The sequence below is a fragment of the Roseimarinus sediminis genome (assembly GCF_050433125.1).
GTDB lineage: Bacteria > Bacteroidota > Bacteroidia > Bacteroidales > Prolixibacteraceae > Roseimarinus > Roseimarinus sediminis.
This window is the reverse complement of the sequence record NZ_JBNPXV010000005.1, coordinates 115,343-173,013: the sequence shown is the minus strand read 5'-3', so window position 1 is coordinate 173,013 and position 57,671 is coordinate 115,343. Positions and strand designations below refer to the sequence as shown.

33 protein-coding genes and 1 pseudogene (2 of these 34 running past the window's edge) are annotated in these 57,671 nt (G+C 44.9%); 9 read left to right on the top strand and 25 right to left on the bottom strand.

Annotated features, from left to right (window positions below; all coding sequences use genetic code 11):
- Positions 1 to 2,478: the 3' portion of a sugar-binding domain-containing protein gene (locus tag FHS86_RS08390; RefSeq protein ID WP_429412554.1), read on the top strand. It extends 366 nt beyond the left edge of the window; 2,478 of the gene's 2,844 nt are visible here — the last part of the coding sequence; its start codon lies off the left edge, out of view; it ends in the stop codon at positions 2,476 to 2,478.
- 73 nt (positions 2,479 to 2,551) lie between these two features.
- Positions 2,552 to 4,954 carry a beta-galactosidase gene (locus FHS86_RS08385; protein WP_429412553.1) on the top strand — a complete coding sequence of 801 codons (2,403 nt, stop codon included), beginning with the start codon at positions 2,552 to 2,554 and terminating at the stop codon, positions 4,952 to 4,954.
- Between the two features lie 426 nt (positions 4,955 to 5,380).
- Here FHS86_RS08385 and FHS86_RS08380 read toward each other — a convergent pair whose 3' ends face one another.
- The 18 genes and pseudogenes from FHS86_RS08380 to FHS86_RS08295 form a co-directional block, all read right to left on the bottom strand.
- A complete protein-coding gene (locus FHS86_RS08380) occupies positions 5,381 to 6,745 on the bottom strand; it encodes a family 43 glycosylhydrolase (protein WP_429412552.1) in 1,365 nt (454 codons plus the stop codon).
- 51 nt (positions 6,746 to 6,796) lie between these two features.
- Positions 6,797 to 8,749, bottom strand: a complete 1,953-nt coding sequence (locus FHS86_RS08375) for a glycoside hydrolase family 97 protein (RefSeq protein ID WP_429412551.1) — start codon at positions 8,747 to 8,749, stop codon at positions 6,797 to 6,799.
- A gap of 21 nt (positions 8,750 to 8,770) precedes the next feature.
- Positions 8,771 to 10,342, bottom strand: coding sequence for a glycoside hydrolase family 43 protein (locus FHS86_RS08370; protein ID WP_429412550.1), 1,572 nt, complete (start codon positions 10,340 to 10,342; stop codon positions 8,771 to 8,773).
- Positions 10,343 to 10,416: 74 nt separating this feature from the next.
- Entirely contained in the window at positions 10,417 to 12,165 is a 1,749-nt protein-coding gene (locus FHS86_RS08365; RefSeq protein WP_429412549.1) for a glycoside hydrolase family 43 protein, read from the bottom strand.
- A gap of 57 nt (positions 12,166 to 12,222) precedes the next feature.
- Entirely contained in the window at positions 12,223 to 14,832 is a 2,610-nt protein-coding gene (locus tag FHS86_RS08360; protein WP_429412548.1) for a glycoside hydrolase family 31 protein, read from the bottom strand.
- Positions 14,833 to 14,841: 9 nt separating this feature from the next.
- Positions 14,842 to 16,377 carry an alpha-L-fucosidase gene (locus FHS86_RS08355; protein ID WP_429412547.1) on the bottom strand — a complete coding sequence of 512 codons (1,536 nt, stop codon included), beginning with the start codon at positions 16,375 to 16,377 and terminating at the stop codon, positions 14,842 to 14,844.
- A gap of 147 nt (positions 16,378 to 16,524) precedes the next feature.
- On the bottom strand, positions 16,525 to 18,180 hold the full coding sequence (locus tag FHS86_RS08350; RefSeq protein WP_429412546.1) for a sialate O-acetylesterase: 1,656 nt from the start codon (positions 18,178 to 18,180) through the stop codon (positions 16,525 to 16,527).
- A gap of 31 nt (positions 18,181 to 18,211) precedes the next feature.
- Complete coding sequence (locus tag FHS86_RS08345) at positions 18,212 to 19,771, bottom strand: carboxylesterase/lipase family protein (RefSeq protein ID WP_429412545.1); 1,560 nt, start codon at positions 19,769 to 19,771, stop codon at positions 18,212 to 18,214.
- 354 nt (positions 19,772 to 20,125) lie between these two features.
- On the bottom strand, positions 20,126 to 21,274 hold the full coding sequence (locus FHS86_RS08340; protein ID WP_429412544.1) for an alpha/beta hydrolase: 1,149 nt from the start codon (positions 21,272 to 21,274) through the stop codon (positions 20,126 to 20,128).
- Positions 21,275 to 21,629: 355 nt separating this feature from the next.
- On the bottom strand, positions 21,630 to 22,808 hold the full coding sequence (locus tag FHS86_RS08335) for an alpha/beta hydrolase-fold protein (protein ID WP_429412543.1): 1,179 nt from the start codon (positions 22,806 to 22,808) through the stop codon (positions 21,630 to 21,632).
- Between the two features lie 13 nt (positions 22,809 to 22,821).
- Positions 22,822 to 25,203, bottom strand: a complete 2,382-nt coding sequence (locus FHS86_RS08330) for a glycoside hydrolase family 5 protein (RefSeq protein WP_429412542.1) — start codon at positions 25,201 to 25,203, stop codon at positions 22,822 to 22,824.
- A gap of 324 nt (positions 25,204 to 25,527) precedes the next feature.
- Positions 25,528 to 26,907, bottom strand: coding sequence for a glycoside hydrolase family 43 protein (locus FHS86_RS08325; protein WP_429412541.1), 1,380 nt, complete (start codon positions 26,905 to 26,907; stop codon positions 25,528 to 25,530).
- 16 nt (positions 26,908 to 26,923) lie between these two features.
- Entirely contained in the window at positions 26,924 to 29,251 is a 2,328-nt protein-coding gene (locus FHS86_RS08320; protein ID WP_429412540.1) for an endo-1,4-beta-xylanase, read from the bottom strand.
- Positions 29,252 to 29,419: 168 nt separating this feature from the next.
- Positions 29,420 to 30,490, bottom strand: coding sequence for an alpha/beta hydrolase-fold protein (locus FHS86_RS08315; RefSeq protein WP_429412539.1), 1,071 nt, complete (start codon positions 30,488 to 30,490; stop codon positions 29,420 to 29,422).
- Positions 30,491 to 30,899: 409 nt separating this feature from the next.
- On the bottom strand, positions 30,900 to 33,512 hold the full coding sequence (xyl3A, locus tag FHS86_RS08310) for a xylan 1,4-beta-xylosidase (protein ID WP_429412538.1): 2,613 nt from the start codon (positions 33,510 to 33,512) through the stop codon (positions 30,900 to 30,902).
- A 53-nt stretch (positions 33,513 to 33,565) separates the two neighbouring features.
- Entirely contained in the window at positions 33,566 to 35,452 is a 1,887-nt protein-coding gene (locus FHS86_RS08305) for a glycoside hydrolase family 97 protein (RefSeq protein WP_429412665.1), read from the bottom strand.
- Positions 35,435 to 35,485 (bottom strand): annotated as a pseudogene (locus tag FHS86_RS08300) (type I toxin-antitoxin system Ibs family toxin); the annotation flags it as partial. The pseudogene FHS86_RS08300 and the gene FHS86_RS08305, both read right to left, overlap by 18 nt.
- A 36-nt stretch (positions 35,486 to 35,521) precedes the next feature.
- Positions 35,522 to 36,358, bottom strand: coding sequence for an alpha/beta hydrolase (locus FHS86_RS08295; RefSeq protein WP_429412537.1), 837 nt, complete (start codon positions 36,356 to 36,358; stop codon positions 35,522 to 35,524).
- A gap of 552 nt (positions 36,359 to 36,910) precedes the next feature.
- On the opposite strand from FHS86_RS08295, the gene FHS86_RS08290 reads away from it, so the two are divergent.
- On the top strand, positions 36,911 to 39,340 hold the full coding sequence (locus tag FHS86_RS08290; protein WP_429412536.1) for a sugar-binding domain-containing protein: 2,430 nt from the start codon (positions 36,911 to 36,913) through the stop codon (positions 39,338 to 39,340).
- Positions 39,341 to 39,495: 155 nt separating this feature from the next.
- Here the strand turns inward: FHS86_RS08290 and FHS86_RS08285 are convergent, their stop codons facing one another.
- From FHS86_RS08285 to FHS86_RS08265, 5 genes are all read right to left on the bottom strand, one after another.
- Positions 39,496 to 40,029, bottom strand: a complete 534-nt coding sequence (locus FHS86_RS08285; RefSeq protein WP_429412535.1) for a hypothetical protein — start codon at positions 40,027 to 40,029, stop codon at positions 39,496 to 39,498.
- Positions 40,030 to 40,035: 6 nt separating this feature from the next.
- Complete coding sequence (locus FHS86_RS08280; RefSeq protein ID WP_429412533.1) at positions 40,036 to 41,073, bottom strand: cell envelope integrity TolA family protein; 1,038 nt, start codon at positions 41,071 to 41,073, stop codon at positions 40,036 to 40,038.
- 10 nt (positions 41,074 to 41,083) lie between these two features.
- A complete protein-coding gene (locus FHS86_RS08275; RefSeq protein WP_429412531.1) occupies positions 41,084 to 41,491 on the bottom strand; it encodes an ExbD/TolR family protein in 408 nt (135 codons plus the stop codon).
- A gap of 11 nt (positions 41,492 to 41,502) precedes the next feature.
- The gene (locus tag FHS86_RS08270) at positions 41,503 to 42,195 is read right to left on the bottom strand and encodes a MotA/TolQ/ExbB proton channel family protein (protein WP_429412530.1); all 693 of its coding nucleotides are present in this window, start codon (positions 42,193 to 42,195) and stop codon (positions 41,503 to 41,505) included.
- A 105-nt stretch (positions 42,196 to 42,300) separates the two neighbouring features.
- Complete coding sequence (locus FHS86_RS08265) at positions 42,301 to 46,632, bottom strand: translocation/assembly module TamB domain-containing protein (RefSeq protein ID WP_429412529.1); 4,332 nt, start codon at positions 46,630 to 46,632, stop codon at positions 42,301 to 42,303.
- A gap of 186 nt (positions 46,633 to 46,818) precedes the next feature.
- Between FHS86_RS08265 and tsaD the strand changes: the two genes are divergently transcribed.
- Positions 46,819 to 47,856 carry a tRNA (adenosine(37)-N6)-threonylcarbamoyltransferase complex transferase subunit TsaD gene (tsaD, locus tag FHS86_RS08260; protein WP_429412528.1) on the top strand — a complete coding sequence of 346 codons (1,038 nt, stop codon included), beginning with the start codon at positions 46,819 to 46,821 and terminating at the stop codon, positions 47,854 to 47,856.
- A 4-nt stretch (positions 47,857 to 47,860) separates the two neighbouring features.
- Here the strand turns inward: tsaD and FHS86_RS08255 are convergent, their stop codons facing one another.
- Entirely contained in the window at positions 47,861 to 48,565 is a 705-nt protein-coding gene (locus FHS86_RS08255) for a cell division ATP-binding protein FtsE (RefSeq protein ID WP_429412526.1), read from the bottom strand.
- A gap of 258 nt (positions 48,566 to 48,823) precedes the next feature.
- Here FHS86_RS08255 and FHS86_RS08250 point away from each other — a divergent pair, with 258 nt between their 5' ends.
- The 4 genes from FHS86_RS08250 (at position 48,824) to FHS86_RS08235 (ending at position 56,469) form a co-directional block, all read left to right on the top strand.
- Positions 48,824 to 51,787 carry a tetratricopeptide repeat protein gene (locus FHS86_RS08250; RefSeq protein WP_429412525.1) on the top strand — a complete coding sequence of 988 codons (2,964 nt, stop codon included), beginning with the start codon at positions 48,824 to 48,826 and terminating at the stop codon, positions 51,785 to 51,787.
- Positions 51,788 to 51,805: 18 nt separating this feature from the next.
- Positions 51,806 to 53,548, top strand: a complete 1,743-nt coding sequence (locus FHS86_RS08245) for a hypothetical protein (RefSeq protein ID WP_429412523.1) — start codon at positions 51,806 to 51,808, stop codon at positions 53,546 to 53,548.
- A 296-nt stretch (positions 53,549 to 53,844) separates the two neighbouring features.
- Complete coding sequence (gene gyrB, locus FHS86_RS08240; RefSeq protein ID WP_429412522.1) at positions 53,845 to 55,809, top strand: DNA topoisomerase (ATP-hydrolyzing) subunit B; 1,965 nt, start codon at positions 53,845 to 53,847, stop codon at positions 55,807 to 55,809.
- A 69-nt stretch (positions 55,810 to 55,878) separates the two neighbouring features.
- Positions 55,879 to 56,469: an LOG family protein gene (locus tag FHS86_RS08235; RefSeq protein ID WP_429412521.1), complete on the top strand. Its 591-nt coding sequence runs from the start codon at positions 55,879 to 55,881 to the stop codon at positions 56,467 to 56,469.
- 5 nt (positions 56,470 to 56,474) lie between these two features.
- Here FHS86_RS08235 and dapF read toward each other — a convergent pair whose 3' ends face one another.
- Positions 56,475 to 57,278, bottom strand: coding sequence for a diaminopimelate epimerase (gene dapF, locus FHS86_RS08230; protein ID WP_429412520.1), 804 nt, complete (start codon positions 57,276 to 57,278; stop codon positions 56,475 to 56,477).
- Positions 57,279 to 57,510: 232 nt separating this feature from the next.
- Here dapF and FHS86_RS08225 point away from each other — a divergent pair, with 232 nt between their 5' ends.
- On the top strand, positions 57,511 to 57,671 hold the start of the coding sequence (locus tag FHS86_RS08225; RefSeq protein ID WP_429412519.1) for a Do family serine endopeptidase. The gene runs 1,273 nt beyond the window's last position; 161 of the gene's 1,434 nt are visible here — the first part of the coding sequence; the start codon lies at positions 57,511 to 57,513; its stop codon lies beyond the right edge, outside the window.

Sequence of the window (57,671 nt, the reverse complement as noted above, 5' to 3'; positions counted from 1 at the left end):
CTTGTAATTCCTGAAAACTGGCAGAATCAGGAGCTTGTACTCCACCTCGAACGCCCTCACTGGCAAAGCAAGGTATGGTTCGATTCGCTTGAAATCGGCAGCGACAACAGCCTTTCGGTGCCACATCGCTTCGTCATTCCTTCGGAATGGGTAACTTCGGGCTTACATCGCCTCACCATCAGAATCGATAATGCCATTCGCGAAATCGACCCGGGCATCAACTCCCATAGTATTTCAGACCACACACAGGGCAACTGGAACGGAATCGTAGGCGAAATGAAACTATTGCCCCGGGCCGATGTACACTTCGAAAAAGTGAAAGTAAGCCCCCAACTGGCCAATAATACCATCAAAATTGAGGTACAGCTTAACAAAGCCTTGTCGGAGGCTAAACTTGATTTTGAGATCGAAGGCAAGAATCACGATCATAAACTGCCACGTATATCCAAAACCTGGGAAGATGGAAAAACCACCCTGTCGTTTACCCTTCCAATGGGAGACGATTACAAAGCATGGAGCGAATTCGCACCCAATGTTTATGAATTAGCCTTGACGTTGAAAGGGAGTTCGGGCATTGCTGACTTTCAGAAAGTGCCTTTTGGAATGCGCGAGTTCAGCATTAACGACAAGCATTTTGAAATTAACGGCACCCCGGTTTTTTTGCGTGGAACCACCGAGTGCAGCGTCTTTCCGCTTACCGGCTATCCGCCAACCGATAAAGAAGAATGGGCACGCATTTTCGAGGTCTGCAAGTCGTTTGGGCTGAACCACATGCGTTTTCACTCCTATTGCCCGCCCGAAGCAGCTTTCAGTGCTGCCGACGAAGCGGGCATTTACCTGCAGGTTGAAGGCCCCAGCTGGGCCAAGTATTCCACCTCGCTGGGCTACGGAGCGCCCATTGATGCCTACCTGATGAAAGAAACCCAACGCATACTCGACACCTACGGCAATCATCCTTCATTTGTAATGATGGCCTACGGAAACGAGCCGTCGGGGCGCTATGTGGGCTACCTCGAAAACTGGGTCGATCATTTCAAACGCTACGATTCCCGCTTTGTTTACACCGGCGCATCAACCGGTCGTAGCTGGGCCATTATCGAAAACAGCGATTTCATTGTGCGTTCTCCGCCACGCGGCCTCGAATGGAAAGATCGACAACCTGGATCGCTTTTCGACTACCGCCACAAAACCGAAAACCAACAACGCCCCTACGTGACCTTCGAAATGGGACAATGGTGCGCATTCCCAAATTTTAACGAGATTGACAAATATACCGGCGCGTTGAAAGCCAAAAACTTTGAATTGTTTCGCGAAGACCTGGCCGACCATCACATGGCCGATCTGGCCGACGAATTTCTGATGGCATCAGGTAAACTTCAGGCTTCGTGCTACAAACAGGAAATTGAAGCCACCCTGCGTACACCCAACCTGGCAGGATTTCAACTGCTGAGCCTGAACGATTTTTCAGGTCAGGGAAGTGCGCTGGTGGGCGTACTGGATGCTTTTTGGGACGAGAAAGGTTACCTCAGCGCTTCTGAATTTAAATCGTTTTGCAGCGAAGTAGTTCCGCTTATCCGAATTGAGAAATACACGTTCGAAACGAACGAAACCTTGAATGCAGCAATTGAAATTGCTAATTTCTCAGGCCGCGTACTCGAAAACAGCAACATCGAATGGAAACTTACAAACGATACAGGACAGCTTTTAAAAGAAGGCATTTTTGAAGCTGTTTCCATTCCGCAGGGATCTTGCAACGAAGCAGGAATGCTCGAAATCCCATTAAATTTTATTGAAAAAGCATCCAAATTAACGCTGTCTGTAGTCCTCGGCGATTACCAGAATAGTTGGAATGTATGGGTCTATCCTACTCTCGACCAAAACAATGATACGAATAGCATACTTATAGCCGAACAAATTGGGCCTGAAGTTAAAGAAGCACTTGAGCAAGGCCAAAATGTATTGTTGCTGGCTGCCGGCAAAGTCGAAAACGGAAAGGATGTGGTGCAATACTACGTCCCGGCCTTCTGGAATACCTCATGGTTTCGCATGCGTCCGCCACACACAACCGGTATTTTCATTCAGCATGAACACGCGGTGTTTGACGATTTCCCGACTGATTACTACAGCGATTTGCAATGGTGGGAGCTGGCCAACCGGCAACAGGTAATGAATCTGGAGAATTTTCCTGCTGATTTCCGGCCACTGGTACAGCCCATCGACACCTGGTTTCTGAACCGTCGTTTGGCTATGCTGTTCGAAGCCAGGGTGGGCAAAGGTAAACTGATGGTTTGCAGCGCCGATTTAAGTACCGGTCTGGATCAGCGACCTGTGGCGCGCCAGTTAAAACAAAGCATTCAGAGCTACATGAATTCTGAACGCTTCAACCCTTCAGAAATCATTGATTATTCAATAATTGAAGAACTTTTTGAAAAGAAAGAACGCGAAGGATGGAAGTCGTATGTCAACGAAAATCCCTGATTGTGTGACCTTCGTCACAACAGATCGTTAGAATTTAGACATAAGACAATAGAATTACTAAATCATTTATATCATGAAATTACAAAAGGCATTCCTGTTACTAATCGTTGTTTTTGCGGCATTCAACCTGCTGGCGCAAACTACTTACCAAATCGATATCAATCAACCCGAGATGAAGATTTTGCGTGGACATCTCGATCTGGGTGGTGAAAATCCCGAAGGAGAAAAAATAGCAGTCAACAGCGCTTACATTGAAAAAGATGGAAAGGCTTTTTTTCCGATAATTGGTGAGTTTCATTTTTCACGCTTTCCGGAAGCGTATTGGGAAGAAGAAATTCTCAAAATGAAAGCCGGAGGAATTAATGTAATTGCAACCTATATCTTCTGGAACCTTCATGAACGTACCGAAGGCCGGTTTGACTGGAGTGGAGATCTGAACCTGAGAAAATTCATCCAGCTGACAGCAAAGCACGATTTGCACGCCATTGTGCGCTTGGGCCCCTTTTGCCATGGTGAAATGCGAAACGGTGGTATCCCCGATTGGATGTATGGCCGCCCATTTGAGATCCGCAGCAACGATGCAGCGTACCTCGAATATGTCGATCGACTGTACGGGCAAATTGCAAAACAGCTAAAAGGTTTACTTTACAAAGACGGAGGACCGGTTGTTGGAGTTCAACTCGAAAACGAGTACCAACACTCGGCAGCGCCGTGGGAGTGGGCTTATCCCGGGAGCAGAAAGGAAAGCACTGTTGCCAATCGCGATGCAGCCCTGGCTCACGAACAAATTACCGTTACCGACGGGAAAAATCCGTGGGCTGACTACGGAAAAGAACACATGGCCAACCTGAAAAAGATAGCACAAAAAAACGAGATCGATGTACCCATTTACACCGCCACCGGCTGGGGAAATGCCACCATCGTTGAAAAAGGAAGCATACCCGTTACTGCCGGTTATGCCTACCCATTTTGGGCCGATCCTTTTCCATCGGACTTTTATCTGTTTAAGGACATCAAGAACAAGCCCGATTACAGTCCGGTAAGTTACGATACAGAACTTTATCCTTCTATTTCGGCCGAAATTGGCCCGGGTATTCAAATTAAATATTCCCGCCGTCCCATTGTTGAGTACGAAAGCGTGGCGCCATTAATGACCCGTATTGTTGGCAGCGGCTCCAATGGAATCGGGTACTACATGTATCACGGTGGCTCAACGCCCCAATTCGACGGAAAGTTTTACAACGAAGAAGCCAATGGACTGCCAAGGGTAAACTACGATTTTCAGGCGCCCATCGGCCAGTACGGGCAGGTGCGCTACCATTACAAGCACCTGAGAATGCTTCACCATTTTTTAGATGCATATGGCGAAATACTGGCTCCGATGAAAACCGTGCTTCCCAAAAACAATGCAAGCATCAAGCCCGACAATAACGAAACCTTAAGGTATGCCGTTCGCTCGTATGGAGAATCAGGTTTCCTGTTTATCGTTAATTTCCAGGATCATGCCGAAGTGAAAGCCATTGATGATGTTCAGGTTGAAATTGCCACAAAAAATGAAAGCATTCGCTTCCCTGCTGAAGGCCACATTGATGTACCCAAAGCAGCTTCAGTCATATTTCCCTTTAATCTGAAACTGGATAAAGCCACCGTGAAATCGGCCACTGTTCAGCCCTTAACGGTGCTGCAACAAACAGACGCAGCTTATTATATTTTCAGCACCATAAAAGGAATTCAGGCTGAAATCAATTTTTCATCTTCATGTGAAATTACAAATATGAAAAATGCTTCGGTGACTAAAATCGATCAAATTCAGACGATCAAACCCGAAAGGGCTGAACCATTTTCGTTTGAAGTTAACGGGGTAAACGTTTTGGTACTTACCGAAGAGATGGCGATCAATTCGGTCGTAATCAACGAGCAGCTTTTTGTTTCGGATGCCCTGATTCTGGAAGGCAAAAACGAGCTTCAACTCATCAGTAAAGCAACGGAGAATCACTTGCATATTTTCCCCGAAAAGGCGAGCAAGGTCAAAGCCGACAATGCTATAATGAAGCAAACAAAAGCTGCATTTGAAGGCTTTAACAGCTATTCCGTCGTTTTTGAAGAGATAGAACCGAAGATGGAAATTGAGAAAATCAGCGATCAAAAATACAGCCTTAAGGTCAGTTCCGACTTGTCGAAATTAAACGATGCATTTCTCGAAATCGACTATGTAGGTGACCGTGCACTGGCCTTTATCGACGGCCAGTTGATTACCGACCATTTTTATCAGGAACGCAAATGGGAAATCGGGTTAAAATCGTTTGCCGGGCTATTGGAAAACAACGAAATGTTGCTCTTTTTTCACCCGATGTACGACGATTATCCCTATTTGGGTGATTTAAAAAATCTTCCTGAATTCAATAAGGGCAGCCATTTGGAAGTTCAGGGATTTGAAATTGTACCGGAGTACAAAACCCGGCTTGAAATGAAATAGGGCCTTTCGGATGAACATTAAATCAGTGAGAATAAGTACAAAATTAAAACGGTTCCCCCTACTAGAATGATGAGCCTGACTAACAAAGAACGCCAGGATAATGAAACGTAAACACGCTGAAGGGGGCTGAACTACATGGTAAACTGAGCTAATCATTCTTGCGAAATAGCAAGCTGATGTTGCTCGATCTATCACATACACTAACTGGCAAAATTAAGCTGTATTTATCAAAAAAATTGCCGCGAATGCCCGAATACTATTCTGACTTCCATCGGAATGCATTCGTGTTTATTTTATTATTCGTTTGTAACTATGTTTTAGCGCTCCAAAGTTTCCAGGAATCCAGGACCAGGTTTGTTATGTACTTCCATGGTTCATCCACCCTAATCTTAATTTGATCCGTTTTTATTTGTAAATTTCTGCATTTTACTCAAAACGAAGCCAGTCAACTTCAACAGCATCGGGAGCATTCGAAAGCACCACCAGGTTTTGAACTCCTTTCGGGCGCTTCGAAACCCCGGCTTCCAATATTGACCAGCTTGCTCCTGCCGGAACTTTAATTTCGCCTAGCAGTTGACCAGCCGGATCATCCAATCTGATTTGCAGACTGCCTCCTTTAACTGAGCTGGCTTTCACCCGCACTTTATTCACTTTTTGTTTGCCAAAATCCACAGCATCATACTGCACCCAGGTACCTGAGCTTTCCAAAACAGTTTTCCAACCATCAAACACATTCGATGAGTCGATAAATTCAACCTTTGTACCCCTGGCACTGATGGCACTGTAGCGATCGGTTTCAATTTTGCTCGTGGCACTTGTAAGTCCCACACCACGCAAAGTCGGCACTACCTTTTGAATACTGCCGTCGGCACCGAAGAACAGACTGTCGGCGCGAACCGAACGGTTTTTATCGAAGTCGGGCGAAAGATCGTTGTGATGATAAAACAGGTACCACTGTTTGTTGTATTCAATAATGGAATGGTGATTGGTCCAGCAGCCGGTGGGCGATTCATCCATAATGACGCCCTTCATCTCGAAAGGCCCCATGGGATGATCACTTACTGCATATTCGAGTCGCTCTGTTTTATTTTCAACATGAGGGAAAGTAAGGTAATAAATGCCCTTGCGCTCAAAAACCCAGGGGCCTTCCTTCAGGCCTTTCTCCGGAAGGTTGGGAATGATCAAAGGTTCAGAATCAAGCTCCAGCATGTTCTCTTTCAGTTTGGCCACAAATATGTGTCCCTGCGACCAGTAAATATAGGCTTGACCGTCCTTGTCGATCAACACATTGGGATCGATGCCTTTGATTCCTTCAATGTTTTCTTTTTGCGGAGTATATGGCCCTTCGGGCTGTTCAGCCACAGCCACCCCAATGCCAAAGCCTTTTCGACCGTTTTCATCCACTTTGTTGGTCCTGGCCGGAAAATAAAAGTAGTAAAGGCCATTGCGCTCCACACAGTCGGGGGCCCACATGCTGTAGGAAGTGGAATCGATCCAGGGGGCATCGTACTGACTGACAATCATTCCGTGATCGGTCCAATCGCTCAGGTTTTCCGATGAAAACACATGATAATCTTCCATGCAGAACCAATTCTCGCGAAGGTTTTTTCCGTCGGGTGCCGGAATATCGTGGGATGGAAAAACGTACACTTTGCCCTTGAAAACCCGTGCCGAGGGATCGGCTGTGAATTGATCGCGAATGAAGGGGTTTTGTGCATATGCGGTACCTGCTGTGATGGAAAATATGCACAAAAGTGAAAGTAGAAAAAAGTATGAGTAAGACTGCTTCATGGTTTTATCATTTTTAAATAATACAGGATACGGGACAGCCGATTTCCATTTTTACTGAATCAGCAGCACGCCCCCATTGGTAGGAATTGCTACTTCAACATCCTGATTCTTTTTAAATTTCAATGTAGTTACTTTTCCATTCAGGTCCTGGTCGTCCATGTACATTTTCACTTCAGAAGTGCCCTCAAGCATCGGAAGTTTCAGTTTTAAATTCAAAGTTTCCTTTTGGGCATTGATTCCGGCAACGTACCAGTTTTCCCCTTTGCGACGTGCCAGTACCACGTATTTGCCAGGATAGCCATCGATGTAACGAACTTCGTCCCAGGTGGTGGGTACCTCTTTCATGAAGTTAATTGCCCAGTCAGGAGCATCGTTCAGGTTATTCGGGGCCAGGGCAAAGTGCTGAACCCCACTTTGAAACAAAACAGCAGTAGCTAGTGCAAACACATCGGAAGTCATTCGTTTGGATCCCCGGTTGGGCGTATTGTTGCCGTTGTAGAACTGATTGAGCGCACTGCCGCCAAAATCCATGCTTCCCACCGTATTTCGAATAAAGGGATGAATGCTTGCATTGGTGGCTTCAATGTTGCAATGGTATTGCGAAAAGTGAAGGTTTTCGCTGGCCAAAACAGCCTCACTGGCTGCATAGTTGGGGTACATCCGCTCCCAGCCGCGCGGCAGGGTACATCCATGAAAAATCACCATGATTCCAAAGTCATTGGCATCGTACAGAATATCTTCGTACAGCTTCATGGTCATTTGCTTGTCGCCACCGAAAAAGTCGACTTTAATTCCCTTCACGCCAATGCTTTTCATCCATGCCATTTCCTTGCGGCGGGCAATGGTATTATCCATAATTCCGCGCGGGCCCTGAGGTGCATCATTCCAATAACCGTTTGAATTGTACCACAAATAAAGAGCTACCTCTTTACTTTCGGCATATTTTGCCAGCTCTTCAATTTTGTCGTAGCCAATTTGTGTGTCCCAAAGCGCATCGACCAATACGGTTTCGTAGCCCATGGCCGCACTAAAATCGATGTATTCCTTTTGAACATCGAACACTGTGGCACCGTCCATTTTCATGATCCAGCTCCACGAGCCTTTGGTGTATTCATATTCTTGCGAAGCTTCATAACGGGCTTCCACCACATCGAAAGGCACGGTGGTTTCGACAATGGGCGTTAAGGTTTCCCCCACTGTAATGGTGCGCCAGGGCGTGTAGCCAGGCAGCGTGATACCTGGAGCCGAAGTTCCGTTGCCGTTGTTTTCGCCTTCCATAGGAAAACCGATGGTGTACAGTCCCCCGGCATGCCCAATGAGCCTGCTGCCACAATAACGGCTGTCGACCCCGGTTTCCGAAATAAGCACCCAACCGTTGTTGTTCACTTTAAACAGACAGGGAAAGGTGTAGCCATTGTTTTCAGAACCATTCTGCCCCATGGGAGCATCGAGCGTGTAAAGCATTTCGTAGCTGGGCATGGTGCGTGCAAATCCCACCATGGGTTTGCTTTGCGGAGTAAGAAAAGTGGTACTTCCTTCGGGAAATACAAAGCCTGTGCTTTCTTCGTTTACAACACAACTTTTGCGTTCGCCCTGCGGATGCACCTGGTAGCGGAAAGCGACATCGTTGTTGCTCACCCTGAAAATGATGTCGAAGGCTGCTTTTTCACCTTTTGAAAATGAATAAACCGCTTCGTTGGCCAGGTAATGCACCTTGCTTTTTTTAATGTTGGGCAAAGAATAGCTTTCGTCGATTTCACGAAGCTGTATGTTTTCGCTCATGCTTAGTCCCACACTGAAATCGCCCACATTGGTTTTCATTCCAAGAGGCGATGGTTCCAGAAAAGATTTACCGTTATATTGAATATGGTAGAATGGAATACCATCATTTTCTGCCAGTGTCAACACCAGCTTTCCATCGGGACTGTTGATGGTCTTTTCACTTGCGAACAAAGTGCTGACTGTAAAAAATAGAACTAAAAAAAACAAACAAGCATTCTTCATAATGAATAAATTTTGCACTATTTATTGTTTTGAAATCTGATCACTGATTCTGAAGTAATCGAAATCGGCATATCCTCCGGTATGCTCGGTGGCATAACAGAAGAGTCCAAAACGATAGCCCATAAAGTGCTCCATTAAGGTGTATTCCATTTTCAACTGATTGCCAATGGCAGTCCAGTTTTCCCCATCGAGACTATAGAAGAACTCAGCCAGATCGGCCCGGTCTCTGAAATCGCACTCAATTTTCAGGTAAACCGAATCCTGCATGAGTGGCAGACTTTCAATTTCTTCCGGAATATCGCTTTGGTTGCTTACCATGAAGAGTTTTTTCTGTCCATCGACCAGCTTCACGCCCACCTGGCCAAACTTGCGTTGCAAGGCCACCAATCCGGCGAAATCGCCTTCTTTTAAATTACTCACATCGAGCAAGGTTGTACCCGAACTTACAGGGCCAAAAGTGCGCTGTGTTAAGGTATTTCGGGCTTTTAGAAACAGGCTGTCGATGCGCCCGGTTTTCAGTCGCAGGTATCCATCGCGCTCGTTCAGCGACCATAGATTGTTATCAGGATTGTGGTTCCACTGCCAAACCAGTGGTAACAAAGTTTCACCTGCTTTTCGGTTGAACTCATCGCTGTTTACAATACCGGGGATCAGGCCTTTGCTGGCTGGCAAATCGAGCGTATCGGGCACAGTGCCGTCGACACCTAAAACCGGCCAGTCATTTTCCCAGCTAACAGGAACCAAATAAGGGATGCGCCCCACTGCCCCATTGTCGCGAAAAAGATAGGCAAACCAACGACCGTCGGGTGTATCAATGATGCCACCCTGTGCAACCCCTTTGTCCTGAAGCGCCATACGACCTTCCCAGGGACCATCAATGTTGTCGGCCCGATGAACAACAACGGTTCGCATTCCACCCCGTGGCCAGGTAATGACAAACAAATAATATTTGTCCTTCACCTTGAAAAGCTGTGCTCCCTCGGCGCCCAGCATGATGTTGTCACCTGCAGGAGCACTGGCATTTTCAATCAATACTTTTTGTGTTCCTTCTTTCACGCCCGACAAACCGGCATTCAGTTCAGTAATGAAAAGCTTACCATTTCCCCAAATCATGTACGTTTTGCCATCGTCATCAAAAAAGATGGTATTGTCGTGGTACGAAGGTTCAAATTCCTGTCGTTTCCAGTTTCCTTCTTCCACATCGTTGCATGAAAAAATATAGGTTTTGCCGGTAGTGCTCGAAAAGGTGGAGAGATAATAGGTATCGTTGTGAAAGCGCAGACTGCTAGCCCATGAACCACGGCCATAGGTACTTTGACCTTTCTCCAGATTCATGGCATATACATCGGCCAGTGTTTCGTAAGCATAACTAACCAGTTCCCAGTTCACCAAATCGTTCGATTTCATGATGGGAACGCCCGGTGCCATGTGCATGGTGGTACTGCTCATGTAGTAGCTGTCGTCGACCCGAATCATCGACATATCGGGCACATCGGCCCAGATAACTGGATTTACAGCATTACTTTCAACCTTTTGTTCAGTGCTGCATGCCTGTAAGGCAAGCAAAGCAAACACGATAACTATCAACCTCATTTTATTACGTTTTAATCAAACTGAATGTTTTCAGCTTTCAAGATAGTACTTTACTGTTAATAATTGAAGACGGTTTACTGAGGTAACGCGTCATTGGCCTTTGTTGCATACAAGCCCAGCAAACATCCTGTGAAACCTCCTGCCATGTTGGTCGAAAGAATGTCGCCTGATACGATACCGCCCAGATTTACAAAATCGCTTCCATTGAGTGAATAACTGAATTCGTAATCATCGCCCCGGGCCTGCACTTTTAATTGAAGCGATTTACTCACATCGATCACAGTGCTGGCGAGCACTTTGGATTCCACTTCGCGGCTTCTTCGCGGCTTTTCATTTCGTTCCAGCAAAAGATGGTATTCATTACCTTTTTTTGTAACCCCAAAGACATAGTTTGAATGTTCGTTCTGAAGGGCCACAATGCCTGCCAGGTCTTTTTCCGATTCAGGTTGGTAATTCATGGTGGTTTCGAATGAAAAATGCTTGTGCTGCTGGCGATGGAACAAGGTAGATGTAGGCTTCACTTCCTTTATATTCACTTCAAAAGGAGTGATTTGCAATCCATTTTCAGTAAAGGTGATGAATTCTTCACGAGGGCCACGCAGTCCAATCCAGCGGTAATCGAGTTGATTGGAACTGAAATCCTCGGTGTAGGTGAAATTTCCATTGGGAAAGAAATCATCCTTACCAGTTTTATTTTCAACACCTTTGGGCATTTTCAACTTAGATTCCATAGGAACCAGTCCGTTAATGAAAACAGGAAATTCGCCCGACCAGTCGACCGGCAGAATGAAAGTTTCACGGCCGGTGTTCACCCGGTCTTTCTCGTTGGGACGAATGGCCAGAAATACGCCATAGTATTTTCCGTCGGGACCTTCAACCAGGTCGGCATGGCCGGCCCAATCCACTTTATTAGCACGGTCGTGAGGAAAATAGCGCTGTGTTAAAATAGGGTTATTGGGTGCAGGCTTATACGGACCTCTAGGATGATCGCTGATAAAAATAACCTCGCTGTGCCAGCCGCCAGTACCACCTTCGGCACACATTAAATAGTATTTTCCATTTTTCTTGTAAATGTGAGGTGCTTCAATCCAAATAGGTTTTTTCGACAAATCGACACCACCATCTACAATAATTTTGTCGCTTCCGGCAATTACCTGATCGTTCTCCAGATCGTAATCCCAGATTTTGATGACCCGGTGCCCGTTGTAGAGCTCCTTTCCCGGGTCGGGTGCATCGTTGTGCACCACGTAGGCCTTGCCATCTTCGTCAAAAAACATCGACGGATCAATTCCGTTAAATTTCAATTTAAAGGGATCACTCCAGCCATCGAAAGGATCTTTCGTTTTAACCACGATATTTCCAAAACCACCAGCAAATTGGGTGGTAATCATGTAAAATGTATCGTTGTACTTGTTGTACTTGATGGCCGGAGCATAAACTCCCGCGCTAATGCCCGTATCGTGCACCTTTAATTGAGAGGTTCGGTCGAGCACATGCCCCACTTGCTTCCAGTTTACCAGATCGTTCGAATGAAAAATAGGAACGCCCGGAAACATGGCAAAGGACGAACTGACCAGGAAATAATCATCGCCTTTTCGCGTAATGGCAGGATCGGGGTAACAGCCTTGCAGAATCGGGTTATAAAACTCATCTTCTTTCAAAGGGTTTTGTTTATAAGCCGGATCATTACCCTGATAAGTTACCTCTGAGAATACCGGGTTATTATCAGGCTGGGAGTTTTTCGCTTTTCCTGAATTTGCCAAAGCACTCATGACTGAAACCAACATCAGTGCCATCAGCACCAATAGATGTCTCTGCTTCATCACTTTTCCTTTTACTTCTTTTTTAATCATCATCGGATATTTATCGTTATTAAATTGCTAGTTCATTGGTATACGAAGCAATTGACCCGTGTATGAAACCCGGTGTTCAAGGTTCGCAGTATTGATATGATCGCTTTGCTTTTCCTGTTGCACCAACACAAGTTTAAACTTACGTTCAGCCAACATGCCTGGAAACATACCTTCGCGATCGGCAATGGTCAGTTCTTTTTGGGCATCATCCCAGATAAAAGAAATGGTTGAATACTGACCTCTTTCGTAGTTGTAATTGTCGCCTTCGTCCTCATACAAGGTGAATTCGCCATTGGCTCCCTGGTAAATTCGGATTTCGAGTTCTTCGTTCGAATGCTCACCTGAATGCTGCACTACCTGACCAACCGGTACAATTGCCCCGGCTTTCACGAACAAGGGTATACGGTCTAAAGGCGCATCGGCTTGAACTGTTTGTCCTCCTTCGAGGTACTTCCCAGTCCAGAAGTCGTACCAGGCGGTTGATACAGGCAGATAAACGTCTCTGTGTTCTACACCGGCTTCGGTAATCGGTGCAACAAGGAAAGCCTTGCCGAACATGTATTCATAGGATTGTTTTACAGCTTCGGCATCGCCGTTAAAATCCATTACCAGCGGGCGCATTATGGTAGAACCCTTGGTCACCTGCCAGGCTTCGGAATAAATGTAAGGGAGTAGCTGGTAACGCAGATTCAGCATTTTGCGCATGTTGTCTTCCACCTTTTGCCCGTATTTCCATGGCTCGGTTTCGCTCATGTAGCCATGCATGCGGAAAATCGGGTTGAAAACGCTCCACTGAAACCAGCGGGTCAACAATTCGTGGTAATTCTCGTCGGTGTATTGTGCTTGTCCGGGACGGAAAAAGCCGCCTATGTCGGTGGTCCAATAGGGTAAACCTGAGATGGAAAAGTTAAGCCCTGCCACCAACTGACGACGATAGGCATCCCAGTCGCCACCAATATCGCCCGACCAGTTGATGACCCCGTAACGCTGCTGGCCTGAGAAGGCAGACCGTGTTAAAATGCACACACGCTTCTCTTCCGTCACTTCGCGCTGACCTTCGTACACGGCTTTGCTCACCATGAGCGGATAGGTCAGGCGATAAAAATCACCTGGCCCCATATGCGTCATCTCCCCGGTGAGCGCGTCATTTTCGGGCTCAACGGCATCCATCCACCATGAATCGACCCCATGGTCGAACATGTTTTCTTTTAAGGTTGTCCAATATTCCTTGCGGGTTTCGGGGTTGAAATAATCCAGCCATTTGGTTCCTGGAATAAAGCGGTTATTCGCGATGTATTCCTTCCCTATTTCCGAATTTTTGTCGGGATTGCTCCAAATGGAGATGTTGAAATGGGCATTTAAATCATGTATTTCTTTGATGAAACCCGATGGATTGGGGTAATTCTTCTCATCGAACTGCGGAACGCCCCAGCCCCTGTTGCCCCAGTATTGCCAGTCCTGAACAATTACATCCATGGGGAGTTTTCGTTCGCGAAATTCCTTTACGGTTTCAAGCAAATGCGTTGCCGAGGTATAGCGTTCGCGGCACTGCCAAAAACCATAGGCCCATTTGGGGAACATGGGTGCATTTCCACTTAAATTGCGATACGAGGCAATCACCTCGTCGGCCGAACCCACAAACACCACATAATCGAGTTTTTTTGCATGAGGCGAACGAAAAGTGGTGGTATTTCCCTTCAACTTCCAGGATAGTTTCGGCTGATTGTCGGACTTGCAAACCAGCTGCACATCGTGCTCACCGGCCTTCAGTTGAAGCAAGGCACCGGCAGTGGGTGGCAGCCAAATATTGCTCTGATCGATCAGCGGTTCTCCGTCGATGACCACATAATGCCGGTTGCCCATGGTTCCCAGATCGAGAAAAATGGAATATTCGCCATCTTCGGGCACGGTAAATTTCCCCTGGTAGAGCGACTGGTTTTGCGAAACCCGCTGTGTACCGGCCGTGGTGGTCACTTCAACCAGGTTTTCACTTTCGACCGATTTTTCCTGTTTCTCAAGAGCAATATAATTGTCGGCCGGATTGAAATCAGTCAAGCCATACTGATGCCACAAAAGGCCATAACCCTTGCTCGAATAAATAAACGGAATGGCAATTTGGCTGTTTACCTGGGTCAAACGGCGGCTTATGCCCTTGATGTTGTAATGTCCGTCCTGAAACTGCCCTAAGCCGAAAAGGAATTCATCGACAGGAGAATCGAAACTTTGTTCGACAAAGAAACAGGGTTCGACCATGACAGAATCGGGTTGAATTACCCGTGTCCCGGCTACTTCGTTCAAAATAAGCTTCCCCGTATTGTCAAAATAAGTGAGTTTACCGGTTTTCCGGTTTACTTCAACATCCATTTGTTTGAGTGAAACCCTGATATTGTTACCTGATTTTATTATTTCAAATTTGGGTAATTGATTTTTATTGGTGAAAATAAACTCAGGAACTTCTATTTCATCCCCTTCAAAAAACTTTACCCTTACCGCATTGTCGGCAAGCGGAAATATGCCGAGTGTACCATCGGGTAAGGAAATCGTAATACCCCCGTTTAGGCTTTCATAGCTTACTTTTTTCTGACATGCCGGGAGGGCAAACAGCAAAATTAGGATGATGATCTGAAATATTCTCATGGTATGGTTTTATTCAAATTCTACCTTAAACACAGTAGCCAGCTCATCCATATCGGAAGAAGCGGGAGTTGTAATGGTCAACACATCATTGGTTTTTGTCCATTCCAATTCTACTCCGCTCCCAACAACGCTTACCCGTTTGATAGCTGATTCTGCAACATGATGAATCTCAAAAGCTGAATTGGCTTCGGGACGCCCCAGAGAATATACAAACAGACTCTTTTTATCTGTTGAAATGGTAAAACGGATGTCGTTCTGATTATAGTCCATGGTGGCTGTTTGTCCGCCGAAGACATTTTCCTGAAATTCGGCCCTGCCATATCCGAAGGTGGTATAGGCACGGGTTTCATAAACCGCTTCTTTGTGTTTTTCAATCCATTGACCTATTGAAGTCAGGACTTCCCTTTGTGCATCAGGGATGATCCCGTTGGCCATAGGTGAAATGTTTAGCAACACAATTCCCCTTTTGCTCCATACATCAATCATGTTCCTGATGACCAATGCAGGGTTTTTATAGGTTTGACCGTTGGTGTAACACCAGCTGCCGTAACTGATGGTAATATCCGTTAACCAATAATCATCCGAAAGTTCGGTTTTTCCGCCCTGTTCCATATCGAGCATGCCCACATTAGAGGGGAGGTCTTCCTGTTTGTGGGCTGCAATGGGTTCTTGCCCCCGCGATACTGCCGTATTGAAATGATGTGCGACCATTTTCTGACGATAGTTTTCGGGAATGATGTCGAGCCATGAATCAAACCAAATGATGTCGGGAGCATAATTATCAACCACTTCATTCACCTGGTTTAGCCAATAATCATGAAACTCATCTTCGGGGATATTACCGTAAAAATATTTGAGTTTGGGATCGGTAGTTGAAGAGATAAAATCGGGATGATAGGGGTAATGGCTGTTCCAGCCCGGATCGGAAGTATATTTGGCCCATGCGGCGGTATCGGTGGCATAGCGCTGAAGTAACCTTGCATGATGGAAGGTGGCAATGGTTTTCATGTCGCGCTTTTTAACTTCGGCATACAATTCACCCAAAATGTCCTTTTCGGGACCCATGTCTTTTACATTCCAAGGGTTCACTTTACTGCCCCACATAGCAAAACCGTCGTGATGCTGCGCAACCAGACCGGCAAACTTTGCTCCTGATTTTTCAAATAAATTGGCCCATTCGGCTGCATCGAAATGCTCGGCAGTAAATAGGGGAATAAAATCATGGTAATTGAATTCATTTAAAGGCCCGAAAGTTTTCTCGTGGTGCTCAAATACCCTGCCTCCCCAGTCATCTCTTCCGGGAACATACATCCAACGGGGATACCATTCATTATCGAAAGCGGGAACGCTGTAGAGGCCCCAATGAAAATAAATTCCAAATTTGGCATCTTTATACCATTCGGGTTCACGGTCGATTGTTGAAAGAGATTCCCAGGTTTCTTCAAACTTTGCTGCCTTCGTCTTTGATTTTGAACGGGTATTGCAGGAAACAACAACCAGTAACAGACTGGCAATGAATGCGATTATTTTAATATTTCTAATCATCACAGATATTTTAATCATTCTATCTATTTAATTACATTTTTGAATAAAGCCCCACTCATTGGCAAATCAATTATTCCGGCATGAAAGTCGTGGCTATTGTCAGTACCACTTTTCCGGGCTTTATCCCAGCTTTTCATTTTAAAGACACTATGGCAAATTTTTCTTGTCCACTTTCCAAATGCTTGATTGAGAAAGTTGGCATGGATTCCCGGCAAACATTTTTCCGGCTTGCTGATCACCTTTCAACTGCCAATTAAACCAGGCAGTTGCCACGATGGCAAACTCACCGCCATGAGGCTGACCATAGGTACCACCATGTCCAACGTCCATGTTGGCAACGAAGACCGGAACATGGTTGATTCGTTTGTAGTCGTCCATTCCGTTGTTGTAGGCAATGTCGGATTCTCCTCCAAGCAAATAAAGTGTTGGGCTGTGTAATTTTGCCAGATGGTCTTTTTTCAATGCAGGCATACCCGGCATGCCGCCGCCATTTCCTATGATGCCGCTGTTGCAAACTACTGCGGTGGTAACACGTGGGTCGGGTGCCACTTCGAGGGTTTGTAAACCACCACACGACATGCCACTGACAGCAACTTTCGAAATATCAATTTTATTATAAAATACACCTGACTCATCGTTATTTTGTGCGATTGCCCAATCAATGGCATCTAAGAGTTGCGAAGAGGTCGACCTGCCGCTACCGCGCTCCCCTTCCTGCGGCATAGGCCCAATGGCAATGGTCAGAAAACCATGTGATGCCACTTCTGATAAAAAGTTGACGTGCTCCCAGGGAGAATTGGCACAGGCTCCATTCCCCCAGACAATAATTGGCAATTTATTTTTCTTCCCAAAAACGCTCAGGTCTTCAGGCCGAAAAACCGTATGGGTTGGAAGCGAACCGTCGGTGTACATGATCGCCTTGTATGCGCCGGTCCCTCCATCTTCAACCACTCTTTGAATTACACCCGACTGTTTTTCGCTGAGCAATGAAAGCATCTTTTCGCCATAGCGTTTACCCAGTATCCGGTAACCTTCGGCGGTAAAATGAAGCCCATCGGGCATACCCGGACATCCTTCCGAAGAAATAATATGGGCATTGGGAATCACTTCGGGCAAGAGAGCAATGAATTGGTTAAAGCCATAACATTTCCCTTCGAATTCGGCGCTCAACAGCTCACCCGCCAACAAGGGGGTTTTTGTTGGATCGAGGTCCAAATCGATCATTAAGTTGTCGTAAATGTCTTTTACTTTTTTTGTCCAAAGGCTATCGTTTGGGTTCGATTCTCCCTGATGCAGTAGAATGCCTTTGATCACGCCCTCCTTTTGTGCCAGTTTAGCCATTTCAACCAGCCTCCCATAAGGGTTTCCACCATAGTTTTTGATCCAGCCCTGCATCCAGCCGGGTGCGGTTTCAACATATCGCTGATAGTTCTCTTTGTCGAACAATTCAATTTTGCACCCTCCAACCGAAACGTTGATGATACCCACTTTTACATTCAAAGGCAAATTGTCGATGAGTGTACGGCCAAAATAATCGGCTGGTGAAATTCCTGCATTGCAATCGCAAAGCGGCGGAGTGGCCGTGTACCAGTTTCCCATTTTTCGCTCTTTATCGGGGCAATCCATGGCACTCATCATTTGAAAACGGGCATCCACAAGCGAATCCTGAGCTTCAGCCCGGGCTGCTCCTGCCATGTTCGACTGTCCAAAACACAGGTAAATGTGAAAATCGGGGTTTTGCGAAAAAGCATAACTTCCTGAAAAAAGAAGTACGATTAAAACGAGCAATTTGAATTTATTCATAACAATTAGAATTAGCGCTTAGTAAATAATTTTATTGGGCCCATTCCTTCCCTTCGGAAGAACGCCTCCATTGATAATACATGTCCAATACCTGAAGGGATGCCTCATCGGGTACCGGGCCTGGATAGGCATTGGGGCCTAGGTACATAACCACCGGATTTGCCTCGTTAAAAGCAGGCCATTGAGTTAGCCCATCGCCATTGGGATGCCCGTATTTGGCAAAGTTGGTCCAATAAGTAGCCATGGTTTCCGAAATGGATAAATCGGCTTCGCTTGTATTTTTCGGATCGAGGTTCATAAACACGAAAGGCACATCAACACCATGGGGTGTGCCATGGTCGGCCTGAGGTGAATATGCAGGGCGTTCGGGGTGTTGGTCGAAATAGTAATAGTACACATCCGATTTCCCTGTATTCGATTGAAGCCTTGCCCAGCTCCAGGTATGCCAGCCAAAGGCCGCATCGCGCATCAGATTGCGGGCCGAGCGGGGCAAGTTGTTTTCGCCAACCGGATAGGCCTGTATCAACGAATCGGCATACGGTCCAAAACGTTCCTTTACATTGGTGACGTATTCCTGTGGTGAACGGCCTGCCGGAAAACTAAGCCCCTCGTCGGAGTTATAGCCAATGAGCACCGGCACATCGTTATAGTTTCCAGCTTCATACAATTTGAACTGATCATCGGGAATGATATAGCCATCCACAATGGGCCAGCCGCCGGGCATGGTCCATCCACGGGGAATCAGCTTTTCAGCTTCGACTTTCCGAAGTTCTTCCATACTCGAAAGCCCAAAACCTTTCAGGTATTCAATACCATCCTGTTCGGCCTGTTGAAGGGTCTTCATGTTTTCGCCGGGATAGGTTGTGGAGCGGGTTGGTCCAAACGACCCTCCACTTTGCGAAATAGCCCCGTGGAACAAACCTTTTGCCAAGGGCGATGCGCACAACATGCTCACGGCAATTCCTCCGGCCGATTCGCCAAAAATGGTCACTTTGTCCGGGTCGCCACCAAAGGCTGCGATGTTGTTTTGGATCCACTGCAATCCGGCAATTTGGTCGAGCAAACCGTAGTTACCCGACACGCCGTTGGGGCTTTCGGCACTCAATTCGGGATGCGCCAGAAATCCCAGCTGCCCTACCCTATAAGCAATGCTCACCAGCACAACGCCTTTGCGTGCCAGATGCTCACCATTGTGAACTGGATCGGAGGTGGAACCAAAGCTGAAGCCACCACCATAGATCCAAACCAAAACTGGTAACTTTTCGTTGGCCGATTTGGCAGGTGTCCACACATTTAAGTACAGGCAATCCTCGCTTTTTCCCGAAACAGGATTTCCACCCTGCATGGGTGCCGGGGCATATTCGGTGGTTTGCTTTACGCCCTCCCAGTGTTCAACAGGTTGAGGCACTTTCCAGCGCAGTTCGCCAACGGGCGGTGCCGCAAAGGGAATGCCTTTGTAAATGCTCAAATCATCGGTAAGGGTTCCCTGGATGATTCCCCCTTCCACCTTAAGCTGACCAGGTTGAAGTTGGGTGCAGGCACTGATAGAAAATGCCAGTGCAGCTAGTATGAAAATGTATATGTTCTTCATTATAAATATTTTTTTGTGTTGGTAAAAGCTTAGGATTGCTTCTCCGCCAGTTGGCGGATCGCAATGACGTGCCATTGAAAGAATATTAAGGAGGAGGGTTGGCGGCTACGCCGCCAACCCTCCTCCTATCCCAATTAAACAATATTGAGCGTCATTGCGAGCGGAGCGAAGCAATCTGCTGTTCTATTTAACGTATTAATTTTTAGCAACATATCTTTAATTTTGGGCTAAAGCCCGTTTTTAATCCTAACTCATCAACCCCGACATTATTTGAAGGGCTTTTCATAACCCACTATTTCAAACCCAGGCAACATTTGTAGGGCTAATCATATCCCACCATTTCAGGTTTTTCGCTCAACTTTTTCTCCAAAGGTTGGGTAGAAAGCGGTAATACAAGAGGTGACGCCAGGTAGACCAGTCGTGGCCTCCATTTCCACCTATGTAATATTCATGCTTGATATCATGCGTGTTTAAAGCCTCAACCAGGCCCTGAACCCGTTGATTAAAAAAGCCCTGAGCTTCCTTCGTGCCTTGACCTACAAAAAGGTAGTCAACTTTCTCGTTGACTTTGGGATCAACTAAAAAGCTTTTTAGCGTTGTTTCGGCTGTTACATCACCGGCACTGAGAATACCAAAATTAGCAAACAAATCGAGCGAGCGGAAACCGATGAACATGCTGTGACGCCCGCCCATCGACAAACCTGAAATAGCCCTTCCTTTTGGAGATTGAATGGTACTGTAACTTTTATCGACTAAAGGAATGACCTGCTCCCGAAGCTCCTGCTCAAAAAGATCGAAGGTGAGTTCGGCATGCTGTGGATGATTCCGGTGAATGATTTGGTTGTTGGGAAGAACGATGATCATGGGTTCGGCTTTGCCCTCGGCCAGCAGGTTGTCCATGATGAAATTCACGCGGCCATCGTACACCCAGTTGGAAGGAAGTTCGCCGCTTCCACCCAGTAAATACAAAACCGGATAATTCTTTTTCGGATCGTAGCCCGGAGGTGTGTACACATAGAGTTCACGTTCGCCCTTGGTAACATTCGAATGATAAACATGACGGGTTACATTTCCATGCGGAACATTTTGTGCATCGTACCAGGCCGGTCCGTCACCATGTACAATCAACTGACTGTAAGGCGGCATGGCGGTAAAAGCAGCACAGGTATTGCTGGGGTCGGCTATTTGCACTCCGTCAATCCTGAAATGATAAGCATATATATCGACCGGCAGCGGGCCAATGGTCAGGGTCCAGATGCCCTCTTCGCCTTTTGAAAACGGGAGTGGATCACGCCCCAGATCAAGCGCGGTATGTATTGCCCCCGGGTTTAATTCAACCAATTCTGCATTGGGTGCTTTCACCCTGAAAGTAACCGTTCGGTCATCGTGCACTTCGGGGGAATTTAGCGGAGCACTGAAGGGAGTCAGACCTTCGGTGTTTTTCTGTGGCATATAATCGAGATTGACATTGGCCTGCTGTGCAATGCAAACTATTGTACTCAATAGGAATGCAAATGAAACTAGGATTGATAAAGGATGAATTATTTTCATACGACTAAAATGTTAGTTTTTAATGGTATCGTATGGAACTCGCATGAATTTAAATATCGCCTTGGGTGAAATTGATTTACATGCTCGTTTCATATTGTCCAATATTGTAGCTTCTTATTCAATTTTATTCCTTAGTAGTTTAATGCTACTTTCCGGCCAACGTGCAATCATTCTTTTATTTTACTAGCAACCGTGGCCGGTTTTAGTTTTTTCAGTTGAGTTCCGTCAGCTAATCCCGATGAAATATCGGGAGACGGCAATTCAAGCAATGTATTTCTATCTTCATTCTTTCCGAACAACAAAGGTGTCATTTAAAAAGCAATTGTGCATACTGGTAAAGGCTTCTTCGCCAGGTTTGCCATTCGTGGGCTGTTTCGGGCGATTCGTAATACACATATTTGATCCCCTGTCTTTCGAGCATCTTCCGAAAGGCGCCGATGGAACCCGGAAAAGGTTCGGGTTCTTTGGTTCCCAACCCTAGCCAGAAAACATCGATTTGTTCATTCACTTTCTTTCCATCGTTGAATTGTCCGCCGAGAAAAGTTGCCGGATCAATTTCGCTGGCGCTCGGGTAATTGGAAGTCCCGCTAAAACCACCGTAACTGGAAAACTTGTCGAGGTTGTTCATGATGATGCGCATGGTTTGATTGGCTCCCATCGACAAGCCCGTTATTGCGCGGTGTTTACGATCGGAAATGGTGCGAAACTTAGCATCAATCATCGGAATGATCTCAGTAATCATCACTTCTTCGAATACCGAGACCGGACGCGCATTGCCGGCAGTATGATCCTGCGGTTTATAAGCATAGCCATTGTCCATTACGATGATCATGGGAACGGCCTTTCGGGCTGCAATCAGGTTGTCGAGAATCAGATTGGCTTTGCCCTGGCCCGGCCAGCCGGTTTCATCTTCAAAACTTCCGTGCTGGAGATAAAGAACGGGGAAATGTTTGTCGGCCTTTGTTTCGTAACCCGGGGGAGTGTAGACAAAGCAACGTCGGAACGACCGGGTCAGTTTCGAGAAATAATTCACCTCGCTCACCAGTCCGTGTGGCACTTCTTTCATTGCGTAAAAATCGCGGTCGTGTGCCGGAATTTCAATACCACTGCCCCACCGGCCGGCACCATAAAAGTATTTGGTGCCGGGGTCGGGTACCGCTGCACCGTCAATATTCAACTGATAATAGTGAAAACCTTCGTCCTGTGGTTCCGATTCGCCGGTCCATAGCCCGTTTTCATCTTTCACTATGTCGTACTTTACTCCGCCAATGTCGAGCTGAACCAGCTTTGCTTCGGGAGCCAAAATTTGTACACGTACGCGCCCTTCAGAATTTACCTGCGGAAATGCTTTTCCGGGCTGGTTCACTTCCGAAGGTTTGAAATCATCAACTGCCTGGGCAAATACACCAGAGGGAAAACTTGTAAATACAAGTATGTTTACCCAAAACAGAATTAAAATGTACGAAAGCTTGCTGGAATTAGTCATTGTTGTGCCTATTTCACCTCCAAATTTTATTTGTCTGAACGGTTCCGTCGGACATGATCTTTTTTTCAATATAAAGCCCTTTCCTGTTTTCAATATTCACTATTCGTTGTCCGGATAACGTGAAATAATGAACGCTCACAACTTCTGCCCCTGAGGCATTGAGGTAGTCGAATGAAGTTTGCTTTTCAACATTTCCACTCAAAGATACTGATTTAGAAGATGCTCCGGCAGAAGACAACAGCAAATTGCCGGCAAAATCACCCGGAGACAGTCCTGCTTTTAATCGAACATAAATGTTTGTCTCCTGAACCTGTTTCTCTTCGGGATACAGGGTAAGCAAGTTTGTAAAATTTTCTGCACTATCCTGGCTTAATTCGAAACCATCTGGCACAGTCATCTTAATGTGATCGCTTATGTTTGTTCCTTCAACCAGGAATGCCTGACAGGCCGAAGGTCCTGAATCGCTAACATAGCTGAAACCGGAAAGCGAGGTAAGTTCATATCCTTCAGCATCATTCACATAAATGACCGGCGGATCATACTCACTTGAGTTGGAAAGAAATACCGTATCGATCACAAAAGGGTTGTTGCCATTTGACCAGAAACCGGCAATGTAAATATGCTCAGGATTTAGCGCTTTTCCATCATTTTTTTTGGCCTTGTTCAGGTTCACCACCACCTCACGTTTACTTCCAAATTTATACGAAGCAGGCGAACCCCAATAGCTTGGACCATCATAAATATTAAAAGCAACATCGGCGTTGTTGGCACTGCCCAGCTTAACAACAATGTATTTGAAGCCCGACAAATCGATGCCATCGTATTGCCATCCGCCAAAACCCCACTTGCCTGTACGAAGCGTTTTCGTGTTTTCGTCGAAGGTTCCGTTTTCCCAGATATCGGCATTGAAGAGTTGTTCATTTAACGGGAATGTTGTTGAAACAACCTGGAGCGAAACTTCCTTTTTGTTTCCCCTGGTGTCGGTGTAGGCTGCCTGAACACTTGCCTGACCTTCTTTCTTTGAGAATATTCGTCCCCGTTCAACCTGCACCACATCCGGGTTGCTGACCGTAAGCTGCGACAATGAGGCTACATTTTCGCTGTGACCATCGGCAAAAATTGCATTGATTTTCAAACTAACAGAGCTCTTGTTCAAAACGGTAAGTACCGTGTCGCCGTCGAGCTTTAAAACCGTCATCTCCAAATAAGAATCTTCTACTCCATCGAGACCGTATTCGCTGGCATAGTCCTGAAACCAATGATAGATTGGGAATGGACAAGCTTCGGGATCGGTCAGGAAATCGACCACATCGGCCGGCGCGGTGGAATCTCCAAATTGCGCCAACAATTCGGGGCCCGTAAAAAGCATCCAGCTCACGTTGCCACAATCGTCGGTAATTTTTTTGAAATTGGCACCAAAGCCATCACCCCCTGCCGTTCCTGTTATGTCTTTACCCCACGATTTGTCGTGTCTTTCGGGAGCCCAATCCATTTCTGTAACCATAATTGGAGCAAAATCGGCCACAGGCTGTACCTGCTTGTCCCATCCGCGTTGAAAGGGCTCATAACCATTGCCGCTGTTGAACCAACCCGGATAAACGTGCACGGCATAACCAATATTTTCACTCTCAATGGGATTAACGGCATAGCCGGCATAAAGTGACTGATACCCTAATCCCGGAACCCAAAGGATGTTGTTGCCTGAACTTCGGATGGTATCGACTATGGTTTGAAAGAAGGTTTTCAGATTGTCGAAATGGCCTTGCGTACCAGCGCCAAAAGTACCATCAGTTCCCATTATATTGATGGGTTCGTTAGCCAGTTCGAACATAATGCCGGGCCTGTCTTTCAGATTGGGATGTTTCGATACAATGCCCCACACTTTGATTAAATATTGATGATAGTCGTCGCCCACCTGAATATTTTCGGGGCTCACACCGGGAGGGCGCATTACCACGTACAAGCCTTTTGATAAGGCAAATTCAGCCATGGGAACAAACACCTCGTCGAGGTATTTTCTGAAACGTATTTCGTTAAAACAATTGTGTGCTTCGTGATAATCGGGTTTACAGCCTGGGGTATTGCTCCAGTAGGGATCCATGTGTAAGCGAAGAAAATTCATTTTCCAATCGGCCTCCAATATCTTGTCAATAAGTCCCTGGTTGTATTTCAGACAAGCATCCACATCATAATTATCCCATTTTGTCCCTCTTTCATTGAACCAGGGTGAATAGGTTTGTCCAAAACCATGCAGGTTCACGATATGTCCATGGCTATCTTTCAAATACCGGCCTTCAACACGAAGTTCGGGCATGGGCATTCCTTCCCAGGCTTTTACATGAATGGTTTGTAATAAAATCAAAAAGAAAAAACTGTAATGCAGAAATGACTTCATTCGTTTAAAATGTTTATGTTTTGATGTAATATTCATTTATTTATTGATAATAAGTACCTGAGTACCTGAGTGCCTGAGTGCCTGAGTGCCTGAGCCCATAAGTCCAAAGTCTCAAATCCTAAGATTACCCTGTTGAAGAAGCGAATCAATTATTCATTATCAATTTTTCATCTTCCTTCTTCCTTTTTCCTTTTCCTCAATCACTCAATCACTCAATGACTTTTTTGTCTTGATACCTGATACCTTTTTTTCCATCTTCTATCTTCCTTTTGTCTTGATTCTTGTGTCTTGTGTCTTGTGTCTATTATCTTAAAATCTGGCGCTCTATTTCAAAAGCCACCAGTTAAAATTGAACAACTTTTCGTTATCCCCTTTAAACACGAAACACAGATCGTGAACACCTTTAACTTTCTCCAGTTTAAAGGTTTGTGTTTCCCAGTTTTGTTCCCCGCCGGTATTTTTCACCTTGCAAATGCCCAACAACTCACCATCAACATCGTTCAGTCGTATTTCAATTTGGGCATTTTTAGAGGCGGAAGCAATGTTGGCTGCAAATTTCTTTGCGCCTTTACCAAAATCTACACTCCTCACCTGGATATAATCTCCATGATCGATTTCGGTCACATAAACACCGGCCTTGCTATTGGCTGCGGTTTTCACTCCTTCGGACCAGGCAATGGTTTCGGCTTCTACTTTCTTGTATGGATCAAGCGTCGATACGTTTTTGCTTACGCCTTCGTTGGTGGGTAAAATCATCGGGATGGTGCCATCTTTGTTGTACGTGAATTGTTCAACGCTTACCGAACGTTTAAAGCCTTCGCCTTCCGATAATTCCTGGGTATGGTAAAAGAAGTAGGAGTTCCCTTTGAAATCGATGATGCCCGGGTGGTTGGTAAAAGCAAGGTGTTCGGCCCGTTCCATGATGTAGCCTTTGTAACTCCACGGCCCTTCAATGGTAGGTGCAGTGGAATAGGCAATGTATTCCGGAATTCCTGCTGCAGCATAAATCAGATAGTAAAGGTCGTTTCGTTCATAAATCCAGGGGCCTTCGGTGTAAGCGATGCGAGGTTTTCCATCCCTGCCTTTGCTTGTCCCAAATGCAGTTTCGTCCATTTCTACTGCCACAATTCCATTTTCACCTATGCTGCGATCGTATGAAACCATGTCTTCATTCAATTTTACATACCACAATTGGGGATTGCCCCAGTAAAGGTAAGCCTGTCCGTTATCATCAATGGCAACTGTTGGATCAATATCCTGCCATACGTGGTCGCTGTCAATCAGGCGTTTTCCAATTGGATCGCTAAAGGGTCCGGTGGGTGAATCGGCCACCAGTACAGCCACTCCATCGCCGTGAATGGGACAATACAGGTAGAATTTACCGTTTCGTTCAATGCACTGCGGTGCCCATGCCCCGTTTGTTTTATCCGACCAGGCAAAATCCTTTAAGGAGGCAACGGTACCATGGTCGGTCCAGTTCACCATGTCGGTCGATGAATAACAGCGCCAGTCGTACATGGTGAAAAAGTTATTCACTGTTGAATCTTCGTCGTGGGTAGTGTACAAATACACCGTTCCATTGTACACCATGGGTGCTGGATCGGCAGTGAAATAAGTTTGAACAATGGGATTCTGTGCATATCCAGGTCCCATGCACCAACTGGTGATGAATGCTAAAATGAGAAAAATTCTGGTGCTATTCATTTCTTTTGATTTATGTTTATTTCAGTACTACTTTTCGTATAAACTGCTGCTTGTCTTCCCGGGTAAGTCTGATCATATAAATACCTCTTTTCAATTCAGCTAAATTAACATGAAGTTGATTACCGGGAGACATTCCACCATATACTTTAGCTCCCAGCGTATTGTACATTTCAATTTCAAACGCTCCGCCTTCGCAGTCAACTGTAAGCCGATCGGTAGCAGGATTCGGATACACCCTAATACCATTGGCAGACAGGTTAGCAGCGCTGACATTTGTTTTTTCAGGTAAAACAGATTCAGGACCGAAAGCATCGGCGCTACTTCCGTCGGCCGCTTTCAAGTTGCCGGGAAAATAGGCAACCGAAGTATACTCATCTTCGTTAACTGTTGTGCTTAAAGTTAGTAATAATGCTTTGTCGTTCGTGCTTTCAAGCTGAACTGCTTCCAGACCAATGCTCCTGCCTGAAAAGAATTTAAAATCGCTCCTTTTCAACGAGTTGCCATCAATGGCTTTATCGAATAACAAACGTACCTGATCAGTGCCATTGTGTTCGGCATTAATTAATTGTGGGCCTTTCAGCAATGCATCCGCTTCATGTAGGGTGAAAATTGAATCGGCATTTTCTTTCAATAACGGAACATTGAACACCTTGCTTACGCCATCCATTTCAACTTCGATGGTGTAATGCCCATGATAGGCAGTGAAAACCATCGGATCGACAGGGCTCATTACGGAATCAAATTGGGTGGTCCATTTAGTTTTGGTGTAATACAGCAAGGTATCAGCAGCCAGTTTGGGTTGATTATTGGCATCGAAAAATCCGGTGTTTTCACGCCATGCCCCTTTATCGTTAATTCCCCAGTGCATGATCCCAACGATGGATGGATGCGAAAAAGCAATGGTAAGCACTTTGATGTAATCGGCCGCTTGTTCGGCCTGGCTCAGGTTTCCACCATAGTCGTACTCGGTAAGTTTGATGGGCAAACCGGCTTCGGCGACAATGTTAATGTTGCTTACCAACTCATTGATTCCCGGACGGCAACAGTCCCAAAAGTGTGCCTGCATGCCCACACCTGTTACCGGTGCTCCCATTTCTTTCATTTTTAATATCAGATCACGGTATTCTTCGGCTTGTCCCCAGTTAAATTCCACATTATAATCGTTCACATACAGTTCGGCATCGGGGTCAGCCGAGCGTGCCCATTTAAAACAGTTCCATAAAATGGAATCACCAACAGTCTTCCTTAAATGATCGGCATGACCAGTTAATGGTTCATTAATCACATCGTATTCTTTAATAATTCCTTTGTATCGTGACACTTCACGAATTACCCTCATTTTACAGGTATCGGTAATGGCTTGCGGGGTGGGCAGGCTGCGCACCCATCCGGGCATCGAATGGTCGTCGTCGCCCCCCCACAACAGGGTATGTGCCCGAAGATCCCATCCTACTTTTTGTGTCCATCGTACAGCATTCTCAAAATCGGTGTAATTGGGGCTAGTATGGCGCGACTGTATGCCACTCCATTTGAACGAGTTGCCCGATACCCCCGCATTAAAATATTTGTACATGACTGCTTTCATCCATTGTTCGCTGCTGGCAACGGTATTTACATCGGGATCGAAAAAGCCTGCTTCTGAAACATATTCATTTCCGTTGGATGTTATCAAAGCCTGGCCGCCACAATTGATACGGATGATTTGATCGCTATTTAGCTCTTCGAGAACAATGCCCTTTAGTGCTACATTATCAAGTGAAGCAGTCAATTCAATACTGATCGCATTGGTGCCTGAAGTTAATGACAAACTGGTATCGATGGCAATATTCTTTCCTCCTGCCAAAGCATGCGTATCAAAATTATCGAGAAACATTTCACCATCAACCTTTACATCAAAAATACGGGCCTTGTTGCTCCCGTGATATATTTCGGCAAACTTCAAAGTTAATTTATATTCTTTCCCACGCTCTACAGGAAGAGAATAAGCCAGATAATCGGACCAGCGTTCAGTTTTGTAAATTTCGGCATCGGCATCTGCCTGGATGTTGCTATTTGTGCTGTATGTATTGCCCATGGATGCACCACCTTCATAAAAATCGAAAGCCGCACCAAAGGGAAATTCATGTTTGGCTAAACGAACAGCAACTTCTCCGGTGTAAGGCTCACCGTTATCGTCGATTATTTTTATACCATACATCCCTTTTCTGAGCGTATCGATACGCTGTTGGGCATTGTTGTACCACGTTTGATACGACTGGGCTTTCACCTTAAGAGGCCACAAAAAAATACTTCCTGAAACGAAAAGCACACTTAAGAATAAAAAAATCTTCTTTACTAATCTCATTTTAATAGGTTTTTGAATAGAATAGGATGCGCTAAAAGTACGCAGGCAGATAAAAAATGAGTTTTCAAAATAGATATTCAAGTTTCGATTTTAGACATTATTCAAAAAAACACCTTATCGTCAATGTCGATAAAGTGTTTTCTTTCAAGCTATAAGACTGTAATAGATTTAATCCTGAAAAAGAAGCTGGGCCAGCTGATGCAGGCTGCGGCGCCAGGTATGAAATTCGTGGGCTGTTCCTTCCGAGATGTAGTATTCAGCGTTAATCCCGCCAGATTTCAGTTCGGTCGCTGCGCTTTTAACTCCATCGGGGCGTTCCTTGCTTCCACAACTCATGAAAACGAGTTTCAGGTTTTTATGATCAGCCAATTCTTCCGACTTGTACACACCGCCACTGAACAAGCCATAATACGAAAATACATCGGGCCGGTTCAGGGTGATCAGCCTGGTTTCAAAGCCTCCCATCGAAAGGCCTGCCATGGCGCGGTTTTCCTGATTAGACAGGGTCCGGAAATTCGCATCTACATATGGTATCAATTCGTCAATAAGAACGGTCTGGAAGGGCTTGATGTCGAAATTGCGTAAGCCGCCGAAACTGATCTCGTTGGTCATGCCGTAGGTCATCACAATAATGAACGGCCTGGCCTTGCCCTCGGCAATCAGGTTGTCCATGATGAAGTTAGCCCGTCCCTGAACTGGCCACGAAGTTTCATTTTCGCAATAACCGTGCTGAAGGTACAAAACCGGATAGCGTTCCGACGATGCCTTGTCGTAACCCGGAGGCGTATAAACATACGCGCGGCGATCGGTTTTGGTACTTTCCGAAGGGAACCAGATTTCGTGCACATGGCCGTGCGGAACATCCTTCATGGCAAAAATATCCTGATCGTCGGATGGAACTTCTATACCACTTCCGTAGCGACAGGCGCCGTAAAAGAATAAGCTGCCGGGATCGGGAACCGAAGCACCGTCGATGTTCAGCTGGTAATAGTGGAAACCAACGTCCTGCGGGGCCGATTCACCGGTCCAGAGTCCGTTTTCATCTTTCACCATGTTGTACTTCACCCCGCCAATATCGAGCTGAACAGATTTGGCATCGGGTGCCATAATTTGCGTTCTTACGCGGCCTTCGGAATTAACCTGTGGATACGCACTTCCCGGCTGGTTCACCGGCGATGGTTGGAAGTCTTCGACTATTTCTGACTGACTGGTTTGTGCCCAACCAATATTTGTGAGCATGACCAATATGATTACTAAAGAGAAAAAATGATTTTTCATACTTGTAAAAATTAGTTTTCTATCTCAATATTTGAATGATAAAGATTTCAAACGTATAACTAAACTGCTCGTTTTATTATCATCACTACCATAGGAGTGACACTTCGTTAATGCCGATAACAGATTTACGTATTGGACTATTTCATAGAATATGATTCAACCAATTATTATTAAACGCTACCTACCGGCCAGAATACTGTCGTTCTTTTATTATACTGACTACCGTGGCCGGTTTAATCCTAGCTTTTGAATTCCGTCAGCTAAAGCTGACGGCAATTCAAACCCACCTTAGAACCTCCCCCTGTCATTTTTAGCATTATGCCCAAAATTTCTGACTGGTAACTCGGGATAACACTGTCGATTGTGTTATTTACATCAATGTTATAACGGCACTTTTCAGATCTTTGGCATCGGAACTGTTGCCATAAAGCACTTCATATTCGCCGGGTGTAACAGCCATTTTTCTTTGGCTCCAGTCGTAAAACTCGAACGATGAAGGGGTGAGTTCGATGGTGGCTGTTTGTGATTTTCCTGCTGCCAATTCCACCCGCTGAAAGCCGCGCAGGGTCTTCAATGGGCCTTCCACGTCGTTTACTTTGCGGATGTAAACCTGCACAATCTCGGTTCCGGCCCTTTTGCCGGTATTTTTTACAGGAATGCTTAACTGTGTATTTTCGTGGGCCTGAATGTTGCTTTTGCTGATTGTTGCGTTTCCAATTTCGAAAGTGGTGTAACTTAAGCCAAAACCAAAGGGGAAAAGCGTTTCGGTGGTATAACGATAGGTACGGTCGGTCATTGAATAGTCTTCGAAATCGCCCAGCTTGTCGGAGTTTTTATAAAAAGAAAGCGGCAGTTTACCCCCGGGATTGTAGTCACCAAAAAGCACATCGGCAATGGCTGATCCTCCCCGTTCGCCTGCATACCAGGCTTGCAGAATGGCATCGCAGCTTTGTGTTTCGGGTTCAAGGGCGATGGCCGAGCCCGAACAATTCACAAAAACCACCTTTTTACCGGCTGCTTTCAGGGCCTTCAGACAGTTGCGCTGAACTACCGGCAAATCGATGTTCGTGCGGTCGCCTCCTTTGAATCCCGGATAATTTACCGGCATTTCCTCTCCCTCGAGCCTGCCCGACAGACCACCGGCAAACACCACGGTTTCGATGCCTTTTAATTGATTCACCAGCTCGGTATAATCAACATCGACTTCTTTTCCAAAATCAATTTCGATGTTGGCCTGCCAGTTGTTGAGCTGTGCATAACGAATTTCAATTTTGTATGTCTTTCCTGCTTCGAAATGATAGGGAATTCGTGAAGGCAGGGTCCGCCAGTTATTGTAATACTGGAGTTGCTTTCCATTGACCAGCAATTCAAAATACCCGGTGGCTCCGCCTTTAAACACAAGCTCCTCCGTTTTTTTCGGGATGAATTCCGTTTCAAATAAGGCCGAAAAACCTTCGAGTTTTACTCCCGAAGCAAACTCATGCTGTCCGGCAGTAGTTTTCTTAATTGCACTGCTTATTTGTTGCGAAACAACAGGTTGTCCTTCCCGGTCGGGATTATTCCAGTAGGTGGCTTTAAACCCTGGTTTCCCTTCGAATGTAAGTTGCGAAAAATAGCTTTCGGTCACTTTGTCCTCAACCAGGTCACAGCCTTTGTCGTAGAAAATTTTCTTTTCGGGCAGCTTAGTTTTGATGCCTTCGAGAATGGAAATGGTTTCAATGGGTGTTCCGTTATAGTTCCCCCACAACATCACCTCGTCGTTGGCATTGGGCCCAATCACAGCAATTTTGTTCAACTTTTTTGATAAAGGCAGCACGTTGTTCTTATTCTGAAGCAGGGTCATGCTTTGTTGGGCCATTTCATAGGCCAGTTGCTTGTGCTCATCACTGTTGATAACCGATGCCGGAATTTGTGACCAGGGCACCAGGGCATCGTCGTCGAAATCGCCCAATTCGAAACGGCCAATAAGCACACGTTTTAAACTTTTATCGATATCCTCTTCCTTCATCAGACCGCGCTCAACAGCTTCGGGCAGGGTTTTGTAAGGATAGTTCTCCCACACGCATTCTACATCGGTACCGGCCAGCACGCCTTTGGCCGCAGCATGTACCGGTGTTGATGACACCTTGTGTGAGGTGAAGAAATCGGTAATGGCACCGCAGTCGGAAACTACAATATGCTGAAAACCCCACTCATCGCGGAGGATACGCTGTAACAAACGGGTGCTGCCACAGCAGGGCTCATCGTCCAAACGCTGGTAAGCACACATCACCTGACGAACATTGGCTTCCTGTACCAGGGCTTTAAAGGCGGGCAGGTAGGTTTCGTGAAACAGGCGCGGATTAACATCATTCAGGTTCAGTTCGTGACGGCTCCATTCGGGTCCTGAGTGAACGGCGTAGTGTTTGGCACAGGCCAGCAGCTTGCGGTATTTGGCATCTTCGGGGCCTTGCAAGCCTTTCACCACCTGGATGCCCATGCGTGATGTCAGGTAGGGATCTTCACCATAGGTTTCCTGCCCACGTCCCCAGCGCGGATCGCGGAAAATGTTGACATTGGGTGTCCACACCGAAAGGCTGAGGAAACGTTTGTTATCGTTACCACGCCTGAGATGCTGGTGGTATTTAGCGCGCCCTTCGTCCGACACCGCATTGAAAATATCGTAAATCAGGGCATCGTTGAACGAGGCCGCCATGCCAATCGGTTCAGGAAATACGGTTACACTATCGTTATTGGCGTATCCATGCAATGCTTCGCTCCACCAGTTGAATTTACGGATGCCAAGGCGGGGAATCGCTTCGCTCTGGTCGCACATCAAAGCAGCTTTTTCCTCAAGTGTCAGCCTTGAAATCAGGTCGGCAGCCCGCTCTTCGAAGCTAAGTTCCGGATTTTGAAAAGGATATTGCTGAGCAAACAGGTTATTGGTCAGAAAAAATATAAAAAAGAGCAAAAGAACTTTTATGTGCACAGATTGACATTTCATCTCATTATATTTTAAATTGTTATAAGGTACTCTTCTCATTCAATCGTTTATCTTCAATTCATCTGTTTTAAACTGGCGGCAAAACCTCCGCGACGGAGCATTTTGACCTCAATTTCCGAAGTTGTATCAACAAGCAGATATTGGGTAGAAAACGCTTTATCATGCGCTCCATCAGTAATTAAGGTGAGCTTGTATTTTATTCCTTCGGGTAAAAAGCTAAAATTTAATGTTTTGACCTTTTCTCCGTGAACCTCGGCATTGATTCCGCCGAGGTACCAATCGGTTCCTTTTCGGCGGGCCATTATTACATCTTTTCCGGGATAGCCATCCAGCAGTTGGGTATCATCCCAAGTGTTGGGAACCTGGCGCAAGAAGTTTTTAGGAGCATCAGGCAAAGCATCATATCCTTCGGGGCGATCGGCAAAATGCTGCATACCCGACTCGAACAAAACACTCAATGCCAATTCATGTCCATAAGAAGTTAAGTGCGGATGCTGCGAATTGGTGAAGGTGACCGGCGTATAATCCATCGAACCTACCACGTTTCGGGTAAAAGGCAGTATGGTATTGTGCACGGGCGCAGTAGTTGTGAGCTCAGGATTGTTGTTGTACCACTCGGCACCGCGAACTCCTTCGTAAGTCATCAGGTGTGGATAGGTACGTGCCCAACCGCGTGGCACCAGGCAACCATGAAAGTACACCATCATTTCATTTTGCGCAGCATCGTCCAATATATCAAGATAATAATCGATCATGTATTGTTTCTCGCTAAGGAAGAAATCGATTTTAACTCCAGCAAAACCGACACTTTTAAGCCAGGCAAACTCTTTCATGCGGTTTGCGTGCGTAAGCATCCGATCGACGGGTGTGGCAGTAATCCATTTGAACATGCCCGAGTTGTACCAAATTAATGGTTTCACCCCCTTCGACAGGGCATATTTTGCAGCATCTTCAACGTCTCCGCCGTTGGTCATGGCATCCCACTCCCAATCGAACAAAGTGTAGGGCCAATTCATGGCTGCAGCCAGATCGGTAAAACGACAAACAGTTTGAAAGTCGCGGGTTCCGTGATTATCCGACCAATAATTCCATGATGCCGCACCGGGTTGAATCCAGTCACTTTTTGTCAATACCGAAGGTTTCGAAACATCGTCGACCAGTGTTGATTCAACAATATCAGACAATTGCCCCATGATGACCACGCGCCAGGGTGATTTCCATGGAAGCGTAATATGCGGCAGCGCTTTTCCTTCGCCTTCATGCTCATAAGGCAAGGTGACTTTATACGCAGCATTTTCGGCATAGTTACTGAGTTTAGTGGCACAATACGAACGATCAATAGCTGCTTCATGCACCAAGTACCAGCAATTATTACCGTTTGCTTTGAACAAGGCCGGATAGCACCAGTCGCCTTTGTCCTGCGCCTTATTTGTTTCTTTGTATAATCCTTCGTTCGAGAGGTCGAACTTTTGTAACCAGCGGAGGGTGCTGTCGGGCACCAGATACGCTGTGTGTTCATCGGTAATGGTAAAACTCCCCTCTTTTTCCGGAAACTCGTAGCGAAAAGCCACTCCATCGTTGTAGGCCCTGATAATGAGATTCATTCTTGCTTTACCGGCATTTTCGAAATTCACAACAATTTGGTTGGCCGAGTTGCTGCATTGACTCCGTTTTCCGTGAATGGCGGTGTATTGTTCGTTAATTCGAAGTGGTTTTCCGGCTTTCAGTAACTTTAATTCATTGAAGAAATCCTGATCGTTGCGCGAAAGACCAAGGTCAATTCCGCCAAGCACCTCTGTTGTTGAACAACTGTCAGTATAGTTCACTTGCAAGTACCAATTGCCTCTTTCCTGGTTTTGCCTGTTTAACAAGTCGATATTTATTTTACCATTTGGTGAAACAACCGTGGCTTTTTGAGACTGCGCCGGAAATGTTGAAATTACAAGAAGCACAACAATTATCAAATGCTTCATTCTTTCCATAATCATCATTAATCCTGTTTTCTTATTCTAATATCTAAAGAGCATTGGGGTATACAAATACAGGCTTTCTTTCCATACTTTGAAATCATGAGCTCCTCCCGGAAAAACATGATAGATGTGAGGCACTTCATGCGTATTCAGGTAATCGTGTGTACGTTTACTTATTTCAAGCAGACCGTCCTGATCGCCACATGAAAGAAAAAGCAGATTTAAATGAGTTTTGGCTTTGTCCGGATTGGGGAATAGTTCGGAAGGCATTTTGGTGTTGGGAGCCGATGAAAAGCCGCCCACCCACGAAAATTTATCAAGGTTGCCCAATCCAAAGTTAAGCGACTGTCCCCCTCCCATCGACAATCCGGCAATGGCGCGGTGTTGACGATCGTTTAATACTGTATAGTTACTTTCGATATAAGGAATCAGGTCATTCAGAAGGTCTTTTTCGAAGTTTGCGAAGGCTGCCACCTTGTCGGGAGCAAAGATGTTTCCGGTGGCCCGGTCGTCTTTCATTGCACGTCCGTTGGGCAACACCACGATCATAGGTATCAGTTTGCCATCGGCATATAAATTATCGAGAATGATGTGTGGAACGCCCCCGTTAAACCATTCTTTTTCGTCGCCTCCAATGCCATGCAAGAGATACAGTACGGGATATTTCTTATCGCTTGTGTAAGCCGGTGGGGTGTATACAAGTGCCTTGCGCAAAGCACCTACCGTTTCTGACTTGTAACTTACGGTGTCTATTTTTCCGTGGGGAATGTTTTCCCTGTAAACATCAAAACCATTGGGTACTGGATGAATCGTTCCCTGAGCAAATAATAAATGAGCTGCAAATGTCAGTAAAAGTGAGAGTAGAATTCGTTTCATAAAGAAATGCTTTAGTGCAAATGTGTAAATTTAAGCGCTACAGCCAGAAAAACTTTTAGATATCAGATATGGCTTTTTTGAAATCAGATATTTTAAAGCTTTATTCTTCCTGTCAAAACAGAGATCGATCAACACGCTCTTCCTTTTCACAGAAAGAAACCATTTCCTTACTTCCTGACGAACCAGGGTTGCTTTGCTATGAATTTCAGAATTTCAGCTACAACTTATGCACTGTTATCAAAACATGAGCGAAGCGCTTATCCTTTTTTCTGTTTTGAAGCAAAATGCTTCAAAAATTAGTTCTGATATCCAGTTAATTCAATTTTTTCTGAAATTAAATAGAAGCACTGAAAATGAACGCGACAAGCCAGTCAGCTATGCAGTACATTATTTTTTTCAGCTGATTATTTATCACCTTTTGCCGAGTTTTTGACCTGTATCCTTCCTTCGTTTTTCTATTTTTATGCATCTTTTTTCCATTTAACTTTAAATGGAAGACCAAGACAAACAGAAACGAAGACGCAGCGTCTTATAACAAAAAATATTAAAAAAATGAAAGCACATTTGAGCTCTTTCGTATTAAGCATCATCCTGGCCGTTCTGTCGCTGAACCTGCAGGGTCAAATTGCAACAGGAACATCGGAAAAAATAAATGATAACTGGAAATTCTCGCTTTCGGATGAAGAAGGATACAGTCAATTGGCTTTTAACGATGAAAAGTGGAGAACGGTCAATCTGCCTCACGACTGGAGTGTGGAACACCAGCTAAGCCCAACACTTGCGAGCTGCCAGGGGTATTTGCCGGGAGGAATTGCCTGGTACCGGAAAAAGCTGCAAGTTCCGGCGACAAAAGAAGGAGAAATAATTTATCTCTATTTTGAAGGAGTTTATAACCGAAGCAAGGTGTACTTCAATGGTCATTTGCTGGGTGAACGTCCCAATGGCTATGTATCGTTTATGTACGATGCCACAGAACATGTGAAATACGGAGAAGAAAATGTGGTAGCTGTAAGGGTTGATCACAGCCGGGCAGCCGATTCACGATGGTACACCGGTTCGGGCATTTACCGCAACGTGTGGTTGCTTACTGCTCAGCCTGTACATTTTGAGCAATGGGGTATTTTTGCTTATGGATCGGAAGTAAGTGAGCAAAAAGCAACGCTGAATATTGAAGTTTCCATCAAGAATGAAGAAAAAACAGCAATACAAGCCGAACTGAGCAACACTTTGTTCGACCAGAACGGAAAAAAGGTGGAACAAACATCTGCTCTTATCAAGCTGGCTCCCAACAGCAGCCATACACAAAAAATGCACATGAGCATCAACAGGCCGGAACTTTGGGGCATCGATCATCCCAATTTATACACCCTCGAAAGTAAGCTGATCAGTCAGGGCAAAGTACTCGATGCATCGACCACTACCACTGCCTTCCGCAACATACAGTTCGATCCGGATAAGGGCCTGACCCTGAATGGTGAAAACATAAAACTAAAAGGGGTTTGTCTGCATCACGATGCAGGCGTGCTGGGTGCAGCGGTTCCTGAGCTGGTTTGGAAAAAACGGCTCGAGACGCTTAAAAGCATTGGTTGCAATGCCATTCGTACAAGCCATAACCCGCAAGCCACCGCCTTGTACGAACTTTGCGATCGCATGGGCTTTCTGGTAATGAATGAAGCCTTCGACGAGTGGGAATTCCCCAAGCGCAAGTGGCTCGAAGGATGGAACGTCGGCAGTCCCGGCTTTCAGGGATCTTATGATTTTTTTGAAGAATGGAGTGTAAAAGACCTGAGCGACATGGTACTACGCGACCGTAATCATCCATCCATTTTTGCATGGAGCATTGGGAACGAGGTAGATTACCCCAACGATCCCTATTCGCACCCGGTTTTAGACGGAACAGCCATTACCCAACCCATGTACGGAGGATATAAACCCGATGCTCCCGATGCCAACCGACTTGGCGACATAGCCCAACGACTGGTTGCAACAGTGAAGCAGTACGACACTTCCCGACCTGTTACCGCTGCACTGGCAGGTGTTCGCATGTCGAACGAAACGGAATACCCTGGTGCGCTTGACATTGCCGGCTATAATTACACCGAAAGTCAATACCATGAAGACCACAGAAAATATCCAGAACGTGTGATTTACGGAAGTGAAAACCGTCACGACATGGAAGCATGGAAAATGGTCAGAGACAATGACTTTATTGCCGGCCAATTTTTATGGACCGGCATCGACTACCTGGGTGAAGCTGGTCGCTGGCCATCGCGCGGTTTGTATTCAGGACTGATTGATTTCAGCGGAAACCTGAAACCCCGCGGACACTTCAGAGCCAGTTTGTGGAAAGATGAACCGACCATCTACATTGGTACTTATCCGGTATGGGGCAACAGAAACCGTGAATCGATCGATGCATGGCCCAACTGGAATTACGATGAAGGACGCACCATCAAGGTGAACTGTTATACCAATACCCCGAAAGCCAAATTGCTTCTTAATGGTATAGAAGTAGGCGAAGTAAAAGATTACGACGACAGCGACGGCATTATTTCGTGGGAGCTACCCTTTGCCCCCGGAACACTAACAGCCGTTGGACTCGACGAAAACAACAAGGAGCTTTGTTCCTTTGAACTGGTCAGTTCATCACGACCGACAGCCATCAAGGCCCACAGTGAAGAGAGCACCATCAGTAAAGATCGGGGCCTGGCCATGGTTAGGCTAACGATCGTTGACAAAGATGGAAATCCAGTTTTTCTTTCCGATGAACTGATCACTTGTCGGGTTGAAGGCCCCGGAAAATTACTTGGACTCGAAGCGGCCAATAATTCAGATATGACCAATTATAACGATAACCGTCACCGGGTATTTCACGGAAAAATGCTGGCTTACATTGAAGCGACAGGAGAAGCAGGCGAAATCAATATCCATTTTTCGGCCAACTGGCTCGAAGATGCAAAAGTTAAGATCGTGGCAGAATAAGGTGGATAAAAAAGCAAAACACCTAATCTGCTATTAATCACATCATTGGTTGTTATTTTTCAGAGGAAAAAAAGAAAGTAATTGAAGGAAATAAAAGACAATTGCATCGATTGGGGGCAATAAGATTGTAAGGGCTTATAGAGAAAATAACACGCTCAGCTGATTGGCTTGCTCTGCTTTGAAAAATAGTACCAGAGTCCAAAAATGAAAAGATAAATAAGGCCCTGAAAAATGAAATGATGGAAGAGATCCATTAAATGAGGAATGCGCATTACAATAATACTCAGGGCCGCCATGCGCATTGCATTCAACAGATAGATCAACACCAAACCACATACAGCAAACCTAAGCTTTAGCCTGATGTTGCCCGGATACGCAATAATGAAAATAAGATAGATAAAAAAGAGATTGACCGCCAGGCAGTCGTAAACCACTTTTACTGCCCCGGCCGAACCATTGATCCACAGCAAATTCTTCTCCGGATCGATTATTACATCAAAGCCAACCAATTGAAGGAAAAAGCGGGCAACATACACATAAGTAGTACCCAGCCAGTGGAAGAACATTAAATACTGTCCCTGAAGCAGCATCCATTTACGGATTATTCTCCACACCAGGTAAAGCGCTCCACCTTTTATGAGAAAACGGTTAAGATCGCTTGCAGTCCGAAAACGATCAATCAGTTTCATGTACTTCTAGTTAAGTACAAACTTATAGGTTATGCTTCCAACCTGAAAGGCGGGAGCATTTACATCTTCGTTAAAACGGGTTGAGAGTGCTGCATTTCTGGCTGCATTCAGCAGCGCCGGATTAAGGGTTGTTGAGCCCCGTTGGCCTGCCTCGGCCTTGGTCACCTTCCCATATTTATCAACAGTAATTTTAACAACCACGGTACCTTCCTCGTCACCGGGGTATTCGGGTTTTCGCAGGTTTTCGGCCGAACGACCCGAAAGATTGTAGGATATTCCTTCACCACCGCCCAAACCGTAGCGCTCGGCTCCTGCGGTTCCGGTGCTGGTTCCCTGGTTTCCGCTACCGTAGGTAACGCCCTGTGAACCTGAGCTGCTGGTGTTGTCATTCTGTCCGGCAGAACCACCAAATGCATTCTTTGTACGGCTGTTAATGGCCTCTATTTTTGCTTGTTCTTCGGCAAGGCGAATACTGTCCTGTCGACGCTTTTCGGCGATGCGTCGCAATTCAGCCAGGCGGGCTTCCTCTATGCGCTGGAGGCTGTCGCGTCGTCGCTGTTCAGCCAGTGCCCGCTTCTGTTGCTCCAGTTCTTCCTGTTTTTGCTGTTCCAGTTTTTCTGCTGCCAGTTGATCTTCCAGTTCCTTTTTTATACGGGCTTCTTCTTCGAGGCGTTTGCGCTCGGCTTCTTCTTCCGCTTTTTTCTTCCCCTGATCAATAGCCACTGTTTTCTCATGCTCCTGGGTCATCATTTCCTCAGGGCCTTCATTGTTAACCGGTACGGGAGGCCTTGCCTGTTGTACTGGCGGAGGTGGCGGTGTGAGCTGTTCCTGTTCAGCTTGCTGTGGAACCTGTGGCGTGCGCCTTGGCGCAGGTTCTACCTTTCCAAAGCCATTATCGCTGTTACCAAAATCGACCAGTACCCCTTTCTCGTCGGGCAGAGGCAGCGGAGTGAAAAAACCAAAGCTAAGCAGCAACAGTAAAACTGCTGCATGAAAAACGATGGTTAAAATAAATCCTTCCTTATGTTTTTTGAAGTAACTCACAAACAATGTATTATTTCTCAGGACTGGTAGCCAAAATCATTTTGTACTTATTGCGCCGTGCAATGTTCATGATTTTCACCACCTCATCAATAGGAACGTCTTTATCGGCATTTAACGAAATATAAAGGTCCTCATCGCCAACAATCGTTTGCTGTAAAAAGGGTTCTATTTCGTTGAATCGCACCTGCGTCAGATTACCGTTGTTGTTTACGTAGTATTTCAGGTCGCTGGTAATCGAAATGGTAGTAATTGCTTTTGCCTGTGTCTGATTGTTGCTTTGTGGCAACAACAGTTTCAGTGCATTGGGTGCTATCAGTGTCGAAGTAACCATAAAAAATATGAGCAACAGAAACACAATATCGGTCATCGACGACATACTGAAAGCTGCACTGATAGTATTTCTCTTTTTTAATGCCATATCTACCTTGCTTAAGCTGCGGGTTCGTTCAGTAAGTCCATAAATTCGGTGGTAGAGCCTTCCATTTTAAATACCACATTTTCGACTTTCGCAACCAGAATGTTATAGGCAAAATAAGCAACAATACCTACGATAAGACCAGCTACGGTAGTAACCATTGCCTGGTAAATACCTGATGAAAGCAACGTTACATCGATATTGTTACCTGCATTGGCCATGTCGTAAAAGGCCTGAATCATTCCCATTACTGTGCCAAGGAAACCAATCATGGGAGCACCACCGGCCACACTGGCAAGTAAAGGAAGACCTTTTTCAAGCTTTGAAACTTCGAGGTTCCCCACATTTTCAATGGCAGCACTCACGTCGTTCAAGGGGCGGCCAATACGGGTAATTCCCTTTTCAATCATGCGGGTGATAGGTTTATTGGTTGATCGGCACAAAGCAAGTGCTGAATCGATTTTACCTTCCTGAATATTTTGTCTGATCTGACTCATCAGGTTCGCATCGATTTTAGATGCTCTCTGAATGGCCACATATCGATCGCCAAAAATGAAGATGGCAATCAGCGACAAGAGTACGATCGGTACCATGATCCACCCGCCTTTCATGGCCAGATCCCAGAAGTCGAGCGTAATTCCTTCGGCTTCAACTCCCATTGCATCGGTTGCAGCCTGATTTACCTGTAATAGAAAAAAAGTTAACATACGTTGTTTTTTATATCCTGATAGTAATTAACGATAACTTGTAGTTTTTATTACCACTCGGGTAATTGCTTCACAAAATAAATAAAGAATTTCTAAAACGCAGACTCATTCTTCCTTTTTAATTTCCTTATCCCCGTGCTTCTTTTTATTCTTTCCGAAAACAAAGGTCTTGTATCTTTCGAGTAACTGTTTGATGCTGTTGAATTCCTCGCGATAGGTAAAGCCTATTCCCTGTGTATAGGGCGCTGTATCATAAATCAGATTATCATTCGAATGATTATAAAACTTGAACTGAAGTTTTCCGTTGTCGGTTAATTTGATATTCATATCGAAATCACCAATTATTTCACTGTTGTTATTTGAAGTGGGATTGGCGTTGTTGGCAATGTTTCCGTTAATGGTTACCCTTTCGTTCAACACCTGAGTGCTCAATGCCAGCTCCAGCTGATCATCGGTAATTTCGTTTCCCGGCCGGTAATTGATGCCTACATCGAAAGCATCGCTGATTTGCGACAACCAGTTGGTGAGCTGATTCGAGATCAACTCGCTGGCCGTTGCACCTACCAGTTGAGCACCCGCTTCGGTGGTAGGCCGGCCGGCAAATACCTCCGGAGTATAAAAACGCCCCATCATCAACAGCGAAATGATTTGCTTATTAATGTCTTCCTGGGTAACAATTACCTGGCTCACCTCATCCTTAACCCTTTCTTCGGCCGTGGGCAGTTCAATGTTGAAGTCGATTTTTGGCTGAGTCAGGTTATCGGTCAGATGAATCACACAATCAACGGGAATACGCCTGGTCAGGTCGATGTTCTCATAATTACCAACAAACAGGTCGTGTAAGGAAGTTTTCACTTTATAACGTGCCAAAATATCGATAATGGCATTGTAAGGATCACCCACCCATTCGATGGTGCTTCCCCGTTCGATTGAGAAACGCTTATTGATTACATTTTGTAAGGTAAAAAGATAATCGCCGTTTTCAATCTCATAATTTCCATATAAATAAATATTGTAATTTTTGTCGACCCGAACCTGAAGGTCACCATTTCCCTCTCCCCTGATAATATCGCCAATCTGTGAATTAAAAATAATTTGCACCCTGGCCTCGGGGGTAATATCGACATCAAAATTCATGTTCAGCCCCGAAGTGACCACATCGTAAACCGGTTGTTGATCATCTGTTTGCCGGGTGCCCACGAATTCAATAAAATCGTATTGTTTGGCATTTTCACCACTGTCGAAAGGGATATTGATACTGGTTCCCTTTTCACTTCGCACATCACCCGAAATAAAGATATCATTTCCTGCACCCACAATTTCAATGTGCCCGCTGGCAAAGGCATCGCCATAAAAGTATTCGTTATGATTGCTGGTGGTATTCAAAGCCATAATCCGATCGGTATCGACCGTCAGGTTGTAGCGCATTTTATAAAAGGTTTCATGAATGATATATCCATTGAACCGTCCGCGGTTGTTTGCATTGTCCCTGAAAGTCATTTGGTCGAATAGGATTGAATCGCTTCGGAAACTAACCGGATCGCTGAAATAATAGGTTGTATTAAGGTAGCTGATACCGAAACTTGCTTCATCGACAGGAGTCAGATCCCCATCGATCAGGATGTGCTTAAAAGGACCGTGTAAATGCACCTCTCCGTCAACCAAACCGTCCTGATTATAAAAGGTAGAAGGTAAAATCACCTCAAGAATGGAAACAGGAGAACGATCGAACATTAACTCAAAATCCAATTCCTTTAGCGAAGGATCGATCAGGCCACGGGCATTAAAAACATTCGAACTACCCTTTTGCAGATTGACTTCCGAAACCAGTTTATCGCTTGCTGTATCCCAGTTGCTGTTAACAGTCAACATCCCCAGTTCGCCATAATTTAAGGCAAAATGATCGATATTGAAGTTCATATTCAACATAAATTTGTTGTAATAGTCAGCCAGGCGTGCTCTTCCGTTGAGCACGCCTCCAATTTTTGATCTTCCCAAAGCCGGTTCAAATAAAAGCAAATCAACATTATCGATATTAGCTGTCAGAAACTCATCAATTCTTTTTGATATGGTTCCATCGATGCTGATGCGCTGCTTGTTGTGCTTCATCATAAAATTATTCACCCTGATATCGCTCGAATCAATGATTACTGTTGAAGGCTCAATGGTCCACAGCGTATCATTAAAGTACAGATTGGTGGGTGCAATGGCCACTTCGACGTGCGGTTTGCTGTTTCCTCTATCTTCAAAGGTGGTGAGTGTCTTAATCGCTCCGCTGTAGGTGCTTTCTTCATAGTTGTTCCAAAAAACATCGACGGCCAGTTGGTCTTCCCTCCCCTTGCCATTGATACTTAAATTATAAAGACTCATGTACTCGCTCAACCTGATCCTTTGTGAATACAGTCGTCCGAAAAGCCGATTCCCGTTTCCGTTAAGCCGCAGGCGCACGCCTTCAAAGCCTTTTCCCCCATAACGGGCCATTGGAATATGAGTTTCAAGCAATACACTATCCTTCATTGGTTTATAATAACCCGATATTTCAACATTGGGTTCAAGATAAAAATCGGGAAGAAAGGCCTTGATTACCGGCTCAATGTTTTTCAGTCTGACAGAATAGTTAAAATCATTTACATCGTCAAATGCAGCCAGGCTCATCATCTGAGATGAAGGCAGATAATCATCGTAGAACCGTTTCAACGATTTTGAAATGTTGATAAAATTATAATGACCCTTTATTTCTCCATCAACGATGTCGCTGCGAAGAGAAAACAGGCTGTTTACTTCGCCCGGTGAATTTTGTAAGCTGATGGTGTCGATTTCAAAGCGATCGACGGCGTTGTGATAGGAAATCTCAGTCAGTAATAGTCTTCCTTTCACATTATCGATGTTGTTTCCTTCGAAATTGGCATCAATTTTTAACGATGCCACTGCCTGTTCGTCAGGCAGTAATTTCAGGCGATCGAGGTTGATGTGTTCAATGTTGGCAACAAATTCAAAAACAGGCAAAGCAGGCGAAAGATCCAGTTTTCCACTGTAATCCATGTAAATATTGGGGTCTTCAATTCTGAATTTTCCATTAAACTGATCATTCTGAAGGCTTCCGTTGACATCAATCGATGTAAATGTATACGCATTGAAGTCGATTGAATTAACCACTCCCTTGAAATCCAAATCGTAATCCGACGCATAGTTCAGTGTACCGTTTACGTCACCATTAAACGAAAAAAAGCCCAGTTTGTTATTATCGAAAATGGTTCGGATATCCAGTTTATCGGCATTAACATGACCGCTTACACTTATATTTTCGTGGCGCGAAGGTTTAAACGAAACATCGGTACTTAAGGTACCCAGGTTACTGTAGGCGGTACCATAGGCAACAAAGTCGTCGATAAATCCTGTAAAATTACCCCGATAGGAGAAAACACCTACATTGTCAAGAAAGTATGGCAGATCGTCGATGGCCTGCTGAATCCGGTCGGGCAAATCGAGATGGCGAATTTCTCGCAGATTGGCATACGATTCATTCAAATTAAAAAAGATGTAGGTGGAAGCGATGTCGGGCAGTCCATTCAGGTAGAAGTCGCCATTCAAACGGGTAAAATCACCAATTGAGAGCTGCACCTCCTTCCCTCTCAGTTCAGCCATCGTTCCGCTAAAATTTCCCGACATTTCGGCAACAAAGTCGTTGTTGTGGAAGGTTCCCAGTAAAAAAGCAATGTCGCTGAAGTCGACGCTGAGTTTTTCAATACCCATATTGAAATCAAGCTCGGATACCTTCTTGCTGCTCAGGTAAGCTGAAAGATTAAGCTGCACTGTATCAGCAAATAATTCCGACTGTGCAGTATTAATATGAATATGGTTCAGCGCGAGCAGTGAATCTTTATAACGAAGATGCATCTCGAGCTTTTTCAATTCTAGTTGATTTTCACTAATAAAATTCCCCTCGCTTATTTTGCATTCAAAGTCATTATCCGACCAATACACAATGTCATCAATTATCAGGTTGAATCCGCTAATTTTCAGAAAATTGTTAACGTCGTCGCTCAACAGGGAGTCGGTATAAGCAAAGCGTGCATCTTCTACAGCCAGTTGACGTACATCAACCTGCCACTGCTCAGGAACAACAGTATCCTTTCGCTCAAAAAATGGTTTCAGAAAATCGAAATTAAAACCCGTCGTATCATGTTTCAGTTGAATCAACGGCTTTTCAAGCAAAAGCGATCGAAAACCAACGCTTTTATTTCTGATCGATAGAGAATCGATGTCGGCAATCATCCGGTCGACATGCAAGAGGGTATCGCCCTGAAGATCGCTCATGTAAAAATCGTCGAGTATCACTTTTCTGAAAAAGGAAATATTCACCCGTCGTATGGAAATGTCGGTTTGGGTATTGCTTGAAATACGCTGAGTAATAAGGGCAATAACCTTCGTTTGCACAAAACGACTTTGCAAAGCAAGGTATCCGGTACCTGCCAGCAACAGCAATACCGAAATAATTGACAGGATAATATTTCTTGTTTTTTTAATACTTTTGCCCTCCCGTTTTATGTCGCTGCAAAATAATACATTTTGTACAAAAGTTTCGGTGTATTAACATTGAAAATAAGAATAAGAAATTAACAAATGAACACACCAGAGCATATCATCATATTAGGAATTGAATCAAGTTGCGATGACACCTCGGCTGCTGTAATTGAGAACGGTATTATCAGGTCGAATATTATATCGGGACAAAAAGTACACGAAGCCTTTGGTGGTGTTGTTCCTGAACTGGCTTCGCGTGCACATCAGCAAAACATTGTTCCGGTATGCGATCAGGCCATCAAGCAGGCCGGAATCAGCAAAAGCGACATCAGTGCCATTGCCTTTACCCGCGGGCCGGGTCTGCTGGGCTCCCTGTTGGTGGGCACCTCGTTTGCCAAAGGACTCTCGCTGGCACTCAATGTTCCCATAATCGACGTCAACCACCTTCAGGGACACGTTCTTGCCCACTACATCAAAAAAGATGAAAACGATACGCATCAGCCGGCATTTCCCCACTTGTGCCTGCTGGTTTCAGGCGGTAATTCACAAATTATCCTGGTAAAAAACCACCTTGAAATGGAGGTCATCGGGCAAACCATCGACGATGCTGCCGGTGAAGCTTTTGATAAATGTGCCAAAGTAATGGGACTGCCCTATCCGGGCGGGCCACTTATCGATCAGTTTTCGCGCGATGGCAATCCCGATGCCATTCAATTCAACAAGCCGAAAATTAAAGGGCTGAATTACAGCTTCAGCGGCCTTAAAACCAGCTTTCTGTATCATCTCAGAGACGAAATAAAAAATTCACCCAACTACATCGAAGAACGCAAGGCCGACCTGTGTGCTTCGCTGCAAAAAACCATTGTAGATATTTTATTGGGAAAACTGATCAGGGCAACAAAGGAAACCGGAATCAAAGAAGTTACGGTGGCTGGCGGCGTGTCGGCCAATTCAGGTTTGCGCGAAGGGCTAAAAAAGGAAGCTGTTAAGAGAAACTGGAAACTCTTTATTCCTGAACCTGCTTACACCACCGATAATGCGGCCATGATTGCCATTACGGCTTACTACAAATACCTGCAGCACGATTTTTCAGGTCACGATGCAGTTCCTTTTGCAAGAATGCTGGTGAATGCCTAGCGCATCATAAAAGTTCTCTGAAATTGATCAGCTGGGCACCGGCTTCGCTGAGCTTTCCATGATCGCAAACAAAGGTGCGCGCCGGAAATTTTTCAATAATTAATTGATCATGGGTAGCAATAATTACTGTTTTTCCTGCTTCATGTATCTTTTTAAACAGCGTCATGATCTCGAGCGAGGTATCATGATCGAGATTTCCGGTTGGCTCATCGGCCAGAACAATCTCCGGATCATTCAGCAAGGCACGGGCAATAACAATCCGCTGTTGTTCACCACCCGACAACTGATAGGGCATTTTGGCCTTGACATGCTCCATCCCTACTTCACTGAGCAGCTGATCTATTCGTTCATCCATGAGCCGCTGATCAGTCCAGCCGGTTGCTTTTAGAACAAACAAGAGGTTTTGATAAACCGAGCGATCGGTCAGCAATTTAAAATCCTGGAAAACAACCCCCAATTTTCGACGCAACAGCGGAATATCGCGGGTTTTAATGTTTTCAATTTCGAAACCAGCCACAATAGCCGATCCATGATAAAGTGGTATTTCGGCATTCAGGGTTTTAATCAAACTCGATTTTCCGCTCCCCACCCGGCCAACCAGGTAAATCATTTCTCCGGGTTTTATCTGAAAATCAACATTGGTTAATACCAGCTGTTCACGTTGAAATATGTTGGCTCCTACCAGCGAAATCGCAAAATCTTGTTCCATTCTCTTACTGCTTTTGCACAAAACTAAAACTTTTTTCAGCTAAAAGCATACTATGAGACAGTAATAAACAGTTTAATGTTAAGAACTCATCTTAATAAGGCGGGTCTCTTTACAATTAAAAGGCTATTTTTACCGGGAATTTATTCAGACGTGATTATGAGAAAAAATTGGCTGATTACAAACACATTAGCAACTTACTTCTTATTCATTTTCAGTATAACTGCTCTGGGGCAGCAATTCCAGCATACTGTTTCGCCCGTGAGCTTTAATAAAGCCGTAGCATTGTACGAATCGGCAAACTACATTGCAGCCGAAAAAATGGCATCGGAGCTGTTAAAACTTACCAGCGAAAATGACCCTTTGCGTTACGATCTCGATTTTTACCGGCTCATGAGTCTGGTGAAACAAAATAAGGGAACAGCCGGGAACGAGTTAACACAGTACCTGAATGAATCAGGCGGGAGCCCGTGGGAAAATCAACTGTGGTTCGAACTGGCACGGCTTCAGTTTAACAATCGAAGATATCAGCTGGCTGCACGAACCTTCAATAATGTGAATGCCCGTCTGCTGAATGCCCGCGACCGTGAAGATCACGATTTTTACAAGGGTTACAGCAATTTCGAAGCAGGCAACCTTGAAAAAGCGTCCCAGTCCTTTTTCGAAGTAAAGGAAAGTAAATCGAAATATGCCTCATCAGCTTCGTATTACTGGGGTTACATCAATTATCTCGAAGGCAACTACCAGACCGCACTTGACGAGTTTAGCAAACTCACCAACAATCGCGAATTTTCGGGCTTTATTCAGTATTACACCATTCAGATTTACTACATGCAGGAACGCTATGAGCTCGTAAGCGAAATGGGTGAAAAACTGATTATGGGTGCTCCTGAGGAACAAAAAAATGAACTCAACAAAATTGTTGGCGATGCATTTTATGAAACGGGGCAGTACATCAAAGCCATAAAATACCTCGATGCCTACAAGGGAAGCAATGGAAAAAAAACGCCCGAAGATTTCTTCAGACTGGCCTACAGTTATTACCAGTCAGAATTATTTGAGCAAGCCATCGCTGCATTTGAAAAAGCAACGGCCAATAATGACGCACTGGCTCAAAATGCGCTTTACCATCTGGCCGACTGCCACCTGAAACTTGATCAGAAGAACAAAGCCAGAGTGGCCTTTGAACAGGCTTCAAAATACAATTACGACCCCAAAATTGAAGAAGATGCTCTTTTTAACTATGCCAAATTAACCTACGAGCTATCCTATTCTCCGTTTAACGAAACCATCAGGGCCTTCGACCAGTACATTCAAAAATATCCCGATTCGGAACGCAACGATGCTGCTTTCGACTACCTTGTAAAGGTGTACATGACCACACGAAACTACCGTGATGCCATCCAGTCGATCGAGAAAATCAGAAATCAGTCTCCTTCGGTAAAGGAAGCCTATCAGCGGGTTACCTATTTCAGAGGCCTCGAATTATACAACGACCGGCAATATGAGAAAGCCATCAGCTTTTTTGAAAAATCGCTTGAGAACGATCGCTACAACCGAAGCTTTAAAGCCAAAGCCCTGTATTGGAGCGGCGAAAGCAACTACCGCCTTGCACGTTACGACAAAGCCATCGCACTGTTCACCGCGTTTCAATCGACACCCGGGGCATTTTCACTCGACGAATTCGGCGATGCTTATTACAGCACCGGCTACTGCTATTACAATAAGAAAGACTATGGCCAGGCTGCATCCTGGTTTAGAAAATACCTGAATCAAAGTAAAAAGGACGATCGCATGGAGGCCGATGCCTCGAACCGTGTTGCCGACATCTACTATCTGAACCGCGACTATGCCGAAGCCATCAAATACTACCAACGGGCTTACGAATTAAAAACTTACGACACCGATTACGCCCTTTTTCAACTGGCACTTTGCGAAGGTCTTCAGCATCAGCATAACGACAAACTGATTAGCCTGCAAAGGCTTGTTAACGAACATCCGCGTTCGTCGTATATCGATGATTCGTATTACGAAATGGCACGAACTTACGAGCGCTTAAACAACAACACCGAAGCCATTGTCCAATACAGGAAACTGGTAGAACAAATACCTCAAAGCAATTACAACAAGAAAGCCAACCTACAACTTGGTTTGATATTTTACAACAAGAGTGATTACAGCCAGTCGCTTGGTTTTTACAAGGAGGTACTTGAAAAATATCCTAATTCGGAAGAAGCAAAAGCAGCGCTCATTGGTATAAAAAACAACTATGTTGACATGAACAATGTTGACGGCTATTTCGCCTACATCAACGGGCTGAACACCAATGTTACCATTTCGGTAAACGAGCAGGACTCCATCTTTTACATGGCTGCTGAAAAAAGTTATATGGAAGGAAAAGCCAATGCAGGAAGCCAGCTTTCGGAATACCTGAGCCGTTTCCCCAATGGAAGCTTTAAAACCAACGCACTCTTTTATATGGCAGAGTACGAATACAGCAATGGCAGGTATTCTAAGTCGCTTGAATACTACAAACAGGTTGCTGCACTTTCGGACAACATTTTTACCGAACAGGCACTGATAAAGGCAGGCGAACTCACCTTCAACGCCGAAGAATTCGAACAGTCGCTACAATATTTCGCCCGACTCGAGCAGCTGGCAAGCACCAAATGGAGCCTCTTAAAAGCGCGCCTGGGAATGATGCGAAACAGTTATGCCATGAATCAGCATGCCGAAACAATCAGCTCAGGGCTTGCCTTGTTGGCCACCGACAACATAACATCCGTCATGGTACGTGAGGCACAATTCAAACTGGCCAAAGCTTATTTTGAATCAGAACAGTTCGACAATGCTTTCAAATATTTTGAATTGCTGGCTGCCGATGTAAAATCGATCGAAGGTGCTGAAGCCAAATACCATCTGGCACGCATACTTTTTGATAAAAAACAGTTCGACAAAAGCGAACAGCAAATCATGGACTTCATCAGCAACAATACGCCCCATCAATACTGGCTTGCAAAATCGTTCGTTTTATTGTCGGACATCTATTGGGTGAAAGAAGATCTCTTTCAGGCAAAGCACACCCTCAAAAGTATTATCGACAATTACAATAATTCCAAAGATGGCATCATTGCGGAAGCAAATCAGAAACTTAAAATTATTGAATTAAAAGAACAGGAAACAATCAAAACCCACGAAAGCAGCGATTCAACTTTAATTCCTTAATGACATAAACTGGCGATAATGAAACTTAAAACATATACAATTATATTTTGCATTGCACTATTTACGGGCACTATGGCCTTTGCTCAAAACGACTCAACCCTGAACAAACAGGTGGAAGTAATTAAAGCCTATCAGCCCGACATCAACGATGCATATAAGCTGGGAAGAACACCCGTCATCAGCGACACCAACACCTATGTACCTGCTTTTGATTACCGTATTCATTCCTCAAGCATTCCGGTAAACAAGAACATCAATCATTTGCCCGTAGTACAGCTTGGCACCCCTCCCCGTGCGGGAAGCAATACCGGTTATGCCAAAGCAGGAATCGGAAATGCACTGTCAACTTATGGCGAACTGCTGCTGAACAGCTCACCCGCCCGGAATACTGATTTTGGAATGCATCTCTATCATTTTTCATCACGCCCTCAAATTAAACCCATTGGCGATGAAAAAGTGAAAGCTCCGTACAGCAACAGCCTGGCAAAAATATTTGTAAAGAACGATTTCAGAAAATCAACGCTACAGTGGGATTTAGCCTACCAGCGCGACCGAATCAATTTTTATGGCATGGCCCCCGGCGATACCCTGTCGCAACTGTTTCACGAAAACCACACACCGGGCTACAACGACCTGCATGCATCAAACAGGGCATCAGCTCTTGTTAATTTAAAAAATACCTACAACAGGGCTGCACTTGACTATCAGCTTATCTTCGACTATGATTATTTGTGGAATACAAGCCAGCAACAGGCTCACAAAGCAGGCTATCAGGGAATTTTTTCCAATGACCAGCGAGATTATCAACTCAAACTCGATACCCGCTTCGATTTCTTTCAGCAAAGCAACATACGCCACTATTTTATCGACTCGCTGACAGCCCGTCATTTTTTCCTTGCTGGCCTGACACCTCAGTTCGAAATAAAACGAAACAACATTGAGCTGAAAGCCGGTTTTAACCTTGATGCACTAGTCAATCCCGACAGTGCCATGCTCTGGAACATTGCACCCAAAGTATATTTTGCCTATCACCCCATCAAAGGAATGCTCACCATTTTTGCAGGGAGCGATGGCGGCATTGCTCCCAATAATTACTACCAGGCCCGTAAGCAAAATCCCTTTCTCGATCCACTGGTCGATGTGCAGCCTTCACAAGAACTTGTGAATTTATATGGGGGATTCAAAGGAAAAATCAGCCGAAAAGTAAGTTACCTGTTCGATTTGGCTTACTCCATGAAACTAAATACACCTTTGTACTTCCTTTCGGAGGTACAAGGCAGCGATACGAGCTACCATAATCGTTTTACTCCTGTATACGACGACATCAACACCCTGCGCTTTGGAGCTAAGCTGCGATACAGCAGCACAGGGCTTAACATTGAACTAAAAGGCAATTACTACGTATATGAAGCCCAAAAGCTCGACATACTGCCTCATATGCCCGCCTATGATGCATCACTGGTGTCTGCGTTTAAGCTGAACAATAAAATCAGGGCAACACTCAATGCCACATTGATTGGCCCGCGCGATGGTGGATACCTGATCAATTCTTTCACTTCGACGGGTGAGCCGATTCAGCGCTTTCACCCCCTTCTTCTCGATCCGATCATCGACGTGAATATGGAAGTAACTTATCAGTACAGCCAGGCACTCTCATTTTTTATCAATGCCCGGAATTTACTGAATCAAAAACGTGCTTTTTATACTGGCTATCCACAGCAAGGACTTATGATTATGTTAGGTGCAACATTCACCTTTTAACCTGGCATGAGCCCCGTCTTAATTTGTTGAAAACTTTTGGTTTTAAGCAGCTGATTTCTTAGGCCGAACGCTGATATTTTGCTATATTTGGTCACTTTGTAAAAAAAGGAAAACTATTTTTATAAAATATTGAAAATCAGAACCCATATATTACTTCTCCTATCATTGTTCCGTTACCTGACTTTTTTCAGGATATAAAGAAACGGAACTTCCCGCATCAGTAATTATTATCACAGGGAAGATCATCTGAAGATGGTGTTTGGGTTTGTTTTGAATGTAATTTAAATAACAAGTCAATGAGTGAACAAGAAGACAAAAAATTGACGAACGGCAATAGTTATTCAGCCGACAGTATTCAGGTACTTGAAGGTTTGGAAGCTGTAAGGAAACGGCCGGCGATGTACATTGGTGATGTCAATGAAAAAGGACTTCATCACCTGGTATATGAGGTGGTTGATAATTCAATTGATGAAGCACTGGCCGGCTATTGTAGTAACATTGATGTAATCATCAACGAAGATAATTCCATCTCGGTAGCAGATGATGGACGTGGGATCCCTACCGAAATTCACACAAAGGAGAACAAATCAGCACTCGAAGTCGTAATGACCGTGCTACATGCTGGTGGTAAATTCGACAAAGACAGCTATAAAGTTTCAGGAGGTTTACATGGCGTAGGTGTATCGTGTGTGAATGCCCTGTCGAAACACCTCACAGCCGAAATTCATCGTGATGGAAAGATATGGAAACAGGAATATCAAAAAGGTAAACCACTGGAGAATGTTAAAATCACAGGAGAAACGGAAAAAACCGGCACCATCATCACCTTTCATCCAGACGATTCAATTTTCCTTTCTACCGTTTACAAATATGAAATTCTGGCAGCCCGTTTACGCGAACTGGCTTTTCTGAATGCAGGAATCAAGCTGACCCTTATCGACCGAAGAGAGTTGATTGAAGACAACGGTTTTCGCAATGATACTTTTTACTCAGAAGAAGGTTTGAAAGAATTTGTTGAATACATTGATGCCACGCGTGAAAAACTCATCGAAGACACCATCAATATTTCAACAGAGAAAAACGGAGTCCCTGTTGAAATTGCGCTGCACTACAATACTTCGTTTACCGAGAATATCCATTCGTACGTAAACAATATCAATACAATCGAGGGGGGAACCCACTTAACCGGATTCCGACGTGGATTGACCCGTACGCTGAAAACCTATGCTGAAAAATCGGGACAGCTTGAAAAACTAAAATTCGACATCAGTGGTGATGACTTTCGCGAAGGGCTTACCGCTGTTGTATCGGTTAAAGTAGCAGAACCACAATTCGAAGGCCAGACCAAGACCAAGCTGGGAAATTCAGAAATCAGTGCTTCTGTTGATCAGGCGGTAAGTGAAATGCTGGCCATCTACCTTGAGGAACACCCCAGGGATGCCAAGCAAATTGTACAAAAAGTAGTATTGGCAGCTCAAGCCCGCCATGCAGCCCGCAAAGCACGCGAACTCGTTCAACGCAAGACAGTCATGACAGGCAGTGGTTTACCGGGAAAGCTGGCCGACTGCTCAGACAAAGATCCTCAACAATGCGAAATCTTCCTTGTCGAGGGTGACTCGGCAGGTGGTACGGCCAAGCAGGGGCGCGACCGTAAATTCCAGGCAATTCTCCCCTTGAAGGGAAAAATCCTGAACGTGGAAAAAGCCATGCAGCACAAGGTTTTCGACAGTGAGGAAATCAGAAATATTTTTACTGCACTTGGAGTCAGTATTGGAACCGAAGAAGACGCCAAGGAACTCAACATTAGCAAGCTACGCTACCACAAGATCATCATCATGACCGATGCCGACGTCGACGGAAGTCACATTGCAACCCTCATTATGACGCTCTTTTATCGTTACCTGCAGGATCTAATTAAACATGGTTATCTCTACATTGCCACCCCCCCGCTTTATCTTTTGAAAAAAGGAAAACGCGAGGAATATGCATGGACCGAACAACAGCGTGTTCGGATCATCGACAGCATGGCCGGTGGAAAAGAGAGCGCAGTTCATACACAACGTTACAAAGGTCTGGGTGAAATGAACGCAGAACAACTCTGGGATACTACCATGAATCCCGAACATCGTACCCTTCGACAGGTAACCATTGAAAATGCTGCCGAAGCAGATCATATCTTTTCAATGCTCATGGGCGATGAAGTACCCCCCCGTCGTCAGTTCATCGAAGATCATGCAACCTATGCCAACATCGACGCATAAGAACTTATCATAAACCATAAGCCATTGAAAAGGTGTTTACTTTTCAATGGCTTTTTTACACCATTCAATATGAACATTTGTGTTTTTTGCTCATCAAGCAATGCGCTTGCAAGCGCTTATTTCAACCATGCCAAAGAACTGGGCAGGCTCATTGCAAACAAAGGCCATGAATTGGTTTATGGCGGTGCAAACGTAGGATTAATGGAGCATCTTGCCCTTGCTGTAAAAAACGACGGTGGAAAAATTACCGGTGTTATTCCTCAAAAAATACACGATCGTGAACTGGCCTCGCTTCACCCCGACCAGCTCATCGTTACGGCAAGCATGGATGAGCGAAAAAGAAAAATGCGCGAAATAGCCGATGCCTTTATTGCTTTACCGGGGGGTTTTGGTACCCTCGAAGAGATACTGGAGGTAATCACCCTCAAACAGCTCGATTATCACCGTAAGCCCATCGTATTTATCAACACCAGGGGTTTTTTTGATCTCCTGCTAAAACAATTTGATTTCTCGTACGAAGAAAAATTCGCCAAAGAAAACTATCGAAGTTTGTATAAAGTTGTTTCATCACCGGCCGAAGCCATGGAATACATTGGCAATTATGTTGAAAAACCCATCGACAGTAAATGGTTTAAAGTACCCAACAGACCCAAAGATTAATATCATCATGGCATAATTTCTTCAAAACCACGGGCATCAATAAAACCCTCATACACCAGTTCGGCAGGTCCTTTTAACCAAACATTGGTAAATAAATCACCCTTGCGCTCAAAGCTCACTTCAAGCTCACCTCCCTTGGCACTAATCTGATAACTTCCTTTATCAATTCCATCACGGAGGGCACTACTCAGGGCTGAGGCAGTAATTCCGGTTCCACAAGCCAGCGTTTCACATTCAACCCCCCTTTCATAGGTATAAACAGTCAGGTGCTTACCATCCTGTTTTACAAAATTCACATTGCATCCTTCTGGCTGAAAACGTGCATCATAGCGCAACTGTCGTCCTTCTATTTCTACATCAACAACATGCAGGTCATCTACAAAATGAACCAAATGAGGAACTCCTGTATTTAGAAAATAGCCGTCGGCATATTGAGCAATCGAATCAACATCGATCATTTGCAGATTTACCTCATTATTATCATCAATGCTGGCCTCATGACTGCCGTCAGCAGCCAGAAAAACAGCTTTATTTCCAATAAGATTTAGTTTCCTGGCAAAGGCAACAATGCACCTGCCACCATTCCCGCACATACTGGCCTCGTACCCGTCGGAATTATAATAACTCATCTTAAAATCATAACCTTCGGCATTTTCCAGGGTCATTAAACCATCGGCACCGATACCAAATCTTCGGTGACATAAGAATTCGATCAAAGGGGCATTATTTCCATCAAAGCCTCCTTCGCGGTTATCAATTACAACAAAGTCGTTGCCTGCTCCCTGGTATTTATAGAATTGATATCTCATATCGTGAAATTTTAAAATTAAGCCAATGTCTGTCATGTAAACTACATGACGAAACTACCGTCATTTGTTGCTATACCTGCAAACAACAAAAATTTGTTTGCATTAGTTAACAAAAATAATATTTCCCGGTTAAAGTATGTTAAAGCTATTCTGCCAAAACGTCATTCACGAACCAAGGGAATTATTTTTGCGTTGATAAGCAAAGATAATACAACCTATAAAAAATAGTACCATGAGAAAAATTCAAAACATTCTTTTTTCCGTCTTAGTTGCTGTGATTGGAGGATTTGTTGCCATTTATATTTATACCAATTACATCGAAAAACCTAAGATTGTAACAGTTAGTGAACCCAGAGCCGTGCAATATGCCAGTTTGCCTTCGGCACCTCAGGG

What these genes read in the sequence shown, in the direction of transcription:
- gyrB (WP_429412522.1), top strand. Translation starts at nt 53,845, where the DNA reads ATGAGTGAACAAGAAGACAAAAAATTGACGAACGGCAATAGTTATTCA.
- xyl3A (WP_429412538.1), bottom strand. Translation starts at nt 33,512, where the DNA reads ATGAAATGTCAATCTGTGCACATAAAAGTTCTTTTGCTCTTTTTTATA.
- FHS86_RS08295 (WP_429412537.1), bottom strand. Translation starts at nt 36,358, where the DNA reads ATGAAACGAATTCTACTCTCACTTTTACTGACATTTGCAGCTCATTTA.
- FHS86_RS08330 (WP_429412542.1), bottom strand. Translation starts at nt 25,203, where the DNA reads ATGAAGTCATTTCTGCATTACAGTTTTTTCTTTTTGATTTTATTACAA.
- dapF (WP_429412520.1), bottom strand. Translation starts at nt 57,278, where the DNA reads ATGAGATATCAATTCTATAAATACCAGGGAGCAGGCAACGACTTTGTT.
- FHS86_RS08360 (WP_429412548.1), bottom strand. Translation starts at nt 14,832, where the DNA reads ATGAGAATATTTCAGATCATCATCCTAATTTTGCTGTTTGCCCTCCCG.
- FHS86_RS08345 (WP_429412545.1), bottom strand. Translation starts at nt 19,771, where the DNA reads ATGAAGAACATATACATTTTCATACTAGCTGCACTGGCATTTTCTATC.
- FHS86_RS08365 (WP_429412549.1), bottom strand. Translation starts at nt 12,165, where the DNA reads ATGAAGCAGAGACATCTATTGGTGCTGATGGCACTGATGTTGGTTTCA.
- FHS86_RS08380 (WP_429412552.1), bottom strand. Translation starts at nt 6,745, where the DNA reads ATGAAGCAGTCTTACTCATACTTTTTTCTACTTTCACTTTTGTGCATA.
- FHS86_RS08315 (WP_429412539.1), bottom strand. Translation starts at nt 30,490, where the DNA reads ATGCTCACAAATATTGGTTGGGCACAAACCAGTCAGTCAGAAATAGTC.
- FHS86_RS08355 (WP_429412547.1), bottom strand. Translation starts at nt 16,377, where the DNA reads ATGATTAGAAATATTAAAATAATCGCATTCATTGCCAGTCTGTTACTG.
- FHS86_RS08290 (WP_429412536.1), top strand. Translation starts at nt 36,911, where the DNA reads ATGAAAGCACATTTGAGCTCTTTCGTATTAAGCATCATCCTGGCCGTT.
- FHS86_RS08350 (WP_429412546.1), bottom strand. Translation starts at nt 18,180, where the DNA reads ATGAATAAATTCAAATTGCTCGTTTTAATCGTACTTCTTTTTTCAGGA.
- FHS86_RS08255 (WP_429412526.1), bottom strand. Translation starts at nt 48,565, where the DNA reads ATGGAACAAGATTTTGCGATTTCGCTGGTAGGAGCCAACATATTTCAA.
- FHS86_RS08235 (WP_429412521.1), top strand. Translation starts at nt 55,879, where the DNA reads ATGAACATTTGTGTTTTTTGCTCATCAAGCAATGCGCTTGCAAGCGCT.
- FHS86_RS08320 (WP_429412540.1), bottom strand. Translation starts at nt 29,251, where the DNA reads ATGAGATTAGTAAAGAAGATTTTTTTATTCTTAAGTGTGCTTTTCGTT.
- tsaD (WP_429412528.1), top strand. Translation starts at nt 46,819, where the DNA reads ATGAACACACCAGAGCATATCATCATATTAGGAATTGAATCAAGTTGC.
- FHS86_RS08375 (WP_429412551.1), bottom strand. Translation starts at nt 8,749, where the DNA reads ATGAAGAATGCTTGTTTGTTTTTTTTAGTTCTATTTTTTACAGTCAGC.
- FHS86_RS08275 (WP_429412531.1), bottom strand. Translation starts at nt 41,491, where the DNA reads ATGGCATTAAAAAAGAGAAATACTATCAGTGCAGCTTTCAGTATGTCG.
- FHS86_RS08385 (WP_429412553.1), top strand. Translation starts at nt 2,552, where the DNA reads ATGAAATTACAAAAGGCATTCCTGTTACTAATCGTTGTTTTTGCGGCA.
- FHS86_RS08285 (WP_429412535.1), bottom strand. Translation starts at nt 40,029, where the DNA reads ATGAAACTGATTGATCGTTTTCGGACTGCAAGCGATCTTAACCGTTTT.
- FHS86_RS08270 (WP_429412530.1), bottom strand. Translation starts at nt 42,195, where the DNA reads ATGTTAACTTTTTTTCTATTACAGGTAAATCAGGCTGCAACCGATGCA.
- FHS86_RS08370 (WP_429412550.1), bottom strand. Translation starts at nt 10,342, where the DNA reads ATGAGGTTGATAGTTATCGTGTTTGCTTTGCTTGCCTTACAGGCATGC.
- FHS86_RS08335 (WP_429412543.1), bottom strand. Translation starts at nt 22,808, where the DNA reads ATGACTAATTCCAGCAAGCTTTCGTACATTTTAATTCTGTTTTGGGTA.
- FHS86_RS08325 (WP_429412541.1), bottom strand. Translation starts at nt 26,907, where the DNA reads ATGAATAGCACCAGAATTTTTCTCATTTTAGCATTCATCACCAGTTGG.
- FHS86_RS08245 (WP_429412523.1), top strand. Translation starts at nt 51,806, where the DNA reads ATGAAACTTAAAACATATACAATTATATTTTGCATTGCACTATTTACG.